This is a genomic window from Herbaspirillum sp. GCM10030257, assembly GCF_042666555.1.
In the GTDB taxonomy this organism is placed as follows: Bacteria; Pseudomonadota; Gammaproteobacteria; order Burkholderiales; family Burkholderiaceae_D; genus Noviherbaspirillum.
The window spans coordinates 115,344-156,389 of the sequence record NZ_JBHTDH010000013.1 but is presented as its reverse complement, the minus strand read 5'-3'; the positions used below and the strand labels follow the sequence as shown (position 1 = coordinate 156,389).

The 41,046-nt window shown below is 55.9% G+C and carries 42 protein-coding genes and 1 tRNA gene (1 of these 43 cut by a window edge); 24 read left to right on the top strand and 19 right to left on the bottom strand.

All coding sequences use genetic code 11. From position 1 onward, the window contains the following. Positions 1 to 468 precede the first annotated feature (468 nt). On the bottom strand, positions 469 to 594 hold the full coding sequence (locus ACFQUU_RS19375; protein WP_382249754.1) for a hypothetical protein: 126 nt from the start codon (positions 592 to 594) through the stop codon (positions 469 to 471). Between the two features lie 265 nt (positions 595 to 859). Between ACFQUU_RS19375 and ACFQUU_RS19370 the strand changes: the two genes are divergently transcribed. Beyond that, positions 860 to 1,402 carry a hypothetical protein gene (locus tag ACFQUU_RS19370; RefSeq protein ID WP_382249753.1) on the top strand — a complete coding sequence of 181 codons (543 nt, stop codon included), beginning with the start codon at positions 860 to 862 and terminating at the stop codon, positions 1,400 to 1,402. Positions 1,403 to 1,682: 280 nt separating this feature from the next. Here ACFQUU_RS19370 and ACFQUU_RS19365 read toward each other — a convergent pair whose 3' ends face one another. Then, positions 1,683 to 1,943 (bottom strand): hypothetical protein, encoded by a 261-nt coding sequence (locus ACFQUU_RS19365; protein WP_382249752.1) that lies wholly within the window; start codon positions 1,941 to 1,943, stop codon positions 1,683 to 1,685. Between the two features lie 458 nt (positions 1,944 to 2,401). Beyond that, on the bottom strand, positions 2,402 to 4,357 hold the full coding sequence (locus tag ACFQUU_RS19360) for an APC family permease (RefSeq protein ID WP_382249751.1): 1,956 nt from the start codon (positions 4,355 to 4,357) through the stop codon (positions 2,402 to 2,404). Between the two features lie 127 nt (positions 4,358 to 4,484). Here ACFQUU_RS19360 and ACFQUU_RS19355 point away from each other — a divergent pair. Beyond that, positions 4,485 to 4,571: transfer RNA gene (locus ACFQUU_RS19355), tRNA-Leu, on the top strand. A 285-nt stretch (positions 4,572 to 4,856) separates the two neighbouring features. Continuing rightward, complete coding sequence (locus tag ACFQUU_RS19350) at positions 4,857 to 5,786, top strand: 5'-nucleotidase (RefSeq protein WP_382249750.1); 930 nt, start codon at positions 4,857 to 4,859, stop codon at positions 5,784 to 5,786. A gap of 193 nt (positions 5,787 to 5,979) precedes the next feature. Here ACFQUU_RS19350 and ACFQUU_RS19345 read toward each other — a convergent pair whose 3' ends face one another. Continuing rightward, on the bottom strand, positions 5,980 to 8,292 hold the full coding sequence (locus ACFQUU_RS19345) for an NADP-dependent malic enzyme (protein ID WP_382249749.1): 2,313 nt from the start codon (positions 8,290 to 8,292) through the stop codon (positions 5,980 to 5,982). A 241-nt stretch (positions 8,293 to 8,533) separates the two neighbouring features. Here ACFQUU_RS19345 and ACFQUU_RS19340 point away from each other — a divergent pair, with 241 nt between their 5' ends. From ACFQUU_RS19340 to ACFQUU_RS19320, 5 genes are all read left to right on the top strand, one after another. Continuing rightward, a complete protein-coding gene (locus ACFQUU_RS19340) occupies positions 8,534 to 9,010 on the top strand; it encodes a rubrerythrin family protein (RefSeq protein ID WP_382249748.1) in 477 nt (158 codons plus the stop codon). 79 nt (positions 9,011 to 9,089) lie between these two features. Beyond that, positions 9,090 to 9,254, top strand: a complete 165-nt coding sequence (locus ACFQUU_RS19335; RefSeq protein ID WP_057289673.1) for a rubredoxin — start codon at positions 9,090 to 9,092, stop codon at positions 9,252 to 9,254. A 391-nt stretch (positions 9,255 to 9,645) separates the two neighbouring features. Next, entirely contained in the window at positions 9,646 to 10,617 is a 972-nt protein-coding gene (gene thiL, locus ACFQUU_RS19330) for a thiamine-phosphate kinase (RefSeq protein WP_382249763.1), read from the top strand. Beyond that, positions 10,614 to 11,138, top strand: a complete 525-nt coding sequence (locus tag ACFQUU_RS19325; RefSeq protein ID WP_382249747.1) for a phosphatidylglycerophosphatase A — start codon at positions 10,614 to 10,616, stop codon at positions 11,136 to 11,138. The genes thiL and ACFQUU_RS19325 overlap by 4 nt, the downstream gene beginning before the upstream one ends. 312 nt (positions 11,139 to 11,450) lie before the next feature. Further along, a complete protein-coding gene (locus ACFQUU_RS19320; protein ID WP_382249746.1) occupies positions 11,451 to 11,939 on the top strand; it encodes a CinA family protein in 489 nt (162 codons plus the stop codon). Positions 11,940 to 11,947: 8 nt separating this feature from the next. Here ACFQUU_RS19320 and pyrF read toward each other — a convergent pair whose 3' ends face one another. Beyond that, positions 11,948 to 12,781, bottom strand: coding sequence for an orotidine-5'-phosphate decarboxylase (pyrF, locus tag ACFQUU_RS19315; protein WP_382249745.1), 834 nt, complete (start codon positions 12,779 to 12,781; stop codon positions 11,948 to 11,950). Between the two features lie 78 nt (positions 12,782 to 12,859). Here pyrF and ACFQUU_RS19310 point away from each other — a divergent pair, with 78 nt between their 5' ends. The 4 genes from ACFQUU_RS19310 to ACFQUU_RS19295 all read left to right on the top strand — a co-directional run bounded on the left by ACFQUU_RS19310 (position 12,860) and on the right by ACFQUU_RS19295 (position 15,766). Further along, positions 12,860 to 13,759: a DMT family transporter gene (locus ACFQUU_RS19310; protein ID WP_382249744.1), complete on the top strand. Its 900-nt coding sequence runs from the start codon at positions 12,860 to 12,862 to the stop codon at positions 13,757 to 13,759. Between the two features lie 86 nt (positions 13,760 to 13,845). Then, positions 13,846 to 14,442, top strand: a complete 597-nt coding sequence (locus tag ACFQUU_RS19305; protein ID WP_382249743.1) for a LemA family protein — start codon at positions 13,846 to 13,848, stop codon at positions 14,440 to 14,442. A gap of 28 nt (positions 14,443 to 14,470) precedes the next feature. After that, complete coding sequence (locus ACFQUU_RS19300; RefSeq protein ID WP_382249762.1) at positions 14,471 to 15,265, top strand: TPM domain-containing protein; 795 nt, start codon at positions 14,471 to 14,473, stop codon at positions 15,263 to 15,265. After that, the gene (locus ACFQUU_RS19295) at positions 15,266 to 15,766 is read left to right on the top strand and encodes a TPM domain-containing protein (protein WP_382249742.1); all 501 of its coding nucleotides are present in this window, start codon (positions 15,266 to 15,268) and stop codon (positions 15,764 to 15,766) included. It begins immediately after the preceding gene. A 156-nt stretch (positions 15,767 to 15,922) separates the two neighbouring features. Here ACFQUU_RS19295 and ACFQUU_RS19290 read toward each other — a convergent pair whose 3' ends face one another. The 3 genes from ACFQUU_RS19290 to dacB all read right to left on the bottom strand — a co-directional run bounded on the left by ACFQUU_RS19290 (position 15,923) and on the right by dacB (position 19,848). Next, entirely contained in the window at positions 15,923 to 17,068 is a 1,146-nt protein-coding gene (locus ACFQUU_RS19290; protein ID WP_382249741.1) for a M48 family metallopeptidase, read from the bottom strand. After that, entirely contained in the window at positions 17,065 to 18,348 is a 1,284-nt protein-coding gene (locus tag ACFQUU_RS19285) for a YjgN family protein (RefSeq protein ID WP_382249740.1), read from the bottom strand. The genes ACFQUU_RS19290 and ACFQUU_RS19285 overlap by 4 nt, the downstream gene beginning before the upstream one ends. A gap of 159 nt (positions 18,349 to 18,507) precedes the next feature. Beyond that, a complete protein-coding gene (dacB, locus tag ACFQUU_RS19280) occupies positions 18,508 to 19,848 on the bottom strand; it encodes a D-alanyl-D-alanine carboxypeptidase/D-alanyl-D-alanine-endopeptidase (protein WP_382249739.1) in 1,341 nt (446 codons plus the stop codon). Positions 19,849 to 19,977: 129 nt separating this feature from the next. Here dacB and ACFQUU_RS19275 point away from each other — a divergent pair, with 129 nt between their 5' ends. The 6 genes from ACFQUU_RS19275 to ACFQUU_RS19250 all read left to right on the top strand — a co-directional run bounded on the left by ACFQUU_RS19275 (position 19,978) and on the right by ACFQUU_RS19250 (position 24,803). Beyond that, positions 19,978 to 20,448, top strand: a complete 471-nt coding sequence (locus ACFQUU_RS19275) for a MarR family winged helix-turn-helix transcriptional regulator (protein WP_382249738.1) — start codon at positions 19,978 to 19,980, stop codon at positions 20,446 to 20,448. Between the two features lie 157 nt (positions 20,449 to 20,605). Continuing rightward, positions 20,606 to 21,025: an organic hydroperoxide resistance protein gene (locus tag ACFQUU_RS19270; RefSeq protein WP_382249737.1), complete on the top strand. Its 420-nt coding sequence runs from the start codon at positions 20,606 to 20,608 to the stop codon at positions 21,023 to 21,025. Between the two features lie 235 nt (positions 21,026 to 21,260). Further along, complete coding sequence (locus ACFQUU_RS19265) at positions 21,261 to 21,683, top strand: VOC family protein (protein WP_382249736.1); 423 nt, start codon at positions 21,261 to 21,263, stop codon at positions 21,681 to 21,683. A gap of 202 nt (positions 21,684 to 21,885) precedes the next feature. Next, positions 21,886 to 22,176, top strand: coding sequence for a co-chaperone GroES (groES, locus tag ACFQUU_RS19260; protein WP_057289664.1), 291 nt, complete (start codon positions 21,886 to 21,888; stop codon positions 22,174 to 22,176). 37 nt (positions 22,177 to 22,213) lie between these two features. Further along, positions 22,214 to 23,869 carry a chaperonin GroEL gene (groL, locus tag ACFQUU_RS19255; protein ID WP_382249735.1) on the top strand — a complete coding sequence of 552 codons (1,656 nt, stop codon included), beginning with the start codon at positions 22,214 to 22,216 and terminating at the stop codon, positions 23,867 to 23,869. 319 nt (positions 23,870 to 24,188) lie between these two features. Further along, complete coding sequence (locus tag ACFQUU_RS19250) at positions 24,189 to 24,803, top strand: hypothetical protein (protein WP_382249734.1); 615 nt, start codon at positions 24,189 to 24,191, stop codon at positions 24,801 to 24,803. Between the two features lie 57 nt (positions 24,804 to 24,860). On the opposite strand, the gene ACFQUU_RS19245 is transcribed toward ACFQUU_RS19250, so the two are convergent. The 4 genes from ACFQUU_RS19245 to ACFQUU_RS19230 all read right to left on the bottom strand — a co-directional run bounded on the left by ACFQUU_RS19245 (position 24,861) and on the right by ACFQUU_RS19230 (position 28,231). Continuing rightward, a complete protein-coding gene (locus tag ACFQUU_RS19245; protein WP_382249733.1) occupies positions 24,861 to 25,442 on the bottom strand; it encodes a transglutaminase family protein in 582 nt (193 codons plus the stop codon). A gap of 25 nt (positions 25,443 to 25,467) precedes the next feature. Then, complete coding sequence (locus ACFQUU_RS19240; RefSeq protein ID WP_382249732.1) at positions 25,468 to 26,250, bottom strand: enoyl-CoA hydratase; 783 nt, start codon at positions 26,248 to 26,250, stop codon at positions 25,468 to 25,470. Next, complete coding sequence (gene ylqF, locus ACFQUU_RS19235) at positions 26,240 to 27,163, bottom strand: ribosome biogenesis GTPase YlqF (protein ID WP_382249731.1); 924 nt, start codon at positions 27,161 to 27,163, stop codon at positions 26,240 to 26,242. The genes ACFQUU_RS19240 and ylqF overlap by 11 nt, the downstream gene beginning before the upstream one ends. 126 nt (positions 27,164 to 27,289) lie before the next feature. Then, positions 27,290 to 28,231, bottom strand: coding sequence for a histone deacetylase family protein (locus tag ACFQUU_RS19230; protein ID WP_382249730.1), 942 nt, complete (start codon positions 28,229 to 28,231; stop codon positions 27,290 to 27,292). 235 nt (positions 28,232 to 28,466) lie between these two features. Between ACFQUU_RS19230 and ACFQUU_RS19225 the strand changes: the two genes are divergently transcribed. The 4 genes from ACFQUU_RS19225 to mltB are packed head-to-tail and all read left to right on the top strand — an operon-like array spanning position 28,467 to position 33,575. Then, positions 28,467 to 29,387: an AAA family ATPase gene (locus ACFQUU_RS19225; protein ID WP_382249729.1), complete on the top strand. Its 921-nt coding sequence runs from the start codon at positions 28,467 to 28,469 to the stop codon at positions 29,385 to 29,387. After that, the gene (locus ACFQUU_RS19220) at positions 29,384 to 30,424 is read left to right on the top strand and encodes a DUF58 domain-containing protein (protein WP_382249728.1); all 1,041 of its coding nucleotides are present in this window, start codon (positions 29,384 to 29,386) and stop codon (positions 30,422 to 30,424) included. The genes ACFQUU_RS19225 and ACFQUU_RS19220 overlap by 4 nt, the downstream gene beginning before the upstream one ends. After that, positions 30,421 to 32,460, top strand: a complete 2,040-nt coding sequence (locus tag ACFQUU_RS19215; protein ID WP_382249727.1) for a DUF3488 and DUF4129 domain-containing transglutaminase family protein — start codon at positions 30,421 to 30,423, stop codon at positions 32,458 to 32,460. Before ACFQUU_RS19220 ends, ACFQUU_RS19215 begins: the two co-directional genes overlap by 4 nt. After that, positions 32,451 to 33,575, top strand: a complete 1,125-nt coding sequence (mltB, locus tag ACFQUU_RS19210; protein WP_382249726.1) for a lytic murein transglycosylase B — start codon at positions 32,451 to 32,453, stop codon at positions 33,573 to 33,575. Before ACFQUU_RS19215 ends, mltB begins: the two co-directional genes overlap by 10 nt. 50 nt (positions 33,576 to 33,625) lie before the next feature. On the opposite strand, the gene ACFQUU_RS19205 is transcribed toward mltB, so the two are convergent. Further along, complete coding sequence (locus ACFQUU_RS19205) at positions 33,626 to 34,171, bottom strand: YaeQ family protein (protein WP_382249725.1); 546 nt, start codon at positions 34,169 to 34,171, stop codon at positions 33,626 to 33,628. 146 nt (positions 34,172 to 34,317) lie between these two features. On the opposite strand from ACFQUU_RS19205, the gene ACFQUU_RS19200 reads away from it, so the two are divergent. Further along, on the top strand, positions 34,318 to 34,917 hold the full coding sequence (locus ACFQUU_RS19200) for a DUF1415 domain-containing protein (RefSeq protein ID WP_382249724.1): 600 nt from the start codon (positions 34,318 to 34,320) through the stop codon (positions 34,915 to 34,917). A gap of 461 nt (positions 34,918 to 35,378) precedes the next feature. After that, entirely contained in the window at positions 35,379 to 35,711 is a 333-nt protein-coding gene (locus ACFQUU_RS19195; RefSeq protein ID WP_057289654.1) for a hypothetical protein, read from the top strand. 29 nt (positions 35,712 to 35,740) lie between these two features. On the opposite strand, the gene cysM is transcribed toward ACFQUU_RS19195, so the two are convergent. The 6 genes from cysM to ACFQUU_RS19165 all read right to left on the bottom strand — a co-directional run. Next, entirely contained in the window at positions 35,741 to 36,643 is a 903-nt protein-coding gene (gene cysM / locus ACFQUU_RS19190; RefSeq protein WP_382249723.1) for a cysteine synthase CysM, read from the bottom strand. A gap of 141 nt (positions 36,644 to 36,784) precedes the next feature. After that, positions 36,785 to 37,147 carry a ComEA family DNA-binding protein gene (locus ACFQUU_RS19185; protein ID WP_382249722.1) on the bottom strand — a complete coding sequence of 121 codons (363 nt, stop codon included), beginning with the start codon at positions 37,145 to 37,147 and terminating at the stop codon, positions 36,785 to 36,787. Positions 37,148 to 37,294: 147 nt separating this feature from the next. Then, complete coding sequence (gene rfaE1, locus ACFQUU_RS19180) at positions 37,295 to 38,227, bottom strand: D-glycero-beta-D-manno-heptose-7-phosphate kinase (RefSeq protein WP_382249721.1); 933 nt, start codon at positions 38,225 to 38,227, stop codon at positions 37,295 to 37,297. Further along, on the bottom strand, positions 38,224 to 39,651 hold the full coding sequence (locus ACFQUU_RS19175; RefSeq protein WP_382249720.1) for a UDP-glucose dehydrogenase family protein: 1,428 nt from the start codon (positions 39,649 to 39,651) through the stop codon (positions 38,224 to 38,226). The genes rfaE1 and ACFQUU_RS19175 overlap by 4 nt, the downstream gene beginning before the upstream one ends. A 35-nt stretch (positions 39,652 to 39,686) precedes the next feature. Then, positions 39,687 to 40,862, bottom strand: a complete 1,176-nt coding sequence (lapB, locus tag ACFQUU_RS19170; RefSeq protein WP_382249719.1) for a lipopolysaccharide assembly protein LapB — start codon at positions 40,860 to 40,862, stop codon at positions 39,687 to 39,689. Then, positions 40,852 to 41,046, bottom strand: partial view of a lipopolysaccharide assembly LapA domain-containing protein gene (locus ACFQUU_RS19165; protein ID WP_057289649.1) — the 3' portion only. 153 nt of this gene lie beyond the right edge of the window; the window shows 195 of its 348 coding nt (coding positions 154-348); the start codon falls outside the window, past its right edge — the gene reads right to left on this strand; its stop codon occupies positions 40,852 to 40,854. Before ACFQUU_RS19165 ends, lapB begins: the two co-directional genes overlap by 11 nt.

Sequence of the window (41,046 nt, the reverse complement as noted above, 5' to 3'; positions counted from 1 at the left end):
TTAAAAATTCCTAAGAATCAAAGAGTTATCGATTGGCTTGCAGTTTAGATGGCGTTTCAAAGGTGCTTGTTGCTGCACCATTTCTACTGTTCCCACGGAGTGGTGATCGCGACGACGTGTCGCACAGAACCATACATAATGACTTTGCTCTTATCTCAGTCGCCGGAGATAAGGAGCTGCAATGCCGATAGTATCTATGGAGTGCGTTGGTTGTAACCGGGAATTCGAAGTTGTTGAAATAAGTTGTTCTTTTGTCGACGAGGACATGACAGAGACTGTGGAATGTCCAACTTGCGGCATGGCTATGACAGGACGCGCTGGCAAGATCTACATCAGTGATCCTGTGCCAGCCGATCCCAGTCTTACTTCACAGAATCAGCCAAATGGCAGGTAACACGACTTCAAAAACCCTCCGCAAAGGGAGGGTTAGCTGAACTTGCAAAGGCAAAATTCATATGCATGAAGTAGTTAAACTTCGTCTTCAATCAAGCCTGTAGGCAACTCTTCGAGATGCACAGGTGTGTCGTGCCACTGATCGTTGTTCTCAGCCCCATCAAGCTTGGCCGTATCAAGGTTGTATTGGTATAACGACATAATTCCTCCATCAAAATGATGCGGAATAATATGGGGCGATATTGCGATGCACAATAAGGGTAAACCGATTGACGTTATCGTAACGGGCACCCAAGGCATATCAATTTTGCGCTACGAACAATAGAAAAACCGGCTCTGAGCCAGCTGAATCCGTTACTGCCTTTGACCTTTATGAAAAATCAAGTAGGTGAGTACTATTGGCAATAAGCTCTCTGTGACAATGGTTAACTTAATTGGAACACCACCCTTAGAAAGAGAGCGCCCGATGAAAAGAGCAATATTGGCAGCGGTATGCTTAACCATAGTTAGCGGCACAGCGTTAGCGCAGAGCCGAGGTAACGGCAATGGCAACGGTAATGGCGGTGGAACTTCTTCAGCAGTGCCTGTGCTCGTTGACAGTACGGGTAAAGTGGTTGGCCGTTATGTAGGCAACCAGGTGCTTGTGAGCTATAACGGCTCAGTATTGCCCTTAATGCTAGGGAGTATTAGCAACGGAAGCGGATACTCAATCAGCTCGGGATTTACCTGGCAATACTCTAATGTGTTTTATACCTCCGCAGATTGCTCAGGACAGGCGCATCTTATTATGAGTGCAGTAGGTTCAAGACTTACTGTTAGCGTCGCCCCGCAAGGAAATCAAACAATCGCCTATTTTTCTAACGCGCAAAGCCCTGTCAGTATGGATGTGAATTCAATGCGCATGCCAAATGGCAATTGCAGCAGTCAGCAATTTACAGCTCCTACGGTCCCCGTCAATGGAACGTTCAGCCTCGATACGTACGGCATCCCGCCTTTCTACGTTCAATAAGCTTCAATTCAGGCTGAGTTTGTTGACTTAGAAATGAAAAACCCTCCGCAAGGGGAGGGTTTCGAGAATTGGTGCCGGAATGTTTGCATACCGCCGGCCCCGGTACAAACTGCTTATTCTTCTGAGGCAGTGCTCACTCGGAAAAGCTCGAATACAGTCAGATTATCCGAATAGCATTACAGCGGCATGACATTGCACAAGCGAGCAAAGAAAAATGCTGAAAACAAAAACCGCCTCTAGGCCGGCTTAAAAGTGAAAAACCCTTCGCAGGGCATACTCGTTATGTCTCTGTTGTTGCGCTTGATAGCGGCAGGGATTGTTGACGAGCTGACGGCGGCAATGGAAGCGCAGAATGGCGCTGAAACTTAAGTCCGACGCGGGCCGCGCATCTTTCAGGATCTCTGTCTTCAGAATAAATAATGTCCGCATTCCGAGATGCTGCAATCGCGGCGATCTGCCAATCAAATTTAAATTTTGTCTTGGTTATTTTGCGTTGCTCCACCTTGGTGAAGGCTTCGTTCAATAGGAGCGCGCAGTCCATCGCAGCTCTCTGGGTTGGGTCTTCTTCGTGAACTGAGCGAAATCCATAGTCGCTTGCGGGTATTTCCGTATAGCCAGATCGCGCACTTTCGACATTCCCGCGCCGCACTTTTCTAAGCCCTTCACTTGCTCTTCCAGAATCACAACCCTCGTTCTTGGATCGCTGCGCTTTCCTAACGCTTTCTCGGTGGCGGTCTCAACTGCTTTGGAGTCGGCGGAGTAGCTACAGTAAAGGGCCTCAAGCTCACTGGTGTTCATCGAGTCAAGTTCGGAAAACTCATAGCGCCCGCAATTCGGCCCGCGAAGGCTGATTCTCGCGGGCTTCTGTGGTTCGCTCACTTGAGCAGCCGGAGCGGTAGTTGTGACACAATCAAGCGCGGCAAGACACGCTGATATCGCAATAACAGCTCTAACTTTTCGGTACTGCGGTCCACCGACCTCGGACGTCCTTGAACTGCTCTAGACTTTCATCGGCAAAATCACCATCTGCAAACTCTCAAAATGCAGTCGGCGCTGGATCGCCAGTGCGGCCTGGTTATGCAATAAGCGGGTGAACCAGTTGTCGTGTTCGAAGATCAGCTTGCTGGTGAAGAAAATGGAATTTGGATATTCCTTGTTGATGGTCTCGCATAGCTTGGTGACTTCGTCGACCACATCTGTACCGAACCCCAGATAAGCTGCCGACGCCATGTTATGGCTGTGACAAAAATCGACGAAGAACTTGAGGGTGGCATTCGCTTCGGCGCGTAAATGTTCGACAGCACCCTCTCCGCCATAAGCATGCGAGTCCACTGTCCGTGCATTCACAAAAATGAAGTTCTTGAAGTGCCCTGGGAACATGCGCTGCACCCAGAGCAGCGCATGCAGGCCACCGCCTCGCGATGAGCCGACGATGAAGATTGCCGTCTGTGCCTCAGGATCCGGATCGATGGCACCGACATGGCTGCCGAATGGCTGGTTGGCGAATACCTGGTCCACCTGGTGAATCGCGCTCTTGGTATCGCGGTAATGGTTGCGGATATAGATGCATAGCGCCGCAATTGCGCCGATGATGACCGCTGCCGCCCAACCGCCTTTGGTAAACTTCTCAACCAGTAATACGCATAGGATACCGGCACAGATAATAAAGCCTGTCAGCGACAAAAACAGGCGGCGCATCCAGTATTGCTGGTCGCGGTGGCGCCACCAGTACAGGCATAGACCGAACAGCGAAATGGCGAAGGTGAGGAACACCGATACCGAATACAGCACGACCAGCAGCGTGACGCTGCCGCCGGTCCAGAACAGGATCGCAAGCGCTGCGATGCCCATCACGAGGATACCGTTTTGCGTGACAAGGCGAGTCGACAGGTAACGGAATTTGTGCGGAACCCACGAGTCTGCCGCCATATTCGACAACACCGCCGGCCCACCGAGGAAACCGGTATTCGCCGCAACGAACAGCAGACCCGCCTCGAACGCCAATACCAGGGTCAAGGCAATCTGATTGGTCCAGGCGCTGAATCCGAGGCTTTCAATAATGGCGCGAAAGGTCGATGCATTCAGCGTCTGCCCTGCAACCGGCTTGGCATCCCACAAGAGATAAAGCAGGATGATGCCGCTGGCGGTGAAAGCGAGCGATAAGGCCATGTAGATCATGGTCATCTTGCCGGTGTGCACACGCGGTTCGGCAAGAATATTAACGTTGTTTGATACCGCTTCCAGACCGGTATATGTTCCGCCGCCCTGAGAATAAGCCAGCAACAGCATACCGGCCACGCTGATCCAGCCGATGTTGTTGGCCAGTGAAGTCGTTTCCGACAAGGTGCTCGGTATCAGTGACGGCAGATATGACGCATGGGCGAATATGCCGTAGACGATCAGCGCAAAATGCGTAATCACAAACCCGAGGAAGATCGGCAACAGGATGCGGATGGCTTCCTTCATGCCGCGCAGGTTAAGGATAATTAACAGGCCGATGAAGAAAGCTTCGGCGGGTAATTTGTAGGGATGGAATCCGAGCGGCAACAGCGATGCAAGCGCCTCCACGCCAGCCGCGACAGAGATGGCCACGGTGAGAACATAGTCGAGGATCAGCGCACAGCCGGCAATAAGGCCCATATACGGACCGACCAGGATGGAAGCGACCCGGTAACCGCCACCGCCTGTCGGAAACAACTCAATCACCTGGTTGTACGCCAGCGCAATAATGAATACCGTGATGGCCGTGGCGAGCGCCATGTAAAGACCAAGATGGCTATGCTCGCCAAGGGCCCGGAAGGTTTCTTCTGGTCCGTATGCGGACGACGATAATCCGTCCGCCCCCAGACCAACCCAGGCAAGGAAGGCGACCAGGGCAAGCGAGTGGCGGGTCTCGCTTTTCATTGGGTCTAATGCTTTGCCGAGGACGATCTCGCGGATTTTAGCGGACTTCATTAATATAATGCGAGGTAATGAACAGGAAGTAGGCGATGATACGCCTTTCGATTCCGGTATGACAATGTAATCGGGCAGCATCCGTGTTGCTCGATTGCTGCAAATCGGCGATAATAGCGGTCGCGTTGCCGAGATGGCGGAATAGGTAGACGCACGGGACTCAAAATCCCGCGCTGGAGACAGCGTGCCGGTTCGATTCCGGCTCTCGGCACCAATCGTAAGCAGTATAAATACGCACCCTCAGAGGTGCGTTTTTTATTTTGGAAAGTGTTTTTGTGCATTGTTGTTCTTAATGTGCAAACCTTTCGCCTTTAATGGGCAGCAATCCTTTAAACGAGTATTGGCAAGCAGATAATCAGTTCTCGCGCCGCCATGACTCGCTTCCGCGGCTATGCAAGACCGGGTAACCGGCGGTTTATACTAGCGTCGATGGCGGTTGCACAGCGCCAGTACTTGCGGTTTCACTCATAGCCCAGTTACGCCCCACACAGTCAAATTCATGCCCTTTTCTCTCGATAACCTGCTGGTCGTAGGTATTTCTTCCCGTGCATTATTTGACCTGGAAGCGGAAGAAACGATCTTTCGCACGCAGGGGCTTGAAGCTTACAGGAAACATCAGATCGATCATGAGAATGAAATCCTGAAACTTGGCTCGGGCTTTGCACTTGTCAGAGCGCTGCTTAAGCTGAACATGCTGGTGCATAACCAGCGTTTCGTGGAAGTCGTCATCATGTCACGCAATTCGTCTGAGACGTCGATGCGGATTTTTAATTCAATCCGTCATTACGATCTCGACATCACCCGTGCTGTATTGTCCGGAGGGGCGCCGCTGGCACCCTATTTACGGGCATTCAACGTCAGCCTGTTTTTGTCGATGCACGAGGACGACGTGCAGGCTGCGATCAATTCAGGTGTGGCGTCCGCCCTGCTCTATCAGAAACCGGAAAACGCGTTCGAAGAACTTGATCAGATCCGAATTGCCTTCGATGGCGACGCGGTGATTTTTTCGGACGAATCGGAACTGATTTACCAGACGCAAGGCATCGAGGCTTTTGAAGATCATGAACGCGAGAACGCGCTCAAGCCTTTGCCGGAAGGTCCGTTTGCGCGCTTGCTCAAGGCCCTGTCGTATATCCAGAATAATTTCACATCACCCGATGGCCGCTCCGGACCCATCAGAACTGCGCTGGTCACCGCACGTTCATCACCCGCTCATGAACGCGTCATCAGGACGCTGCGTGCTTGGAATGTCGCGATTGATGAAACATTCTTCATGGGTGGCGTCGCGAAATCCGATGTGCTGGCCGCATTCAAACCGCATATTTTCTTTGATGATCAGCTCGCGCATTGCGATCGTGCTGCGCCACTGGTGCAGACTGGGCGCGTTCCGTTAAAGAAGCTGCTTGAGCAGACGCGCAGCGAACAGTAGTTCCGGTTTCTGCTGCGTCCGAATCACCTGAGGGCCGGCATCTCGCCTCGTCTGCGGGTTTACGTCCTTCGACTTGTACCGCCCTGAATAAAAAACCAAATAGAAAAGCCGCTCTCCCTTTTGGAAGAACGGCTTTCTTCTTACATGCGCTCTTGCTTTTATGCGCTCCTGATGCTCTGGAGCGCCTCGCAGATTAACGCTCGGCCACGGCATCCATGACGCACAGCGCCGTCATGTTGACGATACGGCGAACCGTTGCCGACGGTGTGAGCACGTGAACCGGCTTGGCACAACCGAGCAGGATCGGGCCAATTGCGATGCCGTTGCCAGCGGCGATTTTCAGCAGGTTGTAGGAAATGTTGGCCGCGTCGATGTTCGGGAGCACCAGCAGATTGGCGTCACGCTTGAGCGGTGAATCCGGCATCATGGTTTTCAGCAGAGCCGGGTCCAGCGCGGTGTCACCGTGCATTTCACCATCGACTTCCAGTTCCGGCGCACGTTCGCGGATGATTTCGAGCGCGGCACGCATCTTGCGGGCCGATTCACTGTTGCTGGTGCCGAAGTTGGAATGCGAGAGCAGCGCGGCGCGCGGCAACAATCCGAAACGACGCATTTCCTCCGCAGCCAGGATGGTGATCTCGGCAAGCTGCTCGGCATTCGGGTTTTCATTGACGTGCGTGTCTACCATCGCAACCTGGCGATCTGGCAGAATCAGCGCATTCATCGCGGCGTAGACATTGACGCCTTCGCGTTTTCCGAGCACCTGGTCAATATAATGCAGGTGCAGCGCCGTGGTGCCGAAGGTGCCGCAAATCATGCCATCGGCCGCGCCCTTGTGGATCATCATTGCGCCGATCAGCGTATGGCGGCGACGCATTTCCAGTTTCGCATACTGCTCGGTCACACCCTTGCGGCGTGTCATCGCAAGGTACTCCTGCCAGAACTCACGATAACGCTCGTCGTATTCCGGATTGATCGTTTCGAAATCCACTTCCGGCCGCATGCGCAAGCCAAACTTTTCGATGCGCTGCGCCAGCACGGCGGGACGGCCGACGAGAATGGGCTGTGCCAGCTTTTCGTCGATCACGACCTGCACTGCACGCAGTACACGCTCTTCTTCGCCTTCGGCAAACACGATGCGCTTGCGGGCTGCCGGTGCCTTCTTCGCGATCTGGAAGATCGGCTTCATGAAGGTGCCGCTGCGGTAGACGAATTGCTGCAGGCTGTCGGTATAGGCCTGCATGTCCTGGATCGGACGCGAAGCGACACCGGACTCTTCCGCCGCCTTGGCAACTGCCGGCGCGATCTTGATCATCAGGCGCGGATCGAAGGGTTTGGGAATCAGGTATTCCGGGCCAAACGACAGGTTGCTGATGCCGTAGGCGGTGGCAACGATATCGGATTGCTCGGCCTGCGCCAGGTCGGCAATCGCATGCACCACCGCGATTTCCATTTCACGCGTAATAGTGGTCGCGCCGCAGTCGAGTGCGCCACGGAAAATATACGGGAAGCACAGGACGTTGTTGACCTGGTTGGGATAGTCGGAACGGCCGGTCGCGATGATGGCATCGCTGCGCACCGCCTTGACTTCTTCGGGCAGGATTTCCGGTGTCGGGTTGGCCAGGGCAAGAATCAGCGGATGCGCCTTCATTTTGGCGACCATTTCCGGCTTCAGCACACCGCCGGCGGACAGGCCGAGGAAAATATCGGCATCCGGGATCACGTCGGACAATGTACGTGCGCTGGTCTCCTGCGCGAAACGCTCCTTGTCCGGATCCATCAGTTCGGTACGGCCTTTATAGACTACGCCGGCAAGGTCGGTAACGAAAATATTTTCGATCGGGAAGCCGAGATCAACGATCAGGTCGAGACAGGCCAGCGCGGCGGCACCGGCTCCGGATACGACGAGTTTGCAATTCTTGATCTCCTTGCCGACGACCTTGAGGCCGTTGAGGATGGCTGCACCAACGATGATGGCGGTGCCATGCTGGTCGTCGTGGAAGACCGGAATCTTCATGCGGTCACGCAGTTTGCGCTCGATGTAGAAGCACTCGGGCGCCTTGATGTCTTCCAGGTTGACACCGCCGAAGGTAGGTTCCAGCGCGGCGATGATGTCGCACAGCTTGTCCGGGTCGGTCTCGTTGATTTCAATATCAAACACATCGATGCCGGCGAACTTCTTGAACAGCACGCCCTTGCCTTCCATGACCGGCTTGGAGGCCAGCGGGCCGATATTGCCAAGGCCGAGCACGGCAGTGCCGTTGGTGATGACCGCGACGAGGTTGCCGCGCGCAGTGTATTTGAAGGCGTTGGCCGGATCGATGACGATCTCTTCGCAAGCCGCGGCCACACCCGGAGAATAAGCCAGTGCCAGATCGCGCTGGTTGGTCAGCTGCTTGGTCGGTGTGACACTGATCTTTCCGGGGGTCGGGAATTCATGGTACTCGAGTGCTGCCTGCCGTAATTGCTGGCGAAGCGCTTCTTTTTGATCCGTCGATGATTCCATGATGTGGCCTTCCTTTTTAGCTTGCGGAAAGCATCTGATTTTATCAGAGGGAATAGTCACAAATCATACGTATTTGTCCTAGTTAAGTTGACGTTTGGTACCAGAATCACGAGTTTTCCTATCTGCACCGCAAAAACTATTGAATTAATAAAGACAATCAATTTTCTTTATTAAAAGGATAAAACTATGATTCACCCCAAGTTGATTCATTTTATAAATCAGGCAGACAAAGGAGCACACCATGGCAGCGCAACAGGATTCCGTCACCGTGAAAAACATCGAGGCCGCGTTTGCGGGCGAGTCGATGGCGCACATCAAATACCGTTACTTCGCCAAGCTGGCACGCGAGGCCGGTGCGGATGACGTGGCCAGGATTTTTGAAGAGACCGCGGATCAGGAAGTCATGCACGCCTTCGGCCACTTGGACCTGCTGTATCCGAAAGCAAAACTCACTCCGGCAAAGGCGCTTGAAATCGCAATCGAAGGCGAAACCTATGAATACACCGAAATGTACCCGCAGTTCCGTCACCTTGCGGTCCAGGAAGGCAATGCAGCGGCCGTGGCCGAATTCGACGAGCAAATCGCGGAGTCGAAGGAGCATGCCGACGCTTTCCGCCGTACGCTGGAGATGGCTGCGAAGCGCTTTGCCGCACTGGCAAAGGTAGAAGAGCGCCATGCCAACAATTATCGCAAGGTGCTGGCCGCGACTACGGAGTGAAGGAGCCAGCAGAGGCTCCTGGACGGCACTTATAGTCGCATCACATCATCAATCAAACCCAGGATCAGAGAGGACTTGCATGAAAACCTATCAATGTATCGTTTGCGGCTTTATCTATGACGAAGCGGCAGGCTTGCCCGAAGAAGGAATCGCTCCCGGCACGAAATGGGATGACATCCCCGCCGACTGGGAATGTCCGGATTGCGGCGTGGCGAAAGCCGACTTCGACATGGTCGCCATTTAATTCATCAACGATTTGCCATCCGCTGGTCCTTGTGGTCGGCGTCCGGCCGCTACGTCTTGCGATTGAAGATAATGACGTCCGGGACGTGCGATCATTCAACCACGTCGAGAATTATCAGCAATTTCGTGACGCAATCGACCGCATCAGTGCATCCGCCCGGGTGACCATTCTTGGGGCAGGACTGACAAGCTACGTGTTTGCCGATGAACTTGCATGCATAAGGGCTTGCTGTCTGAACTCGGGACCGCGAGCCTGCGCCCTGCAGAGTGAGCCCGGCTCGAATTGGGACGTCCAGCGTATAGATGCAGCGATGCAGCGCAGTGCTTTGCGCCACGTTTTCAGCAGCGTCCCGATTCCAGCCTCGGCGCCATTCCTTCTGTACAATCCCGGGATGCTGTCCGAATTCGACCTTATTGCCCGGTATTTCACCCGCCCCTCGCGTCGCCCGGCCGACGCCGTTGCACTCGGCATCGGCGACGACTGTGCACTGATCACGCCCAAGGCCGGCATGCACCTGGCAATCTCCTCAGACATGCTGGTTGAAGGCCGGCATTTTTTTGCCGACGCCGAACCTCGCCAACTTGGTCACAAGTGCCTCGCCGTCAATCTGTCCGACCTGGCTGCCATGGGAGCAACGCCACTGGCATTTACCCTTGCGCTTTCCCTTCCCGCCGCCGAGCCGGCGTGGCTGCAGCCTTTCTCTGCCGGTTTGCTGGCACTGGCCGATGAGCATGGATGCGAGCTGATTGGTGGAGATACCACCAAAGGGCCGTTGAATATCTGCATCACGGTATTCGGCGAAGTACCGCCCGGACAGGCACTACGCCGGGATGCCGCCCGTGAAGGCGACGATATCTGGATTTCCGGAACACTCGGTGACGCCCGCCTTGCGCTGGCCGGATACCGTCATGAAATTCCGCTGGATCAAGCGTCACAGGAACAGGCCGCAACCCGGATGCACACCCCGACACCCCGCGCGGCACTCGGCACCGCCTTGCGTGGCATCGCGCATGCGGCGATCGATATTTCCGACGGACTTGCCGGCGATCTGGGACATATCCTGAAAAAATCGGCGGTTGGCGCTACGTTAACGGTCGACCTCCTTCCCCCAGGCCCTGTGCTTGCCCGACAGGCACTTGAGCTGCGGCGGCGCTTCACACTGGCCGGTGGAGATGACTACGAATTGTGTTTTACCGCCCCCGCTGCGTGTCGCGATGCCGTTCTTGCGGCGGGCCGCCTGGCAAACATAGCGGTCACCCGTGTCGGGCGTATCGAATCCACACCAGGCTTGCGACTGGTGGATGCCGAGGGCGCCGCGCTGACATTGCAAGCTGCTTCCTTCGACCACTTCGCCTCGCCATGACCCCACTGGAATCCGGGCGCACCGCCTACATCACCAAGCCGACCGCCCGCTTCATGCTGTCCCATCCGGCGCATGTGCTGGCCCAGGGGTTCGGCAGCGGACTGTCGCCCATCGTGCCGGGCACCACCGGCACCTTGCTTGGCTGGCTACTATTTAATGTGTTGTCCGCCAGGTGGCCGACTGTATTTACGGCGACTGGCTGGACAGTGGCAATTGTCGTCGGCTTCGTTATCGGGATCTGGGCATGCAGCAAAACCGGAAAGGACATGGGCATCGCCGATCACGGCAGCATGGTTTGGGATGAAATCATCGCCTTCTGGCTGGTCATGTTGCTGCTGGCGCCCGCGACATTGTCGACCCAGGTCTGGGCTTTCCTCTGGTTCCGCTTTTTCGACATGGTGAAGCCAGCGCCGATCCGTTACTTCGACCGGCATGTCAAGGGAGGATTCGGGGTGATGTTGGATGACATCCTGGCGGCGTTTTATACGCTGCTGCTGTTCGCCGTCTGGCGCACAATTTGATTGTGATCGCAGCCGGGGATCCTGTTTGATGTCTGAATGCGTTGCCTGAACTTGCAGTATCCAAAAAAATCGCGGTCCGAAGACCGCGAAAGCTCGAATCTGCACACCGCTGCTCGAACAAGCCGCCTGATCGCTCAATCAGGCCACGCTTGTTCGACTTCATTGTGCGCGATATGCAAACCCTGTTTGTTGAGATAGATCACACCGAAGTCGCCAGGCGCGCAGGCCGTTCATAAGGAAGCGCGGGTGCGCCGCGAACTGCAGGCTTTGCATGTGCGGTGTTTTGTTGAATTCAGTCGCAAGGAAGATCAGATGACGAACGACATCATGGCGCTGGCAGCGCATGCAGGAAGGGCGCTGCAGGAAAAAGGGTTGATGCTGGCAACGGCCGAATCGTGTACCGGTGGCGGTGTAGCGCAGGCGGTGACGGATATCGCCGGTTCTTCGGCATGGTTTGAACGAGGCTTCGTGACGTATTCCAACACGGCAAAGAACGAGATGCTTGGCGTCCCTGCCACCTTGATCGAACAACACGGTGCAGTCAGCGAAGAGGTGGCCGCCGCCATGGCATCGGGCGCACTGACCAATAGTCACGCGCAAATTGCGCTATCGACCACCGGCATTGCCGGGCCAGGAGGCGCCGTACCAGGCAAGCCGGTCGGCACCGTGTGCTTTGGCTGGGCCCATGACGGCAGGACCCATACTGAACGCCATATCTTCCCAGGCGATCGCCAATCGGTAAGAGAGCAAACCGTGCGCCATGCGCTGGAGGGCTTGTTGCGAATGCTGGAGCAGACTTGATCGGACAGCTAAGACGCTGAGCGGAAACGATTGATATCGTCGCGCGTCGCTTGCGCAACACGGCGTGCAGCCTTGACCCAGTCCTCGCCAGCCGCTTCATCCGGCTTCGCATACAGGATGGCGCGCGAGGAATTGATCATCATCCCCAGCCCCGTGGCGGTACGTCCAGCCTTGACTGTGGCTTCGACATCGCCACCCTGTGCGCCGACACCGGGAACCAGCAGCGGCATCTCGCCAACGATGCGGCGAACCTGCGCCAGTTCATCGGGAAAGGTTGCACCAACCACCAATCCGCACTGGCCATTGGTATTCCATTTATCGGCAACCAATTGCGCCACGTGCTGGTAGACCGGCTTGCCGTCGGCATTCAGAAATTGCAGGTCGGAGCCACCTGGGTTGGACGTGCGGCACAGGATGATGGCGCTGCGATCTTTCCATTCCAGGTAAGGCGCAACCGAATCGAAACCCATGTAAGGATTGACGGTAACCGCGTCGGCGCCGTAGCGCTCGAAGGCCTCGCGGGCATACTGCTCGGCAGTCGCGCCGATGTCGCCGCGCTTGGCATCGAGCACGATGGGAATACGTGGATAAGTTTCGCGGATGTAGTCGCACAACGCTTCGAGCTGGTCTTCCGCGCGCAATGCCGCGAAATAAGCGATCTGCGGTTTAAAGGCACAGGCCAGATCAGCGGTCGCGTCGATGATTTCCTTGCAGAACGCAAAGATCGGATCGGAGCGGGTCTTGACCGTCGAAGGGAATTTGTTGATGTCGGGATCGAGTCCCACGCAGAGCAGGGAGTTATTGGCCGCCCAGGCGGCGCTCAGCTTTTCGATGAATTTCACGGCAGGCGTCGGAGTAAGAAGGATTAGCCCTACATTGTAACTTGCCATCCAAGCGGCCCGGCATGATATCTTTCCGTCATGAATTCAACGCTGACCCTGACGCGCAAGGACTGGATCCTGCTGGTGTTGCTGACCCTGTGCTGGGGCATCAACTGGCCGATCATGAAGATCGGTGTGCGCGACTTCCCTCCCCTGACGTTTCGTACCATAAGCATGATAGGCAGCCTGCCCATCATCTGGCTGGCGGCCCGTATGCAAGGCGTATCGCTGGCCATTCCCAAGGGGCGTGTGGCGCAGGTTGCGCTGCTGGCGGTCCCCAATATGCTGATCTGGCATGTATTCATGATTCTCGGCGTAAAGATGCTGGCATCCGGGCGGGCAGCGATCCTCGGCTATACGATGCCCGTCTGGGCGGTGCTGTTTGCGCTTGTTTTCTTCGGCGAACGCCCGACGCGCAGTGCGTGGGTTGGCGTGGCATGCGCGTTTGCCGGTGCGCTGTTGTTGCTGTCGAGCGAATTTTCTGCACTGGCGGGCAATCCGCTTGGCAGTATCTTCGCGCTGATAGCCGCTGCGGGATGGGGTTACGGAACCGTAGCGATGAAACGCTCATCCCTTAACATGCCGACGATTTCACTGACGTTCTGGATGCTGGCGCTCACAACCTCGGCGATGGTCATGGCGTCGACCTTGCTGGAAAGTTTCGCCTGGCACATGCCGGACCGCGCGACGTGGATGGCAATTGTGTACAACGCCGCGATTATCTTCGGCTTTGCCCATGTGGTCTGGTTCAACCTGGCGCGCACCTTGCCTCCGGTGGCATCCAGTCTGTCGGTGATGATGATTCCGGTATTGGGCGTTTTTTCGGGCGCATGGATCCTGAAGGAAACTCCGCACTGGCAGGATTACGCGGCAATGGGGCTGATTCTTGTTGCAATGAGCACAGTTCTGTTGAAACCCAAAGCAGCCGCCCATAAATAAAAGACAATACGAGAGCATATGATCCGGCATGGCGTGTCAGACGCGATGCAGGCAGTTCAGATTTCAACCGGACAAAAGGACAGACGATGATCAAGAGTTGGACCAAATGGCTGACGATGGCCATGTTCACGATGCTGCTCGGCGGCTGCGGCTATAACGACTTCCAGGACAAGGACGAGCGGGTCAAGGCCGCCTGGGGGGAAGTGGTCAATCAGTACCAGCGCCGCGCCGACCTGATTCCTAACCTGGTCAATACCGTCAAAGGCTACGCGTCGCATGAGCGCGAAACGCTGGAAGCAGTGACCCGTGCGCGTGCCGCTGCCACCAGCTTCCAGATCACGCCGGAAGTGCTCAACAATCCGGAGGCATTCCAGAAATTCCAGCAGGTGCAAGGTGAATTGTCCAGCGCCCTATCGCGCCTGATGGCGGTCTCGGAAAATTATCCAAACCTGAAAGCTGATACCAGCTTCCGCGACTTGCAATCGCAGCTAGAAGGAACCGAAAACCGGATTACCGTCGCACGTCAGCGTTACATCCAGTCGGTACGCGAATACAACGTCTTGGCGCGGAGTTTTCCGACCAACCTGACGGCAATGCTATTCAATTACGAGGTGCGGCCGTCGTTCACGGTCGAGAACGAGAAGGCGATTTCGAACGCGCCCGCCGTCAACTTTGGTAAATGAGACCGTCAAGACTGACCACATGCTCAACATGTCCATTCTGCGCTTCCTGATCGGTATGTTGCTTGGCCTGGCGCTCGTCTCGGCGGGCGCGCAGGAATTCGTTCCAGTTCCGGCGCTGCAGGCACGCGTCACCGACCAGGCCGGCATGCTGTCGGAAAACCAGCGCGCCACGCTTGAAAACGTGTTGAAGGACTACGAAGCGCGTACCGGCAGCCAGATCGCCATTCTGCTTGTCAGCAAGACCGAACCCGAAGCGATCGAGCAATACAGTATCCGGGTGTTCGATGAATGGAAATTGGGCCGCAAAGGTATTGACGACGGCGTGCTGCTGATGGTGGCGAAGGACAATCCACCCGCGCTGCGTCGGCTACGTATCGAGGCCGGGCGCGGCGTCCAGGGCACGCTGACCGATGCGCAATCGAAGCGCATCTTGCAGGATGTCATTGCGCCGCATTTCCGGCAAAGCGATTTTTATGGCGGGCTGGCGGCGGGCGTATCTGCCATTACCAGCCTGCTCGACAAGGAGAACCTGCCTGCCCAGAGCAAGACGCAGCAGGCTGCGGAACAGGCATCTGACGGTATTTCGCTCGGTGTCTTCATCTTCTTTGTATTGCTGTTCCTGCTGATGTCGCGCATTGGCTCCTCGCGCCGTCACGCTCGTTACCGTGATGGCTGGGGCCGGTCTTCTCCCGGCGTGATCCTTGGTGGTGGCCTGGGCGGTTTTGGCGGTGGGTTTGGCGGGGGCGGCTTCGGCGGAGGCGGCGGTGGATTTTCGGGTGGCGGCGGCACCGGTGATGGTGGCGGCGCTTCGGGGAACTGGTAAATGAGTACTTTTGCACGCCTCTTCAAACACTTGCGCACGACCTCGTCGGCCGGTCGACGCGCGTTTCCTTCCGAAACGCTGAAAGCCATCGAGGCAGCCATCACCGAGGGCGAACGCAAGCACCGGGCGGAGGTACGCCTGATTGTCGAACCGGCGCTGGGATTGCAGGAAGTGCTGGCGGGAATGTCGCCGCGCGAACGTGCACGTGCGCTGTTTGCGCAGTATGGCGTCTGGGATACCGAGGAAAATTGCGGGGTGCTGGTTTATATCAATCTGGCCGACCATCAGGTGGAAATCGTCGCCGACCGTGGTGTAGGCAAGGTCATTAGCGCGAGCGACTGGCAAACCGTTTGCCGTACGATGACCGAAGGCTTCGCCCGCAATGACTACCATGGCAGCACGCTTGCCGCCCTTGCGCAAATCAATGCACTGCTGCAGCAGCACTATCCGGATGACGGATCAACCAGGAACCAGTTGTCCGACAATCCAGTGATGTTGTAGACATCGTCGATGCTGTGCATGTTGCGGACCTTGCGAGTTGCAGGATTGCCCGCAACAATCGTCAGCAAACGTGTCAGCGCTTTGGTCTCCGGTTATGCGGTGCGGCGCTGCCAGTCAGCATGTCGCTTGCTGCTTTGCCTATCCGCCACTTTTATTTCAACCACCCGCCGCTACGGCCGCCCCGGCCTTTCCATCGGCGGCCTTCAAGCGCTTGATCCGTTCTTCATCGCTCGGATGCGAGCTCAGATATTCGAACGACTTGGCGGCACGAGACTGACCGTCACGCCGGCCGTTTGTCGACTCCGGCGCCGATGGCGTGCTTTCCTCAGCGTGGTCTGCGTCCTCTTCGATGCCATCCTCATCTTCATCGCTCGATGCACTCGCAGCTCGGTGTGAGTGCGCCGCACCCATCTTTTCGAACAACTCAGCCATTGGCGACAGCGGCACGGCATTCGCATGCATCATGTCAATGGCGTACTGGTCCGCCTCGCGCTCAAAATCACGTGAATACTTTTGATCAAGCAGGAAGGTGGGGACTGCGGCCAATGCGCTCGACACATCTCCGATGAATAGATTGATCACCACACCGACTCCCAGTGCCTGCAATAGCCGGCGCAAGGAATGGCGCCGTTGTACGTGCCCTAGCTCATGACCAAGTACGCCCAGTACTGCCTGGTCGCTGGCGGCAAGCTTGACAAGTTCATCCGTCATCACGATTACGCCATTGGGCAAGGCAAAGGCGTTCGGGCCCATCTTGCTATGCCTGAATTCAAGCCGGTATGGCGTTTGTTCGCCACGCGGCTGCCGCAGTCCCGCAAACAGCTTGCGTATCCTCGTCTGCTCCTCGACGCTCTGCCTCGACGGTTCCATCCAGCGCGAATCAATCAGTCGCAGTTGTTCGTCACCGATTCGCTTTTCCATGGAGGGAGGGAGGTTCTGCGCCAAGGTATCGGCTGCCCATGGCAGGCCCCATTGATAACCGGCTATCAGGATAACCAGCAGCGAAACCAGCGCGCATAGCGACAGCGGCCAGTTGCGCTGCCAACGCACGACGCGCGGCTCGCGGTAACCGTTACGGCGCAACAGCTTTTCCAGCCCGGCATCGCTGCTCTCGATATATCCGCCCTCGGGGAGGTGCAAGATACGTGGCGCATGCTCCAGCCGTTCGGAAACACGCACCTTGGAAAGCCGCACCGAACGGCGCACTCCCTCACCGCTGACTGCGAGAATGCCCTTGTGCAGTAGTAGCTGGACTGTGTGCCGGCGTGTCGTGTTACCGTCGTAAAAGTAAGCGTCGATCATAAGGCGATGTCGATATCAAACAGGTCCCCGGCTTCCTGTCCGGCGGAACCAACGTTGTCTTCATTGCGATCCGCAATGAAATCTTCCAGAGGCCCGCCAGGAACCAGAGTCAGGCTCTGCACCCGATACTTGATCAGCCGAATTGCGGCGAACGGTTTATAGAGGCCAAGCGTGAAGGTAATCAGCAGCAGGTTGGTCGCGTGTATCCAGAGCAGCTTGCGTGCGCTGGCGTTGCTCTCGAAGCGATGCTGGCCAAGTTCGGTATGGTTCCAGACCATGTTCTGCACGCGGCTGTCGAGGTAGGCACGTACGAACAGGTAAAACGCATAGGCGCTCAAAGCACCATAGAGCAGCGTAAACAGCCAGCCAAACATGGTATTGACCAGCACACTATGGATTTTCCCGGTCAGGAAGCCAAAGATACCCGCCGGGATTGAACCAAGAAACAAAAAGCCAAGTGCCTTCGCATAGGTCTTGAAGAACCCCGATACACGACCATGATAGTAAAAAGCCGTGGTACCGAAATCGGCATGTTCGTGCTGATAGCGTTTGAGGAAGTGATGCGCAAGCGGAACCGTTGCCGCCAGTGCCAGCAAGGGCAAAAGCACAATCAGTAAAATCATGCCAAAACCCGGATTGCGAGAAAACGATGTGGCGACACTCCACACGAACAAGCCGATGGCACCCAGCATCACAGGGAAAATGATCAGCTTCCGGTAAGCTTCACCAACCGTACCGCGAAACCGGAAATGCACACCGCGATAACTGGAGTTCACCATCTTGAAGCGAAATGCGCGTGCCAGCAGCCATGGCATTACCGCACACAGCACCACGCCGACACCAAGAGCGGCAACCGGGGAAATATTGAATGAAACCTGATAAGCCCCGACCAGGGCGACCGCGACGATCCGGCCCTTGAGAATGGCGATTGGCTTGCCGTGGTAATCGAATACCGCACCATTGACACGCGTGTTCCGATAAAAATATTGCAGCCGGCGCACCTTGGCCCAAGCTGAATAGATACCCACGGTGAGTATGGTCAGCAGCAGGTTGACCACCCAAATGCGGAAGTATTCTCCGCCGGTGCCGGTGAACTCGAACGGGAGCGGTGCTTCGGGATCAGGCTCAACCGGCTGTTTGACAAAGCGAGCCCGGCTCGTCATGAGTGGCGCCACGCCAGTCCCCGGTTTTTCAACGCTGGGTGAAAGCGCTGTGTCCATGCCCTCGATCGTCAACTCCGCCATGCCCGTTCCCTGATTCAGTTCTTGATGTAACGCCACGGCTATGCTGCCGCGATCGGAGAATTGCAAGAATACCATCAGGTAACATATCTGCGGCAGAGATTTTTTGCCGTCATGGATAACAACGCAAGCAGGTTTCCGACTTTGCCGCTTTTGACCAGGAATCGGGCTTTATTGACTTCCTGCCTCGCTCGTCTCTTACCCTTTCTCGTACACCCACTGCAACAACGCGTCCTGCGCATCGCGACCACGTTCTGCGTTCGGGTGGTTAATCAGGCAAACCACAACATAACGCTTGCCGGAAGCCGCCAGTACATAGCCGGCGACGCTGCGAACTTCATTGAGCGATCCTGTTTTGATGTGCGCTTTCCCCGCTACCGTCTGATTGACCAGGCGTGAACGCATGGTGCCGTCATAAGCGACCAACGGCAGTGACGAAATGAATTCCGGCATGGTCGGGCTGCGGTATGCCTCCACCAGCATGCGTCCCATGGTGCGCGCTGATATGCGTTCGGTTCGCGACAAACCGGAGCCGTTATCGATACTTAATTCAGGCGCATCGATGCCCTTGTTGCCAAGCCAGGTACGTACCACGGCGCCGCCGTTTTCCGGCGTGCCTGGCAAGTGTGTGACATTGGCGGCCAATGTCAGCAACAGTTGTCGCGCCATCACGTTGTTGCTGTACTTATTGATGTCCCGGATGATTTCGGCAAGTGACGCGGATTCCCATTCGGCGACAAACTGTGCAGCAGGGGGCAGCGTACCGTTCTTGACCTCACCTCTGAGCACGCCTCCCATGTCAGCCCACAACTTGCGAAACGTCAGACTGAAATACTGGGTATGCGTCATCTGGTAAGGATGCACATACCAGATTTTTTCGCCACAGGATGCGGACATGGTGCCTGGGAAATAGGCGCCCGACGGATCGATGACGGCACGCAGCCCGGCACGCCATGCACCACAATCGCCATTGGTCAGGCGCGGCGCCGCCAGATTGTATGGCGCCAGCGGCGGGTCGATCGTGACCTGAACGGAACGCGTCGCCGGCTCCGGTGTAAAACGGAAACCCAGGGCCTTGTAATTCAGCAGCAAGGCATCGGGACCCACGTTGTAGGGTTTGGCCGGATCGCCGTCGAATGCCGCGGCATCATGTGCGCGCTCTTCGAAGAAGCTGCGGTCGAGCACAACATTACCCTGTATTTCACGTATGCCGCGTGCGCGAATCCTGCGCAGAAACAACCAGAAGCTTTCGAGCACCAGTTTAGGGTCGCCGCTACCCTTGATAATCAGGTCGCCGCGCAGTACGTCTCCTTGCATCGCACCGGTCGCGTACGCCTGCGTTTTCCAGGCATAGGTAGGGCCGAGGATCTCAAGCGCGGCGTTGCTGGTCACCAGCTTCATGGTGGACGCCGGGTTGAACGGCGCCATGTCATTCGATGCGACCAGTGCAGGCGCATCGCCGACTTCCTGCACATAGATTCCGCTGGCTGCCAGTGGAATCTCTGCGCGCTGCAAGGCATCGGCAACAGGAATGGGCAACTCTTGGGCTGAAACCCGCGCGGCCAGCATAAATAGAAGACAGGCGACTTGGAGACTGAAGGAAATTCGCATAGGATGGGAGACATTAGATCACACACAATTAATTATCCCACGCCGGACCAGCAGACCATGTCCAAATCCGCAACTTCTTCCCGCCATCCAGTATTCGATCCATTGGCACTGGACAATCAGTTTTGCTTCGCGCTGTATTCCGCATCACTGGCGATGACCAAGACCTATAAGCCCTTTCTTGACAAGCTTGGCCTTACCTATCCGCAATACCTTGTCATGCTGGTGTTGTGGGAAGAAGACGATATCCTTGTCAAAGCCATCGGTGAAAAACTTTTTCTGGATTCCGGCACTCTTACCCCTCTGCTGAAGCGGCTTGAAGCATCGTCGCTGATTGCTCGTACGCGCGACGAAGCGGACGAGCGGCAAGTGCGGATCACGCTGACCAAGGAAGGTCGTGCGCTGAAGAAGAAAGCTCAGGGCATTCCCCATCAGGTATTGTGTGCCAGCGGCCAGACCCAGGATGCACTGGAGAATCTGCGCGGCCAGCTTTCCATGATCCGCGACGACCTCGCGAAATCGCATGAATGATCAGCTTGCTTCCGGAATCAGTTGAAGTCTTCCGCAATTTAAATTGCACACAATTTAATTGAGTGCTATATTTCAGCCATCGTCTGCTGGCAAACCGAATGGACTGAATGGTTACCACGGACCAAACAGACGCCCCACCCTCATCAAGGAGAAATCTATGCAGATTCTGTACACAGCACACGCAACCGCAACCGGTGGCCGCGATGGCCGCGCAGTTACCGACGACAAGAAACTCGAAGCTAAACTGAGCACTCCCAAGGAACTGGGCGGCGCGGGCGGTGATGGCACCAATCCGGAACAACTGTTTGCAGCTGGTTATTCGGCCTGCTTCCTGTCGGCACTCAAGTTTGTGGCTCTGGCTACCAAGACGACGCTGCCACAAGACGCCGCCGTTACTGCGGATGTGGGTATCGGCCCGAACGATCGTGGCGGTTTCGGTCTGGAAGTACAGTTGAGCGTTTCTCTGCCCGGTCTTGAACCGAGCGCCGCTCAGGCACTGGTCAATAAAGCGCATGAAGTCTGCCCGTACTCCAATGCAACGCGTGGTAACGTCGATGTCAAGGTCGGCCTCGCCTGATATCGCGCCAAGCTGCCAAGGCATTGCAAAAAATACAAAGCCCCTGCGTGCAGGGGCTTTTGTTTTTCGGAATCCGTATGGATATCGGAACAGGAGTACAGCTTGATCCAATCGAAGCAAGTATTGATTAATTGCAAATCGATATTAAAGTAAATCAAACTCCGGCCAATCTTTACCGCCATCCACGTCGTCGCCGTTAGAATGAGGGCCGCCTTCATCCACGCAGGAGTTCACCATGGCCGCCCTCCATCCATTTCATCTTGCTTTCCCGGTCCATGACCTCGATAAGGCGCGCGAATTCTATGGAAAGCTATTGGGTTGCCACGAAGGACGCAGTTCTGAAGAGTGGATCGACTTCGATTTTTACGGGCATCAAATCGTGGCACACCTCGCGCCGCAAGCGTCCCGTCCTGAAGCTGCAAATACGGTCGATGGCCACCATGTGCCGGTTCCACATTTCGGCGCCGTCCTGCCCATGGCGGAATGGCAGACCCTCGCCGACCGCCTGCGCGCCGCCGGCGTCGAGTTTGAAATCGAGCCGCATATCCGTTTCCAGGGCCAGGTTGGTGAGCAGGCCACCATGTTTTTTTACGATCCCAGCCGCAATGCCATTGAAATCAAAGGTTTTGCCGATATGGGCCAGCTTTTTGCCAGCTAATCCCACCCCAGATAGCAAATTGAAAAATGGGTGCTCTTGAAAAAACGAATTGACGCCCATATACTTAGCACTCGTCAGGGGAGAGTGCTAACAATTCCGCTGACTACCTAATTTTTCCAGTGCGGTACCGCTGCACGGTGAAATACGCTTTGCAGCAATCTAGCCGCAAAAATTATAACTTATTGATTTTTAAGGAGTTTGTATGAACCTTCGTCCATTGCACGATCGCGTCATCGTCAAGCGCCTCGACCAGGAAACCAAGACTGCGTCCGGCATCGTTCTCCCAGAAGCAGCAGCGGAGAAGCCGGATCAGGGCAAAATTCTGGCTGTAGGTAACGGCAAGATCCTCGAAGATGGCAAAGTTCGCGCCCTGGAAGTCAAGGTCGGCGACGTCGTTTTGTTTGGCAAATACTCCGGCCAGACCGTCAAAGTCGAAGGCGACGAGCTGTTGGTGATGCGCGAAGAAGACATCATGGCAGTCGTTCAGAAGTAATACAGATACCTAACAAATAAATTAAGGAGTTTCGAACATGGCAGCTAAAGACGTAGTATTCGGCGACGCCGCCCGTGCCAAGATGGTCGAAGGCGTCAACATTCTCGCCAACGCCGTTAAAGTTACCCTCGGCCCGAAAGGCCGTAACGTTGTTCTCGAGCGCTCCTTCGGCGCCCCGACCGTCACCAAGGACGGCGTTTCGGTCGCGAAAGAGATCGAACTCAAAGACAAGCTCATGAACATGGGCGCACAGATGGTCAAGGAAGTCGCTTCCAAGACATCCGACAACGCTGGTGACGGTACGACTACCGCTACCGTTCTGGCTCAGGCTATCGTCCGCGAAGGCATGAAGTTCGTTGCCGCCGGCATGAACCCGATGGACCTCAAGCGCGGTATCGACAAGGCAGTGACTGCTACTGTCGAACAGCTCAAGACCATCGCTAAGCCCTGCACCACTTCCAAGGAAATCGCCCAGGTTGGCGCGATCTCCGCCAACTCCGACCAGTCCATCGGCGAGCGTATCGCTGAAGCGATGGAAAAAGTCGGCAAGGAAGGCGTGATCACCGTTGAAGACGGCAAGTCCCTGAATGACGAACTCGACATCGTCGAAGGCATGCAGTTCGACCGCGGCTACCTGTCCCCATACTTCATCAACAATCCGGAAAAGCAAGTTGCCGTCCTGGAGAACCCGTTCGTCCTGCTGTTCGACAAGAAGATCTCGAACATCCGTGACCTGCTGCCGATCCTGGAGCAAGTTGCAAAAGCCGGCCGTCCGCTGCTGATCATCGCAGAAGACATCGAAGGCGAAGCACTGGCGACTCTGGTGGTCAACAACATCCGTGGCATCCTGAAGACTTGCGCAGTCAAGGCTCCAGGCTTCGGTGACCGTCGTAAAGCCATGCTGGAAGACATCGCTATCCTGACCGGCGGCCAAGTGATCGCTGAAGAAGTCGGCCTGACTCTCGAAAAAGCAACCCTGAACGATCTCGGCCAGGCAAAGCGCGTCGAAATCGGCAAGGAAAACACCACCCTCATCGACGGCGCAGGCCAGGCTGCTACGATCGAAGCACGCGTCAAGCAGATCCGTGTTCAGATCGAAGAAGCAACTTCGGACTACGACCGTGAAAAACTGCAAGAGCGCGTTGCCAAGCTGGCAGGCGGCGTTGCAGTGATTAAGGTTGGTGCTGCTACCGAAGTCGAAATGAAAGAGAAGAAGGCACGTGTCGAAGACGCACTGCACGCAACCCGTGCTGCTGTGGAAGAAGGCATCGTTCCTGGCGGTGGCGTAGCCCTGCTGCGTGCACGTGCAAACGTGATGAACCTGAAGGGTGACAATCCTGATCAGGACGCTGGTATCAAGATCGTTCTGCGCGCCATGGAAGAGCCGCTGCGCATGATCGTGACCAACGCTGGCGACGAAGCTTCTGTCGTTGTCGCCAAGGTCATGGAAGGCCAGGGCAACTTCGGCTACAACGCAGCCAACGGCACCTACGGCGACATGGTCGAAATGGGCGTTCTGGATCCGGCCAAGGTGACTCGTTCGGCACTGCAAAACGCCGCATCGATCGCTTCCCTGATGCTGACTACCGACTGCACCGTTTCCGAGCTGGTCGAAGACAAGCCGGCTGCTGGCGCAGGCATGGGTGGTATGGGCGGCATGGGTGGTATGGGTGGTATGGACGGCATGATGTAATTTGCCGGCCGGTGAAAGGCAGCAATGCCTTTCACTGACCAGCCAGCCTCTGGTCTCTGGTGTCCAGTATCCAGAGCTAAGTGTCTGGTGTCACCCGCTTGACAGTGAAGAAGGTCCGCAGGGCAATGTCCCTGCGGACCTTCTTCTTTTTTCTTCCCGGTTTTCATCTCATCCGGCATGTGGTGCCACTATCACCGCTCCCCTTCTCGGGAGCTTACGCAATCAGGAGCGATGGCAATAACTGCGTTTGCCTTATCAGGGTAAATTTTTCAAGGTGAAAGAACCTCGCTGATGAGGGCGGTTCACGGTCGATTCACTTTTGGCCCTGCCTTTCCCTTGGCAGCATGATGAAGCCGCCGAACATGGCGAATGGAAATCTGCCTGCCTAGGTTCCTGTCGCGATGGCATATGTCTTGCAACGAAGCTCGCTTCAACAATGAATTTATGGAGCATCTTCATGAAAGCATTTCCCATCGCATTGCTTATGTCGGCGTTAACGCTGACTGCCGGCATTGCCTCCGCTCAAGCTCAGAAAGACACAACCAATCCCCAATCGGGTCATCCCAACACAGGTGAGGCATCTTCACAACTCGGTCAGCCCGCTGCCGGCGCTTCTGGCTCAACCGGCGGTTCTCGTACGCCGGGAACATCCGCATCAGGCGCAGCCACGAAGTGTCCGGATCTCACCATGCATCCAAGCGACGGAGCAAATCCAAATCAGGGTACAGGACGTAATCAAGGTCCCAAACTTGCACGCAAAGAAAGTGGCAGCGCAAGTAATACATATTGCGCTGACGAGACCGCAGCGTCTTCAGGCAGCTCGGGTGCTTCAGGTGGCTCCGGTGACACTGCCAGTTCCACGAATTCTGCCAACTCCGGAAGCGGGCCCGGCAAAGTAAAACAATCGAACGACAATCAGAAAGGCGCGCAGTAAGTCAGTACGCCACTCTCGGGCATAAGCTGGAAACGATGCTGGACAAGCTCTGGATTTTTATTGCGGAAGCAGTTCGACGTCCGGCAAGTTCGCCATGACATCGGCCACCGTCGCATGCGTCGTCAATGCCCTGACGACGACGGGCAGCGGCTCCGCCCAGATTTCCGGCAGATCCATCTCCTCCTTCCGCAGGATGGGGAACGCCAACTGCTCGCGCGGCGGGCAAAACGCCGCATCAACGCCAGGCTTGTTGCCGCGCGCATCAATGCGATACCAGCCATACTCCTTCAGATACACCGCATTCAAGCCATGCAGGCAAAATGGCGGCGCATCGTTGGCGATAGTCAAGCGTTGATAGCACAAGCCGGCGGGAATGCCGTTGGCACGCAGCAGTGCCGCCAGCAAGTGGCTCTTGGCATAGCAATAGCCAGTGCCATGGCGCAGTACTTCGGATGCTGCACAGGTAACCGGATTGAGCCGGTAATCCCAGCTATGCCGAATCTCGTCGCGTACGAAGTCAAAACAGCGACGTGCGACTTCCAGTTCGGATGTCGCGCCTTGCGCAAGGCTTGCCGCCTGACCGCTGACAGCAGCGTCATGCCAGTCGATATGCTCGGACGATGCGAGATAGGGCTTCATGTCCATGTGGTGACGGCGGTTTACGCTAACTTTTCCAGGAAGGCTCACGCTTCTCGATGAAAGCTTGCACACCTTCGAGCGCCGCATCATCCATCATGTTGCACGCCATGGTCTGGCCGGCGAGCTGGTAGGCGGCACCGACACCCATTTCGATCTGCTTGTAGAACAATTGCTTCCCCATTGCGACCGCGACCGGAGGCTTGGCGAGGATGCTGGCACAGAGCTTGTCGATTTCAGCATCAAGCTGCTCCTGCGGTACCACGCGATTGATGAGACCGCGTTCGCACGCCGTCTCGGCATCGATGAATTCACCGGTCAGCAGCATTTCCATTGCCTGCTTGCGTGACATATTGCGCGACAAGCCGACCGATGGCGTCGAACAGAACAAGCCATAGTTGATGCCTGAAACTGCGAAGCGTGCGTCGGTAGACGCAACAGCCAGGTCACACATCGACACCAGCTGGCAGCCAGCGGCAGTCGCAATGCCTTGTACCCGGGCGATCACCGGTTGCGGCATCTGCTGGATCGCAAGCATCAGCTTGCTGCATTGATTGAACAGCGTCTTGTAGTATTGCTCGGACGGCTGCGCACGCATCTGCTTCAAGTCATGTCCGGCACAAAATGCCTTGCCAGCGGCAGCAATTATCACGACGCGGACGCCCTCATCGCGTTTTGTCTCATCAACAGCCTGCTGCAAAGCGGCCAGCATTTCCTCGGACAGGGGGTTGAATTTCTCGGCGCGATTGAGTGTCAGCGTCAGTACGCCACCACGATTCTCCCGCAGAACATAGGCCGCTTCAGCGCTCATCTTCATCCTCCTCGACATCCGGTTGCTGCCGCTCGCCCAGCGACGGCGGCGGATTATAAGTGGCCAGCAGATGTGCCCTGCTTTCCGGCGTCTCAAGGCTGATACGTCCGAGCGCGCCGCTGCGGTAATCCAGCAGCAAGGTATGCGCAGCCTTTTCGTAATCCGGATCGCCGCCCTTCAGGCGGAAGGCACGACGTTTCGCAATGCCCTCGATGACGCTGACCGCATCGATTCCTTCCGTCGGAAAACCGTAGCGGGCAGTGATCAGTTGCGGATAATGCAGCAGCAACTGCTCCGCCAGAAAAGTCGCCACCTCTTCTTCGATCACGGCGTTGGTACCAACCGCATGGCTCGCCGCCAGCATCAACCCGTCGGTTGGATGCGCGATCTTCGGCCACAGCATGCCCGGCGTATCGATCAGCACCATATTGTTGCCAAGGTAGAGTCGCTGCTGGGTCTTGGTCACGGCCGGCTCATCGCCGACTGCCGCAACGCGCTTCTTGAGCAAGGCGTTCATCAGCGTCGACTTGCCGACGTTGGGAATGCCCATGATCATCATGCGCAAGGGCTTGAGTGCGGTGCCGCGATGCGGTGCGACCCTGAGCGCAAGACCAGGCACCTTGGCAACGTCCGCAGGCTTCTTGCAACTGAGTGCGACCGCGTGGACGTCTTTCTGCGCACTGTAATAATCAATCCATGCCTTGGTAGCAGCCGGATCGGCGAGGTCGGCCTTGTTGAGGATCTTGAGGCAGGGCCGCTGGCGCTCCTTGCGCAACTGCTCGATCATCGGATTGGAACTGGCTTGCGGCAGGCGTGCGTCCAGCACCTCGATCACGAGGTCGGTCTTTTCCATGGATTCCGCCGCTTTCTTGCGGGCGGCGTTCATGTGACCGGGGAACCATTGTATGGACATGCGGGAATCTGTTCTGAGGGGAAGCCGCTATTTTAACCGCTGCCGCGGTATTTCCCTTATCCATGACCGGAACAGGTATGCCCGACGCGCAGATATCACCATGTCAGGCGGTCAACACAAACGGCTTCAATCGATTGAAGCCAGTACCTTGACGTGCGCAACGACACTGCGCGCCAGCGCGGACAAGTTGTAGCCGCCTTCCAGGCAGCTGACGATGCGACCTTTCGCGTGTTCACGTGCGACTTGCATGATTTGTTGTGTAATCCATGCGTAATCGGCCTCAACCAGACCCATCTGGCCGAGGTCGTCTTCCCGGTGGGCATCGAAACCCGCGGAGATGAAAATCATTTCAGGCTTGTGTGCATTCAGCGCAGGCAGCCAGCGTTCCAGCACCAGGCGGCGCACTTCATCGCCTTTGGTGTAAGCGGGCACCGGCAGATTGACCATATGGGGGACCGAATCCACGACCGCACTGTAGGGATAGAACGGATGCTGGAAGAAGCTGACCATCATGACCCGTGGATCATTGAGAAAGGCTTCCTCCGTCCCGTTTCCGTGATGGACGTCGAAGTCAACAATGGCGACGCGCTGAAGGCCACGCACATCAAGCGCGTGCTTGGCCGCGATGGCGACATTGCCGAACAGGCAAAAACCCATCGATTCGCTCGGACGCGCATGGTGGCCCGGCGGGCGGACCGAGCAGAAAGCGTTTTCGATTTCGCCATCAATGACGGCATCGGTTGCAGCAACGGCAGCTCCTGCCGCACGCAACGCCGCATCCCAGCTGTGGAGGTTGAGCATGGTATCGGCATCCAGCGGGTAGTAATCCGATCCCGACGCCGCCAGCGCACTGACGTTTTCCTTTACACGCTGGATCGCCCCATCGGTATGTACCCGTCGGATTTCCTCGACATCGACCGCTGGCGCCTCCCGGTACTCAAGCAGTCCATCAATACGGCTGGCAATAAGTTGGTCTTCAATGGCCTGCAGTCGCGCGGGCGATTCGGGATGCCAGTCCCCCATTTCGTGGCGTTTACAGTCGGGATGGGAATAAATCGCAGTCGTCATGTCGGCAGGGTAACGGTTGCAGCAGTTCTCGAATAGAATCTTGAGCTGGTTTGTCGATATCAATATGCTGGATCGACACAAACCATTATTGCTAGTGTAACCAAGAAAAAGGCTTGTAACAGTCCCTTTGTTGACAAACCTGATAGTCAGGCATGCAATCCATGTCAGCAAGGTGTACAGAGCAGCAAAACACCGTTTTAACCTAGCTTCAGCATACCTCAACACTTGGAAGCCCATGTTTGCAAAACTTCACGCCGTCGCCAGACAGGTCAGCCAGGTCGTAGTCGGCAAGGACCAGCAAATCCGCCAGTCGCTTGTTTGCCTGCTCGCTGGCGGACATCTGTTGATCGAAGATGTACCCGGTGTCGGCAAGACCACGCTGGCCCATGCGCTGTCCATTTCCCTGGGACTGAAATTTAACCGCCTGCAGTTCACGAGCGACCTGTTGCCGGCCGATGTAGTGGGTATTTCGATTTTCAATCGCGAAAAGAATGGCTTTGTATTTCACCCCGGCCCGGTGTTTACGCAAGTGCTGCTGGCCGACGAAATCAACCGGGCCACACCCAAGACCCAATCCGCCTTGCTGGAAGCAATGGAAGAACGGCAAGTTACCGCAGACGGCATCACCCGTGACCTGCCGCGCCCTTATTTTGTCATTGCGACCCAGAATCCCGGTCATCAGATTGGCACTTTCCAGTTGCCCGAGTCGCAACTGGACCGCTTTCTGATGTGCCTGTCGCTTGGTTATCCCGACGCCGCCGCCGAGCGTGCGCTGCTGATGGGCGACGATCGCCGTGCCATGCTGAAAACCTTGCCCACCGCGATGCATCCCGAGGAACTGATCGCTGCGCAGGCCGCATTGCGCGAAGTGCATGTCTCGGCGGCGCTGGTCGACTATATCCAGGCGCTCGCGCAGGCATCGCGCCAGAGCGGCCTGTTTGCAGAAGGCTTGAGTCCACGTGCATCGATTGCGCTGCTGCAGGCGGCACGCGCCTGGGCCGCCATGGAAGGTCGCAACCATGCGATTCCCGAAGACGTACAGGCTGTGCTGGTGCCGGTTGCCGCGCACCGCCTGCGTCCGCTCAAGTCAGCCGGCAGTTCAGCTCTCGGCAGCCGCGACCTTGTACTGCAACTGATGAAATCCGTACCGGTGTGAACGATCAGGCGAACAAACAGACGATCAAACGGCGGCTGTCGCTGTATGCCCGCTTCGAGCACAGCATTCGTAGCCGGCTTAGCAAGTGGCTGTATCGGCATCGCGGTGCCGAACCGGGTGAAGTTTTCCTGCACCAGCGCCGGGTGTTCATCGTACCCACACATCCCGGCATCCTGTTTTGCGTGATGCTGATGGCGCTGTTCATTGGATCGATCAACTATAACCTCAGCCTCGGTTTCGGCTTTACCTTCCTGCTGGGAGGCTGCGCACTGATCGACATGCACCTGACGTTTCGCAACCTCGCCCACCTGCATCTGGTCGCTGGCCGCGCAAACCCGGTTTTTGCCGGCGAGGAGGCGCAATTCGAACTGCATCTGGTCAACCGCCGCAAGTACGATCGCTATGCGATCTGGCTCGATTTCGTGGCCGACGACAGGCCCGATCTTGCGCAAGCTGCCGACGTTGCCGGCAATACCACCCAGCGCATTCTGCTGCTAACGCCGGCGCAGCAACGTGGATGGTTGCAGGCGCCACGCGTACGCCTGCAGACGCGCTTTCCGCTCGGGCTGCTGCGCGCATGGAGCTACTGGCAGCCGGACGCCCGGGTACTGGTCTATCCCCGTCCAGAGGATGACGCGCCGGCGTTGCCCTCGGCTGAAGCCGAACAGGACGATGGCCAAGGTACGGCGGGGCAGGATGATTTTGCCGGCATCCGCGGTTACCAGGCTGGCGATTCCCTCAAGCGCCTCGCCTGGCGCCAGATCGCGCGTGTCGACGTCGAGCACGGCGGCACACTGGTGACCAAACACTTCGAAGGCGGTGCAGCGGCTGAGATCGCTATCGATTTCGCAGTGTTGCCACCAACGCTCGATACCGAGCAAAAATTGTCACGCATGACGCGCTGGGTCATGGAAGCGGAAGCACGCGGCATCGCTTATGCATTCCATCTCGGCAATGTAAAACTGGACGCGGCGCTCGGGCCAGCCCACCGTGAAACCTGCCTGACCGCCCTTGCTTTGTACGGGAAAAGCGCATGAGCCTGACGCGATTTTTTCACTCGCTGACAGGCCTGAAATCGCGGCCCATGACGCGCGAGAAAGCCGACACTTTATTGCTGCTCGGCGCATGCGCGCTGGTGCTGCTGCCGCATGCCAGTCATCTGCCGATGTGGATCGTCGCCAGCTGCGGTTTGTTACTGGTATGGCGCGGCTGGCTGACCTTCCGTGGCAACCGCATGCCGCCACGCTGGCTGCTGTTACCAGTCGTCGCGCTGGCCATGGCCGGGGTGTACTGGACGCACAAGACTTTCTTCGGACGCGATGCCGGGGTTGCGATGCTCACCCTGCTGCTGACGCTGAAGCTGCTGGAAATGCATGCCAGGCGCGATTTGTTTGTCGTACTGTTCCTGAGCTTCTTCCTGATCCTGTCGAGTTTCTTTTATTCGCAATCGATCGGCACGGCACTGACCACTGTCGTTGCCGTCGTTGCCCTGCTCACGACGCAAATCTCCTTTCAATACACCGGCGTGGTACCGCCGCTGCGCAAACGACTGCGTGCCGGCGCCACCATCCTGGGGTTGGCGGCGCCGGTAACGTTGGTCCTGTTCCTGCTGTTTCCACGGATCGAAGGCCCACTCTGGGGTATGCCGGGCGATGCGCAAGGCAGTGGCCGCACCGGGCTGTCGGACTCCATGTCGCCCGGGAATATCTCCAAGTTGGCCAACTCGGAAGAAATTGCCTTTCGTGCCAAATTTGAAGGCGCGGTTCCTGAAAAATCACAGCGTTATTGGCGCGGCATCGTACTGAGCAATTTCGATGGCCGAACCTGGACTCCGTTGCAGCCGCACCGGCAGCGCCGCAGTGTGCAAGTCGACTTCCGCGGCGAACCATTGCGTTACCAGGTCACGCTGGAACCGCATGGCCGGCGCTGGCTGTTTGCGCTGGATGTACCGCGAGAATTGCCGCAAATTGCGGACAATTCCGCCGGTTTCTCGCAAGAGCTGCAATTGTCCGCGTCCCAACCCATTACCGACCGGCTGCGCTACGATGCCGTGTCGCATGTCGACTATCGTCTGCAAGCCAATGAAAGGCCGGGCTATCTGCAGCAATGGCTGGACCTGCCGCCGGGATTCAATCCACGCACGCTCGAATATGCGGGTCAGCTCAGCCGGAATGCCCGCAGCAATACCGAACTGGTCGATGCGGTGCTGAAGAATTTTCGTGAGCAGAATTTCCGTTATACGTTGGAGCCGCCGCCGCTTGGGCGTCATGTGATCGACGAATTCCTGTTCGATACACGTGCGGGTTTTTGCGAACACTATTCGGGGGCATTTGTTGTACTGATGCGTGCGCTCAGCATTCCCGCCCGTGTAGTGACGGGTTATCAGGGCGGAGAAATCAATCCGGCAGACGGCTTCATGACCGTTCGGCAATCGGATGCCCATGCCTGGGCCGAAGTCTGGCTGGACCAGCGCGGCTGGGTACGTGTGGATCCGACCGCAGCGGTGGCGCCTGACCGCGTCGAAAAAAACCTTGGCAGCGTCATTCCCCGCCGCGTGCTGGGCGGCCTCTTCTCGCTTGATGCTTCCGGCAATGGCTTCGTTCAGCGATGGTTATCCCTACGCCAGAACCTGGAAGCGGTCTCCAATGCCTGGAACCAGTGGGTATTGAATTACACACCACAAAAGCAAAAGAAATTCTTCGAGTCGATCGGCTTTCCAAATGTTGACTGGCAAACCATGGTCAGCGTGATGCTGGCTTGCGTGGTTGCCGCCGTCGCTGTTGTCGTTTTACCGCTGCTGTTGCAGCAAAAGAAACGTGATCCGCTCGACGCACTGTATCAACAATTTTGTCAGCGCATGGCCCGTCACGGCTTGCAACGTGAACTTCATGAAGGACCGCGTGCCTATGCTACAAGGTTGACGTCGGATGCGTCGCCATTACGCCCGGAAACTAAGCTAGCCCTTGCGCGCTTTCTCGAACTCTATGAAACTGTGAGGTATGGTGCTCCCGTAAGCAATTCGCGGTCGAGCCATCTCTCCACACTAAAATCCCTGTTAGCTGAATGTCGATAAATTTTTACAAGCCCGCCACCTGCTCCGCAGCCGTGGCCTCCCTTCTCTTCGGTCTTGCCTTTTCAAATACCAGTTTTGCCAAGCAGGAAGAGAAAAAAAACAGCAAGCCGGCTGTTCGCAAAGTAATAGCGGCGAATCCGGATGACATCGGCGAATTCGCCAACTTTACCCAATGGAAAGATGTTGCCGAATTCATCGACAAAATGGCGTCGGAGCACAACTTTGATCGCGGTGAACTCGAATCCGCGTTCAAGAAAGTTCGCTATGTCGACACCACCATTCAGCTGATCAAACCTGCGCCTGCTGGCCGCCCGAAGAACTGGAAGGCTTATCGTGCACGCTTCGTCGAACCGGTTCGCATCAACGCTGGCCTGGCATTCTGGGATAAACACGCGGATGCGTTGGCACGGGCCGAGGAACGTTACGGTGTGCCTGCCGAAATCATTGTCGGCATTATTGGTGTGGAGACGGTCTATGGACGCAACACGGGCAACTTCCGCGTGCTTGATGCGCTGACCACGCTGGCATTCGATTACCCGCCAACGCCGACACGCGAGGCGCGCATGGCATTTTTCCGTCGTGAATTAGAAAACACGCTGCTCTTCGCCCGCGAAACGAATATCGACCCCTTCTCACTGTATGGATCCTATGCAGGTGCCATCGGCTGGCCACAGTTCATGCCAGGAAGTATCCGGAAATTTGCCGTCGACTTCGATGAAGACGGCCGGGTCGACCTGCGTAATTCCCCCGTTGATGCAATCGGCAGCGTCGCCAATTTCCTGGTTGAACATGGCTGGAAACGCGGCGAACCTACGGTTTTCCCCGCCACCATTGCGATGTCGGACAGTGGTCGCAGCTGGGACATGTTTATTAACCAGGGGCTGGAAGCCAAGTTCAGGTTGGACGAATTGAAGGCTGTCGGGGTGACACCGAACGTCGAGCCGCCCGCGGATCTGCAGTTTGGTCTGGTCGATTTGCAAAATGGTGGCGAACCTACGGAATACTGGCTGGGAGCGAATAACTTCTTTGCCATTACACAATACAACCGCAGCTTCTTTTACGCCATGTCGGTCATTGACTTGGGTCGCGCGGTGCGCTCGTCACGTACACGGTAAGCTGGCTCGTGTAGCTTGCACAATGTAAAAACTTCATTGTGCAAAGCCGGTCAGCCCTGCCCGTTCTTGAAAGCGGATAGTTCGATATGCACAGTCTCGTCGCCACCGCTGAACCAGATTTGTCCGTCCTGCACTGTGCACTGCAGCTGCATGGAACGTTGTGCCAGCGCCGATAGGGCGAGGCTTGCCTCTGTCGGCACTCGGTACACACGCAGATTCCTTGCACGTTCGAGCTTGGCGGCGCACTGGTTCCACCACACATTGGCGGCATTGCTATAGCTATAGACAATAACTTCTCCTGCGCGCCCGCATGCCTTCAGCAACCGTTTCTCATCTGGCTGTCCGACTTCGAGCCACAGGTCAATGGCGCCGGTCAGGTCCTTTTGCCACAAGTCTGGCTCTTCATCCGTGCTCAAGCCCTTGCCGAATGCGAGCAGTTCATGCGCATGCAAGGCAAACGCGAGGATACGCACCATCATGCGCTCATCGGTTTCGGATGGGTGACGGGCGATCGTCAACGCATGCGTACCGTAATAATTGCGGTCCATGTCCGAGATCTGAAGATCGGCTTTGAAGATGGTTGCTTTTAGGGCCATGTTGTTACGCTGCAGTGCGCTGTCCTAGGTTGTGGAGGGGCAAATGTACAGTAAAGCGCCTGCCTGCGCCATGCGGATACGCGATAATGCCTTTCTTCACACTTCGCCTGATCCTTTACTCCCGTTATATTCATTTTGCAGCCACCATGACGATCCTGATTCCCAACGACGATATGCATTCCGCCAAAGCGCCCTCAACAGAGGAAGTGGTCGCCGCGACACGGGATTGGCTGGAAAAAGCAGTCATCGGCCTCAACCTGTGTCCATTTGCCAAGTCGGTACACGTAAAGAAACAGATTCGCTATGCGGTGAGCGATGCAACCGACCGGGAACAGTTGTTAAACGATCTCATCTCTGAACTTGAGCATTTGCGCGACACGTCACCTGAACAGGTCGACACGACGATGCTGGTGCATCCTTGGATACTCAGGGACTTTATGGATTACAACGACTTTCTGCATGTCGCGGACTCCGCTCTGGAAGAGTTAGGACTGGTCGGACACATTCAGATCGCGAGTTTTCATCCTGACTACCAGTTTGCCGATGCGAAACTCGATTCGATCGACAACTTCACCAACCGTTCTCCTTATCCAATTCTCCATTTGTTGCGAGAAGAAAGCATCGACCGTGCTGTAAAAGCATTCCCCGACGCGAGCGATATTTTTGAACGAAATATCGAAACGATGCAACGCTTGGGACATGACGGCTGGCTGGCATTAGGTATTGGAAAAAACTTACCAAAATAGAAATTCGGCAAACTGTCTACCGTAGTAGACACATTTACATATAAGCATCTTATAATCCTGTCTATTGTGAAATATGGCAATGACCTTATGTGCAAAGGGTCGGTATGCCAAGGCGGAATTGCGCAGTATCAAAGTGACACAAAGTCGCTTCGATAGAATGCAGTTGAATTAGTGCAATACCGATTGAAAACACTTGATCGAAGATAGATGCGAAGTAGAAGCACAATATATAAAAAATTTTCAATTAAGCAAAAAACAAGATTGCCGTTTTGGAATTTTGTTACTATATTGCGTGAAGGCAATTAGTATCTTTCAAGCTTGGGTTTCCCCGATCCGATATTGCGGTTTGGATAAGAAATATGTTTCAGAACTGAAACATGTCTAAACATGAAATGTTTTATTGTGTACAATAAACTTGCGATATGGGAATTATTGATTTGACTACTTAGTTAGGCAAGATTATGGACGATAACGAGAACGGTAAGCGCGGTACACGACTGGCGGATCAGGTAGCGTATGACCCCAACAATTTGTTGGATGCGCTGATCGAAAAGCTGAATTTAAAAAATGACGCTGCACTGTCGCGCGCCCTCGAAGTAGCGCCGCCTGTGATCAGCAAGATTCGTCACCGCCGCCTTCCGGTCGGCGCATCGTTGTTGATCCGCATGCATGAAGTGAGCGACCTGAGCATCAAGGATCTGCGTATCCTGATGGGCGACCGTCGCGATAAATTCCGTATCAGCGACAAGCAGTTCAAACCGAAGGACGCGCCAGCAGGCGGCGACGCAGAATAAAAAGCCAGGTCGACCCTGGCCTTTTCCGCTCAGGCGGGGAAAACGCCGGTCGACAGGTAGCGGTCACCGCGGTCGCAGACAATAAAGACGATCGTCGCGTTTTCGACGGTTTGCGAAATACGTAATGCGACCTCGCAGGCACCAGCGGCAGAGATGCCGCAAAATATCCCTTCCTCTATAGCCATCCGGCGTGCCATCTGTTCCGCGGCCGCCTGGCTTACACTTTCCACCTGATCCACAGCGGCCTTGTCGAAAATCTTCGGCATGTACGCTTCCGGCCATTTGCGGATTCCAGGAATCTGTGAGCCCTCTTCCGGCTGCGCTCCGATGATGCGCACCTCAGGATTTTTCTCTTTCAGAAAACGGGATACGCCCATGATTGTGCCAGTAGTGCCCATGGCGCTGACAAAGTGTGTGACGCGACCTTCGGTGTCACGCCAAATCTCGGGACCTGTGCCCTCATAATGCGCAAGTGGATTGTCTGGATTGGCGAACTGGTCGAGAATGATGCCCTTGCCTTCCTTCTGCATCTGCTCGGCGAGGTCCCGTGCATACTCCATACCGCCGGTCTTTGGCGTCAGTACGATCTTGGCACCGTAGGCAGCCATGCTCTGGCGACGTTCTTCACTCAGGTTTTCAGGCATCAACAACACCATTTTGTAGCCACGCATGGAAGCCGCCATGGCCAGCGCGATACCGGTATTGCCGCTGGTCGCTTCAATCAGTGTGTCGCCAGGCTTGATGTCACCGCGCGCTTCGGCATGCTTGATCATGGAAATCGCGGGACGATCCTTGACCGAGCCAGCCGGATTGTTGCCCTCCAGCTTGCCTAGGATGACATTGTTGCGACGGGCTGCACCTTCGCCGGGAAGTCGTTTTAACTGCACAAGCGGCGTGTTGCCAATCGTGTCTTCAATGGTCAGGTAGGGCATGGCAAATTTGAATGCTTCAATAAAAATATCATTCTAATCGGAGACGCCATTTGACGTACGAGACAGTTTCCCCATGGGTCTCAATAAAAACCCCGAAAGCCGTCGCTTCCAGGGTTTTTGATATGCTCTGCCTATGGCTGCTTACTGCTTCTTGACTTCTTCCTTATTCGGCACGTCGTTCTTCATTTCCTTGCCGCCCTTGCTTGGCTTGTCGGCCTTCGCAGCTGCAGCACCCGGGCGCGCTTGGCCATTCACCGTCAGTCCTGCATTGGACAAGCGCACCGCGCTCTTGTCGCCGACTCCCTTGACCCGCGACTCAAGGTCGCTCCAATCCTTGAATTCGCCTGCCTTCTTGCGCTCGTCGAGGATGGCCTTCGAGAGTTTTGGGCCGACACCACGAATGCCCTCTAGCGTGGCTTGATCAGCTTTGTTGATTTCCACCTGCGCAAAGGCGCTTGCGAAGCCGACCAATAGTGCAACTCCAAGCAATAATCTTTTAAACATTTTTTCTCCAGACGATAAGTAAAACGCTACAACAACGTAGCAATGAAAACCGGGCTTTGATGCCCGGAAAGTTAGCGATCATACAACGAAATAGTTGATGAAAGATTAACTTTTCATTAATTTTTACTTATACCCCTCTGGATTTCTTCAGATGCCAAACAACTCTTCTTTGGTTACTGTTGCCGTGCCCAGCTTGCCAACGACAATGCCACCCGCCCTGTTGGCGATGGCCACCGCTTCCGACAGCGGCTTTCCTGCACCGAGCATGGTGGCCAGTGTGGCGATCACTGTGTCGCCTGCACCGGACACGTCGTACACCTCACGTGCAACGGTGGGGATGTGTAGCGTCGTTTCAGCGGTAAATAGCGTCATACCTTCTTCCGAGCGCGTCAGCAGCAACGCTTCCAGCTCGAGCGACTGGCGCAACTGCTGCGCCTTGGTGGTCAAGTCTTCTTCATTTTTCCACGCACCGACGACCTGTCGCATTTCCGATTTGTTGGGCGTCAGGATGGAGGCGCCTTTGTACCGGCCGAAATCGTCCCCCTTTGGATCGACCAGGATGCATTTACCGAGCCGTCGCCCTGCAGCAATCATGTCGGCAACATTGACGAGGCTTCCTTTTGCATAATCGGACAGGACGATGACGTCATACTCCGGCAACAAGGTGTTAAAGCGGGTGAGTTTGTCGCGCAAGACCGTCTCGGTCGGCGAATTTTCAAAGTCAATGCGAAGCAACTGCTGCTGTCGGCCAATCACGCGGAGCTTGATGATGGTGGAAATCGACGTGTCACGGTTCAAATAACCATTGATCTCCAGATTCTCCAGCATCTGCTGGACGGCATCGCCAGCCTCGTCCTGTCCGACCACACCGAGCAACCCGGTATGCGCGCCGAGTGCGACTGCATTACGTGCCACATTGGCCGCGCCGCCGAGGCGGTCTTCACGCCGTTCGACACGCACGACAGGAACAGGCGCTTCCGGCGAAATACGGCTTACGTCGCCGAACCAGTAGCGGTCCAGCATGACGTCGCCCACAACCAGTACACGCGGTATTTTGTTGAATAGAGAAGTATCACTCATGAGTCATTGGTGGCATTAGTCGCATTAGTTCCACTATGCGTTGTAGTGGCGTTATCAGTGTTTCTGGCCGAGCGGCCGATGCCATGATATTCGATGCCGGCATTAGCCATCGTCCATGGTTCGAATAAGTTACGGCCATCGAACACGACCGGATTTTTAAGCAGGGTCTTGATTTGCCCAAAGTCGGGACTGCGGAAAGTTTTCCATTCAGTCACGATAATCAGCGCATCAGCGCCGGTCAACGCCTCCACCTGACTTTCACAAAACCGAACTTGCCGGTAACCGTCCGCCACCTCACTGAGATCGACTTCGAGCACTCGGCGCGCTTCCCTGATCGCTACCGGATCATACACCGCGACGGTGGCACCGCGCCTCACCAGTTCGCGGATGAGAACGCGGGACGGCGCCTCGCGCATATCATCGGTGTTGGGTTTGAACGCCAATCCCCAGACGGCGAAATGATGCCGTCGTAGATCGTCGCCAAAACGACTGACGACTTTATTACCCAAGACATGCTTCTGTCGTTCGTTGACTTCTTCGACCGCTTTCAGAATCAACAGATCCTGTCCGTAATCATTGGCTGTACGTTCGAGCGCAAGCACATCCTTCGGGAAACAGGAGCCGCCGTAACCACAACCCGCATACAAAAAACTGTAACCGATACGCGGGTCCGCACCGATACCGTGCCGGACTGCTTCAATATCCACGCCGACCTTGTCGGCGAGATTGGCGAGTTCATTCATGAAAGAAATACGTGTCGCCAGCATCGCGTTGGCCGCGTATTTAGTAAATTCGGCGGAGTGTACATCCATCCAGAAAGTGCGTTCACGATTACGGTTGAATGGCGTATACAGCTGCTTCATCATCGCCCTTGCCCGCTCACCCTTGGGCGAGTCGTCGCATCCGATAACAATGCGATCCGGCCGCATGAAATCTTCAATAGCCGCACCTTCCTTTAAAAACTCCGGATTGGAAACGACGGAGAATGAGGCATTGGTGTCTCGCATCGCGAGTTCACCGAAAAGGACGGCGCGCACACGGTCTGCAGTACCAACGGGGACCGTCGACTTGTTGACCACCACTTTAAAGCCGGTCATGTAGCGACCAATGTTGCGTGCGGCCGACAGCACGTATTGCAGGTCGGCCGATCCATCTTCATCTGGAGGAGTACCAACCGCAATGAATTGAATGTCGCCATGAGCAACACTGGCGGCGATGTCGGTAGAGAACCGCAGCCTTCCCGCTGCACAATTGCGTTTTACCAGTTCCTCGAGTCCCGCTTCGTGGATGGGAATGATACCGCGGTTCAGGAGATCTACTTTGTGCTGGTCAAGGTCGAGACAAAAGACTTCATTGCCGACTTCAGCAAGGCAGGCGCCGGTAACGAGACCGACGTAACCTGTGCCAATGATGGTAATTTTCATGTTGTCCGATCAAAAGGCGTGAAAGGAAACGGGTGTTAATTCATTACATTCAATTCTTCCGTACGACGTGGGGGATACGATTCCCATTGACTACAACCGGGACACTGCCAATAAAACTGGCGCGCCTTGAAACCACAATAGTTACACTGGTAGCGAGCCAGCTTTTGCGTATAGCCATGCACCAGGTTTTTTACCAACGACAGTTCAGGGCGCACTTCTGGAGGCGCCTCCATCAATCTGGCTTCGAGGAATTTGTCGAGTCCGAGTAGCGTCGGCGTACGCCGTAACTCATCGCTTACTAACTGATTGGCAGCATCGACGCCATCAAGTTCCAGTACCGCCTTGAACACGACTTCGAGTAGATCAATAGAAGACGCTTGTGCGAGGTAATTTTTAAGGAGGTTAACACCTTCCTGAGGCCGGCCAACTGTGCGGTATCCATCCATCAATCGCTGGGCTACCAAGGCGACGTGCGGGACGCTTTGCTGTTCGACGCGCCGCCATGCCATCAGCGCGGCCTCAATGTCACCCTTGGCAAGATAGGCATCACCGATCAACATTGCCGCACGTACGTTGCTACGGTCATTGGCCAGTGCCTTTTCAAGCATGGCGAGTGCTGAATCAGGGTGCGTATGTACGAGTTCGTCTTGTGCCAGTTCGCAATAGAACTGCGCGATCTCTTTTTGTCGGCCGCCGGCACCCGATTCCTGAAGCGCGCGTGCGGCGTCTATGGCGCGCATCCATTCCTTTTCACGCTGGTAAATTTCCAGCAAGGCCCGTCGGGCTTGTGCGCTGTACTGCGTATCCACCAGGCTATTGAAGGTTTCCTCTGCACGATCCAACAAGCCGGCTTTCAGGTAATCCTGACCGAGTTCATAGAGCGAATGTACCTTGGATTCCTGTGGCAGGTCTGGCCGTGCAAGCAAGTTCTGGTGTACGCGGATTGCGCGTTCAATTTCCCCACGACGCCGAAACAGGTTGCCCAAGGCAAAATGCAGGTCGACCGTTTCGGGGTCCAGCTTGACGATTTCGATGAAGGCATCGATGGCCTTGTCGGGTTGCTCATTCAGAAGGAAATTAAGACCCTTGAAATACCCTCGAGGAAGACTGCGAGATTCGGAGACAAGTTGATTGATGTCGACACGCGCGGCAATCCATCCCAGTGCAAAAAAGATCGGTATGCCAAGCAGCCACCAGGTTTCAAATTCCATGGGGTTTTTTGTTGTCTGTAATGATTTGTTGGCCTACGCTATCCGGTTGCGGAGGTTGCGCTCGTGCATGTTCTTGCGCAACGTTTTCCTGCTCCATGGTCACAATGGTTTTTTTATGACGATTGAGTTCGCGGCGGTGGCGGAAAACCGTAGGCAGCATAGCAAGAATTCCGAGTGCGGCGCC

What these genes read in the sequence shown, in the direction of transcription:
- ACFQUU_RS19360 (WP_382249751.1), bottom strand. Translation starts at nt 4,357, where the DNA reads ATGAAGTCCGCTAAAATCCGCGAGATCGTCCTCGGCAAAGCATTAGAC.
- ACFQUU_RS19270 (WP_382249737.1), top strand. Translation starts at nt 20,606, where the DNA reads ATGCAGATTCTGTACACAGCACACGCAACCGCAACCGGTGGCCGCGAT.
- ACFQUU_RS19195 (WP_057289654.1), top strand. Translation starts at nt 35,379, where the DNA reads ATGGACGATAACGAGAACGGTAAGCGCGGTACACGACTGGCGGATCAG.
- ACFQUU_RS19185 (WP_382249722.1), bottom strand. Translation starts at nt 37,147, where the DNA reads ATGTTTAAAAGATTATTGCTTGGAGTTGCACTATTGGTCGGCTTCGCA.
- ACFQUU_RS19305 (WP_382249743.1), top strand. Translation starts at nt 13,846, where the DNA reads ATGATCAAGAGTTGGACCAAATGGCTGACGATGGCCATGTTCACGATG.
- ACFQUU_RS19350 (WP_382249750.1), top strand. Translation starts at nt 4,857, where the DNA reads ATGCCCTTTTCTCTCGATAACCTGCTGGTCGTAGGTATTTCTTCCCGT.
- lapB (WP_382249719.1), bottom strand. Translation starts at nt 40,862, where the DNA reads ATGGAATTTGAAACCTGGTGGCTGCTTGGCATACCGATCTTTTTTGCA.
- groES (WP_057289664.1), top strand. Translation starts at nt 21,886, where the DNA reads ATGAACCTTCGTCCATTGCACGATCGCGTCATCGTCAAGCGCCTCGAC.
- ACFQUU_RS19215 (WP_382249727.1), top strand. Translation starts at nt 30,421, where the DNA reads ATGAGCCTGACGCGATTTTTTCACTCGCTGACAGGCCTGAAATCGCGG.
- ACFQUU_RS19370 (WP_382249753.1), top strand. Translation starts at nt 860, where the DNA reads ATGAAAAGAGCAATATTGGCAGCGGTATGCTTAACCATAGTTAGCGGC.
- rfaE1 (WP_382249721.1), bottom strand. Translation starts at nt 38,227, where the DNA reads ATGAGTGATACTTCTCTATTCAACAAAATACCGCGTGTACTGGTTGTG.
- ACFQUU_RS19265 (WP_382249736.1), top strand. Translation starts at nt 21,261, where the DNA reads ATGGCCGCCCTCCATCCATTTCATCTTGCTTTCCCGGTCCATGACCTC.
- ACFQUU_RS19290 (WP_382249741.1), bottom strand. Translation starts at nt 17,068, where the DNA reads ATGATCGACGCTTACTTTTACGACGGTAACACGACACGCCGGCACACA.
- ACFQUU_RS19365 (WP_382249752.1), bottom strand. Translation starts at nt 1,943, where the DNA reads ATGGACTGCGCGCTCCTATTGAACGAAGCCTTCACCAAGGTGGAGCAA.
- groL (WP_382249735.1), top strand. Translation starts at nt 22,214, where the DNA reads ATGGCAGCTAAAGACGTAGTATTCGGCGACGCCGCCCGTGCCAAGATG.
- ACFQUU_RS19345 (WP_382249749.1), bottom strand. Translation starts at nt 8,292, where the DNA reads ATGGAATCATCGACGGATCAAAAAGAAGCGCTTCGCCAGCAATTACGG.
- ylqF (WP_382249731.1), bottom strand. Translation starts at nt 27,163, where the DNA reads ATGTCCATACAATGGTTCCCCGGTCACATGAACGCCGCCCGCAAGAAA.
- ACFQUU_RS19240 (WP_382249732.1), bottom strand. Translation starts at nt 26,250, where the DNA reads ATGAGCGCTGAAGCGGCCTATGTTCTGCGGGAGAATCGTGGTGGCGTA.
- thiL (WP_382249763.1), top strand. Translation starts at nt 9,646, where the DNA reads ATGCTGTCCGAATTCGACCTTATTGCCCGGTATTTCACCCGCCCCTCG.
- ACFQUU_RS19175 (WP_382249720.1), bottom strand. Translation starts at nt 39,651, where the DNA reads ATGAAAATTACCATCATTGGCACAGGTTACGTCGGTCTCGTTACCGGC.
- ACFQUU_RS19275 (WP_382249738.1), top strand. Translation starts at nt 19,978, where the DNA reads ATGTCCAAATCCGCAACTTCTTCCCGCCATCCAGTATTCGATCCATTG.
- ACFQUU_RS19200 (WP_382249724.1), top strand. Translation starts at nt 34,318, where the DNA reads ATGACGATCCTGATTCCCAACGACGATATGCATTCCGCCAAAGCGCCC.
- ACFQUU_RS19325 (WP_382249747.1), top strand. Translation starts at nt 10,614, where the DNA reads ATGACCCCACTGGAATCCGGGCGCACCGCCTACATCACCAAGCCGACC.
- ACFQUU_RS19205 (WP_382249725.1), bottom strand. Translation starts at nt 34,171, where the DNA reads ATGGCCCTAAAAGCAACCATCTTCAAAGCCGATCTTCAGATCTCGGAC.
- ACFQUU_RS19300 (WP_382249762.1), top strand. Translation starts at nt 14,471, where the DNA reads ATGTCCATTCTGCGCTTCCTGATCGGTATGTTGCTTGGCCTGGCGCTC.
- ACFQUU_RS19375 (WP_382249754.1), bottom strand. Translation starts at nt 594, where the DNA reads ATGTCGTTATACCAATACAACCTTGATACGGCCAAGCTTGATGGGGCT.
- ACFQUU_RS19335 (WP_057289673.1), top strand. Translation starts at nt 9,090, where the DNA reads ATGAAAACCTATCAATGTATCGTTTGCGGCTTTATCTATGACGAAGCG.
- mltB (WP_382249726.1), top strand. Translation starts at nt 32,451, where the DNA reads ATGTCGATAAATTTTTACAAGCCCGCCACCTGCTCCGCAGCCGTGGCC.
- ACFQUU_RS19295 (WP_382249742.1), top strand. Translation starts at nt 15,266, where the DNA reads ATGAGTACTTTTGCACGCCTCTTCAAACACTTGCGCACGACCTCGTCG.
- ACFQUU_RS19230 (WP_382249730.1), bottom strand. Translation starts at nt 28,231, where the DNA reads ATGACGACTGCGATTTATTCCCATCCCGACTGTAAACGCCACGAAATG.
- ACFQUU_RS19340 (WP_382249748.1), top strand. Translation starts at nt 8,534, where the DNA reads ATGGCAGCGCAACAGGATTCCGTCACCGTGAAAAACATCGAGGCCGCG.
- ACFQUU_RS19225 (WP_382249729.1), top strand. Translation starts at nt 28,467, where the DNA reads ATGTTTGCAAAACTTCACGCCGTCGCCAGACAGGTCAGCCAGGTCGTA.
- ACFQUU_RS19310 (WP_382249744.1), top strand. Translation starts at nt 12,860, where the DNA reads ATGAATTCAACGCTGACCCTGACGCGCAAGGACTGGATCCTGCTGGTG.
- cysM (WP_382249723.1), bottom strand. Translation starts at nt 36,643, where the DNA reads ATGCCCTACCTGACCATTGAAGACACGATTGGCAACACGCCGCTTGTG.
- ACFQUU_RS19245 (WP_382249733.1), bottom strand. Translation starts at nt 25,442, where the DNA reads ATGAAGCCCTATCTCGCATCGTCCGAGCATATCGACTGGCATGACGCT.
- ACFQUU_RS19320 (WP_382249746.1), top strand. Translation starts at nt 11,451, where the DNA reads ATGACGAACGACATCATGGCGCTGGCAGCGCATGCAGGAAGGGCGCTG.